Genomic DNA, 56142 nt, shown 5'->3' on the forward strand with positions numbered 1-56142 from the left:
TATGGCGATTACGAGCGCTCGCTCTTCACGCCGGCGGAGCCCTCGACGCGCCTGTTCAAACATCGTGGCGTCACTTGCGGCATGCTGATCTGCTACGATGTCGAATTCCCCGAAAACGTCCGTCGCCTGGCGCTTGCGGGTGCCGATGCGGTGCTGGTGCCGACGGCCCTCCCGGCCGGATGGTCCGGGACTTTCATCACCGACCACATGATCCGGACGCGCGCCTTCGAGAACCAGCTCTTCGTCGCCTATGTCAATCACTGCGGTTCGGACGACATGTTCTCCTTTGCGGGCCTCTCGCTGATAGCGTCACCGGATGGCCAGGCACTGGCAAAGGCAGGTTCCTCGGATGAAACCCTGATCATCGCCGAAATCGACCCCCAGGCATTTGCCATTTCGCGAGCGGAGAATACCTATCTCATGGACTTGAAACACGACTGATCTGCCAGATCGTTCTCAATCGGAGAACAATCTGTTCGCGTCGTCCCCTCTTTTGGAAACGCTCGGCCGGATCGATATTGTGCTCAACGGAAATGCCCGCTCTGCAGGCCCGCGCGTCTGACGCAAAAGGCGATGCAGCATAGCGATTAGGAGGCAATCATGAGCTTGCAACTGACTGGTATCCACCATCTGACCGCGATAACCGCCAATGCGCCGGAGAACCTGCGCTTCTACACGGGGACGCTGGGTCTCCGCCTGGTCAAGAAGACCGTCAACCAGGACGACACCACGGCCTATCATCTCTTCTATGCCGACGGGCAGGCGACCCCCGGCACGGATCTGACCTTCTTCGACTGGCCGGTCGGACCCGAAGGACGCGGCACGCACAGCATCTCGCGGACCGGGCTTCGGGTCGGCAGCGCCGAAACCGTGCGGTGGTGGAAGAGCCGTTTCGATGAGTTGGAGGTCGCTTCCGGTGAGGTGGCCGAAATCGACGGCCGCATCTCCCTCGATTTCGAGGACGGCGAGGGCCAGCGCTTCCGGCTCGTCGACGACGGCGGATTGGCGCCGTCCCACCCATGGGAAAGGAGCCCGGTTCCGTCCGAGCATCAGATCAAGGGCCTTGGCCCGATCACCATCAGCGTGCCGGACATCAGCAACACCGCGCTCGTGCTGACTCGTGTCATGAACATGGCCGAACTGCGGAGCTATCCGTCGCCGGATGGTGTCGGAGAGGTGCGTGTCTTCTCGATGGGCGACGGCGGGCCGGCGGCCGAACTGCATGTGGCGGTCCAGCCCGACCTGCCGGCTGCTCGCCAGGGGGCGGGCGCCGTCCACCACGTGGCCTTCCGGGCGCCGGATGTCGAAGCGCTGCACCAGTGGACGGAGCGGCTCGGCGAGTTCCGCCTGCCGTCGAGCGGCGAGGTCGAGCGCTTCTACTTCCGTTCGCTCTACTTCCGCGAGCCGAACGGGATCCTTTTCGAGATCGCCACCGACGGACCCGGCTTCGCCGTCGACGAGCCGATGGAAACCCTCGGCGAAAGCCTGTCGCTGCCGCCGTTCCTCGAACCGAAGCGGGCGCAGATCGAAGCGAGACTGAAGCCTCTCAAGTAACGGCTGCCGCTCTCGTCGGGCCGAGACATGGAGAGCCGGAAGCGATTCCGGCTTTCCTTTTGCCGCGAGCCCGCTAGTTTTTCGACTGACGCGGGATTTGCGCGGCATCGCGCCAGCGAAAGGAAATTGTCGTTCATGACCAAGCTTCTCGGCATATCGGGCAGTCTGCGGAAGACCTCCTTCAACACTGCATTGCTCAAAGCCGCACAGGCGGTCGCGCCGGACGGGGTCGAATTCGAGACCGCGACCTTGCATGGCATTCCGCTATATGACGGAGACGTGGAGGCCGAAAGCGGCGTTCCAGCCGCTGCGGAGGCGCTGAAGCAGAAGATCGTCGCGGCGGACGGCGTCATTCTCTTTACACCGGAATACAACAATTCGGTCCCGGGCGTTTTCAAGAATGCAATCGACTGGCTGAGCCGCCCGCCAGCCGACATAAAGAAGGTCTTCGGCGGCCGGCCGTTCGCGCTCGCCGGCGCATCTTCGGGAAGCTTCGGGACCATTCTCAGCCAAAACGCCTGGCTGTCGGTGATGCGGACGCTCGGCGCCGAAATGTGGTCGGGCAAGCGGCTGATGGTGCCGAAAGCCAACACGTTGTTCGACGGCGACGGACAACTGAAGGACGATCAGACCCTGGAGAGGCTGCGCGGCTTCGTACAGGCCTTCGCCGACCATGTCGCCGGGAAGGCATGACGCTCAGAAGCCGGATTCCGCGAGCCAGGGCCGGATGACGGCGATGTCTTCGACGCCTATTCCGTGACCGGTATCGAGGTCGACTTCCTCGAAATCGGCTCCGCTGGCCCTGAGCGCCGTCTTCAGTTCCGGTGCGTGTTTGCCGTAGGGATCGTCCTTGCCGGTGAGCATCAGCACTCTTGTGCCGGCAAGGTCCGGTTCGGGCGCGCTTTCGAGCGCCGCCATTGCGCGCATCATCACGGCGTTCCTGACGATGCCGGGGTGGAGAAGCAGCACGGCGGCGAGCAGGTTGGCGCCGTTGGAGTAGCCGATGAACACGGTCTTCTCCGGGTCGAGGCCGTAGCTCTCGCGCGCGCCCTCGACGAAGGCGGCAAAGGCTTCCGCTTCCGAGCGAATATCCTGCTGGTCGAATTTCGTCATCGAAAAGCGCCGGAACCAACGCGGGAAGCCTTCCTCGGCGCTGCGGCCGCGCACGCCCAGGAGAGTCGCATGCGGATCGAGCTGATGGCCGAAGGGCAGCATATCGATTTCGTTGCCGCCGCTGCCGTGCAGCAGCACGAAGGTGCGATCGTTCGCCTTCTCCGGGCGGTGGAACCGATGGATGAAAGGAAGGTCGCGCTGCGGCACCCTGGGTTCGCCGGGCAGCGCAAATTGCGGCAGCCTGACCAGCGTTGCCGTGGGGTCGCTCGCCAGATGCGGGGGCAGGAACAGCGTCGTGCCGAGAGCATCCGGAGCTTCGTCTACGGTAAAGCCGGGCCCGTCCGTAGCGAGCTCGCAGAGCGCACCGCCAGGCTCGCGCACATAGAGCGAGAAGAAATATTTCCGGTCATGCGCATTGGTGGCGCCGGCGTGCTCCTGCTCGAGATCGGCTCTCACCGCAAGCACGGTCGCCTCATCCGGGGCGCGGAAGGCGATGTGGTCGATCGTGCCGGTGCCGGGGGCGGCACTCCAGAAGCCGCCGGCATCGCGGACATCGATCACGTCCCCGGACGAGGAAGTGAGGCGGCGGATGCTCTCCGTCGCTCCCGTCTCGGTGTAGCCGAAGTGGTTTTGAAGGAAGTGCGCCGTGTCTTTGGGTATTTCCGTGAGCACCGTTGCGCCGCGTAAGCGGCGGATGGAGTCCGTTTCGGGGATGTCCCGGCCCGCCCAGGGCGCGGGCTCCGCAAGCGCGTTCGTTCCCACCAGCTTGACGATCACGCCGTCCGGATCCTTCAGACGCAGGACCGGTTCGCCGAATTCCTGCGAAGGGCCGGTCGCCTGGATATTGAACTTCAGCGCCCGCGTCATCCAGTAGCCGATGCTTTCGGGCGGAATGGCGAAGGCGATCTCGCTTGGCTGGCCGTGGCCGACCCGGCCCGGAGAGCCGTCCTCCCAGACCAGGAAACTCACGAGAGAGCCCGGCGAGCCCGCGGCGTCGCCGTAGAAGAGATGCAACTGATTGGGATCTTCGTAGCCGCCGGTCCGCTTGACGAGGTGCAGCCCCAGGAAGCCGACATAGAAATCGACATTGGCCTGTACCTTGCGGGCGATCAGGGTGATGTGATGAATGCCGCTCGTCACGGTTTGGTCCTCCCTGCCGTCGTCCCGGCGAGAAACGACTGGAAGGCCTCGCCGTAGTCCGGGTGCCAGCGTGAAAGCGGCGGCCGGTTCTCGACGATGTCTCCCGCTGCCCAAAGGATCCGCTTTTCATCCGTCGGACGCGCGACCTCGTTGTCGGGGCAAAGGATATAGAAGTCGCCGCGGGCAAGGCCCTCCATCATGAAGTCCACCGTCTGTTCCGGCGTCCAGGCGCCGGCCGGCTTTTCCGTGCGCCCTTGCGCGGTGAGGGACGTGTAGACGAAACCGGGGATCAGCAGATGCGCATTGACCTTGCAGTCCTCGGTATTGCGCAGTTCGTGCTGCAGGGCCTCGGTGAAGACCTTCACGCCCGCTTTCGAAAGGTTATAGGCGGGATCGCCGGGCGGCGTGGTGATGCCCTGTTTCGAACCCGTGTTGATGATGAGCGCCGGCTGCCCGTGGGCAATCATGGCCGGGGCAAAGATGCGCGAACCGTTGATGACGCCCCAGAGATTGACGCCGATCACAGCTTCCCAATTTTCGAGCGGGCCGAAGAGGGAACTGCCTGGCTGGACGCCGGCATTGTTCATCAGCACATGGACGTGGCCGAAGCGCTCGCGCGTCGCGCGCGCGAGGGCCACGAGGTCGTCCGCCAGCGACACGTCGGTCTCGATCGCGGCGACATCGCCGGAACCGCCCGGAGCCGCCTTCGCTACCTCGGCTGCCGCTGCCTGCAACTTCTCACCGCCGAGATCCGCGAGCACGACCTTCATTCCGAGGCTGGCGAAGCGCCGTGCCGAGGCAAGGCCGATGCCCGAGGCGGCGCCGGTCACGACGGCGACGTTGTTCTTGTCGATAGCGGAGTAGGACAACATGGGCTTCAATCCTGCTAGATCATGTTCATGAATTCAGGTCGGTCCCCAGCCTAAGTCACGGACCTGATCGACTCCAATATGTCAGAGCGGGATGCGGGCGGAAACCGCGCGCGTTCTTCCAATCCGCTCCAACAACGGGTAGAGGCAGACATAGGGTCTGGCCGCGGGCAAGTCCATGATGCGAGGCGGTGTTCACCAGCTTTCGTCTTCGACCTTGTCGTTCTTTTGCGCCATGCTACCTTGTGAAGTCCGCCCCCATCCGCTCCGGTCCGCCGGGCCTCGAGATACTTCATGATAACCGAAGGAAAATTCACCAAAGGCACGCCCTGCAGGGACTGTCCCTTGCGCCCGCTTCCGCTGTTCCGCCCGTTCAAGGCGGAAGAACTTGCATTCGTCTCCCACTTCAAGATAGGCGAACTCGCCTTCGGCGCGAGCGCGACGATACTCGCAGAAGGGGAGCAAAGCGAACATCTCTTCACGGTACTTTCCGGATGGGGCTTTCGCTACAAGATGCTCGATGACGGCCGGCGACAGATCCTGAACTATGTGATGCCGGGCGATATCGTCGGGCTGCAAGGCACTCTCATGGGCGAGATGCAGCATTCGATCGAGGCGCTTTCGCCGGTCGTTCTCTGCGTCTTCCAGCGCGACAGGCTCGCAGAACTGTACAGGGAGCACCCCGACCTCGCCTATGACCTGACCTGGATCGCAGCGCGCGAGGAGAGGATGCTGGACGAGAATCTGTTGAGCATCGGCCGCCGCTCCGCTGTGGAGCGGGCAGCCTACCTCATCGCCTTTCTCTACCAGAGGGCCGCCACGCTGGAACTCTTCAGCAGCGGTTGGAGCGTTATTCCCGTCACGCAGCAACATGTTGCCGACACGCTCGGCCTCTCGATCGTCCACACCAACAAGACGCTGAAGAAGCTGGCCGCCAGGGGTCTCCTGCGCTGGGCCGAGAAGGGCTGCGACGTCCACGACATCGACGGCTTGCTTGCGCTTGCAGGCTGGGACGGATTGAGCGAGCCGAAGCGGCCGCTGATTTGATGCGAAGCTTCATGCGTCAAATTACGTACAACATGTCTTTTTTAAATGCGCCCGGCCTACCGGGTGTTCTATTAGCCGCTTCTTTGAGGTCTCGAAAATCGAGGAGACCGAGGATGCAGATATAATGCCAGTCAGTCAGGTTCCGCCGGCCATCAAGTCAGTCCTCGTCCTCGAGGATAATTTCCTTATCGCACTGGACATGGAGGAGATGCTCGTCGCTCTCGGGGTGACGAGCGTTGACGTCGCCACCACCAAGTCAAAGGCGATGGAACTCATCGCGGATCATACGTACGATTTCGCAATTCTCGACATCAACCTGGGGGATGACACGAGCTTTGCCGTTGCCGATGCGCTGATGGCACGGGGTATAAGCTTCGGCTTCACCAGCGGCTACGGGGAACTGTTGGCGCTGCCCAGCCATCTTCGCGATGTCCCGAGGATCGACAAACCCTTCAGCGAGGGAACGCTCGGCAGCCTCATCGCCACGGCCGCCCCTTCGAGAGACATGTGACCGCGGTTGCGGGTCACGCCCTGCCGCGCGAGATGAACCAGGGATTGGCGAAGTCGCTGTCATCCGATTGATTGCGCTTGCCGTAGCCAAGCGGATTGCCCCCCATCGTCAGTGTTTCACCGCCTGCCGACCTCAGGATCGCGTCGCCCGCCGCGGTGTCCCACTCCATCGTCCGGCTGAAGCGCGGATAGATGTCCGCAATGCCTTCGGCCAGCAGGCAAAACTTCAGCGATGAGCCGACGGCCTCATGATCGCTGATGCCCTGATTGGTGAGGAAGGAGATCGTCTCGGGGCTGTTGTGCCAGCGGCTGGTAAGCGCCATCGGCCGGTCGCCGCAACGGCGGCAGCCGATGGTGGTCCATTCGCCCGTGACCTGTCCATCCTCGACCACCGCCTTCTTCGCCATGCCGGCGGCCGCCGAATAGATGAGGCCGAGAGCCGGTGCATAGACGACACCGACGACGGGTGCACCGTTTTCTACGAGCCCGATATTCACGGTGAAATGGCTGTTGCGTTCGACGAATTCCTTCGTGCCGTCCAGCGGGTCGACGAGGAAGAACCGCTTTCCGGCGATATCGGGAACGCGACCTGCGGCGACCTCCTCCTCCGCGACGACCGGAATATCCGGAAAGGCGGCCGCCAGATCGGCAAGGATGATCCGCTCGGCACGATGGTCCGCATCGGTCACGGGCGAGGCGTCAGCCTTGTAGGTGACAGCCGGACCGGCACGGTAAATTTCCAGGATGGCTTGTCCGGCGGCGAGTGCCGATGTTTCCAGTATGTCCAGCATTGCTTCCTGTTCTTGCGGTCGAGGCGATTCGCTTTGGAGCGCCTCGCCTCTTATCAGACGGGCAACGGCCACTGTAGCACTTGAATTGCTGCGCGGGTCACTTGCCGCGGCGGGCCCGGGGCTTCCCACCAAGTAACGCGCCTCACTTCATTGCCGCTTTCAGCCCTTTGCTGCCGAAGTTGGCTATTTCGCAAGCGAATGCTGCTGAAATTTTCATTTTTCTGGCTCCAAAAGTGTCAAATCGATTTTATCGCGGAACAATTTGGTGGTGGCGCATTTTTTAGCTTTCATTTTCATTTGAAAGCGGTATGAAATCGGGCTTAGAGCATGCTCGAAAACGAGTATTAAAAAACAAGAGATCGGACCGACAGGATCCGGTCCAGGGGAAGATTGATGGAGTATTTTGTCCAGCAGCTCGTCAACGGGCTGACGCTTGGGTCTATTTATGGTATGATCGCGATCGGTTATACCATGGTCTACGGCATCATCGGCATGATCAACTTCGCCCACGGCGATATTTTCATGCTTGGCGGCTTTGCCGCATTGATCGTCTTCTTGCTTCTCACGACATTTATTGCCGGCGTGCCGGTTGTACTGGCGCTTTTGATCATGATGGTCGTCGGTATGCTGACGGCTGCGCTTTGGAACTGGACCATCGAGCGCGTGGCCTATCGCCCGCTTCGCGGCTCCTTCCGTCTGGCGCCGCTGATCACGGCGATCGGCATGTCGATCGTGCTGTCGAACTTCATTCAGGTGACGCAGGGTCCGCGGAACAAGCCGATCCCGCCGCTGGTCTCCTCGGTCTATGACCTGTTCGGTATCTCGGTTTCGCTGAAGCAGATCATCATCGTCGTCATCACGGCAATCCTGCTTTCGGTCTTCTGGTACATCGTCAACCGAACTCCGCTCGGACGAGCCCAGCGTGCGACCGAACAGGACCGCAAGATGGCAGCCTTGCTCGGTGTCGATGTCGATCGGACGATCTCGGTGACCTTCATCATGGGAGCCGCACTCGCCGCCGTCGCCGGGACGATGTACCTGATGTATTACGGCGTGGTCGTGTTCACCGACGGTTTCGCTCCGGGTGTCAAGGCGTTTACCGCTGCCGTTCTCGGTGGGATCGGCTCGCTTCCCGGTGCCGTGCTCGGCGGCTTGCTGATCGGCCTCATCGAGTCGCTGTGGTCCGCCTACTTCACCATCGACTACAAGGATGTCGCGACCTTCTCGATTCTCGCGATCGTCCTGATCTTCAAGCCGTCAGGTATTCTCGGACGACCGGAAGTCGAGAAGGTATAGTTCCATGGCAAATGTCGCATCCACAACCGCAAGCGCCGGCAGCGAGCTGACGGCGCGGGCGCTCCGCGAGGCTGTCTTTGCGGGCCTCATCACGCTCGGCATGTTCGTGCTCTTCGTCGGCCTCAAGACCGACCAGAACATCCGCAACGAACTCATCCTCACGCAGCGCTGGGGCCTGCTCGCGACCTTCGTGGCCATCGCCATGGTTGGCCGCTTCCTCATGGTCGCCTATGTCCAGCCGCGGCTGGCGCAGCGCAAGGCGGCGAAGGCGGCCGCGCCCGATGTGGTGAAGGAGGAGACGTTCTTCAGCCGCAACTGGTCGAAGATCGCGGTCATCCTGCTGCTGATCTACCCACCGGTGATCGTCGCGCTCGTGGGCGTCCAGGGATCGCTGAAATGGGTCGACAATTTCGGCATTCAGATTCTCATCTACGTGATGCTTGCCTGGGGCCTCAACATCGTCGTCGGTCTCGCCGGACTGCTCGATCTCGGCTATGTGGCCTTCTATGCCGTCGGCGCCTATTCCTACGCGCTGCTCTCCAGCTATTTCGGCCTGTCCTTCTGGGTGCTGCTGCCGATTGCCGGCCTTCTCGCCGCCTGCTGGGGCGTCGTCCTCGGCTTTCCGGTGCTGCGCCTCAGGGGCGACTACCTCGCCATCGTGACGCTCGCTTTCGGCGAGATCATCCGCCTCGTGCTGATCAATTGGACAGAGGTCACGAAAGGCACGTTCGGCGTTTCCGGCATCGCCAAGGCGACGCTCTTCGGTATCAAGTTCGATGCTACGAAGGACGGCTTCGCGGCAATGATGGGCCTGCCGATGTCTTCGGCCTATTACAAGATCTTCCTGTTCTATCTGATCCTCGGCCTCGCCCTGCTGACGGCCTTCGTCACGATCCGGCTGCGCCGGATGCCGATCGGCCGCGCCTGGGAGGCGTTGCGGGAAGACGAGATCGCCTGCCGGTCCCTCGGTATCAACACCGTCACCACAAAGCTGACGGCGTTTGCGACGGGGGCGATGTTCGGCGGCTTTGCCGGTTCGTTCTTCGCCGTGCGTCAGGGCTTCGTCTCGCCCGAATCCTTCGTCTTCCTGGAATCCGCCGTTATCCTCGCCATCGTGGTTCTCGGCGGCATGGGCTCGCTGACGGGTATCGCCATCGCCGCCGTCGTCATGATCGGCGGCACGGAAATCCTGCGTGAACTGACCTTCCTCAAGATGATCTTCGGACCGACCTTCACGCCGGAACTCTATCGCATGCTGATCTTCGGCCTCGCCATGGTCGTCGTCATGGTCTGGAAGCCGCGCGGCTTCGTCGGATCACGCGAGCCGACCGCGTTCCTGCGCGAACGCAGGGCAATCTCCGGCAGCTTCACCAAAGAGGGGCACGGCTGATGGCCTTTGGGACCGACACCATGACAAAAGACCCCATCCTCAAGGTTGAACGCCTGTCGATGCGCTTCGGCGGTCTCATGGCCATCAACGACTTCTCCTTCGAGGCGGAGCGCGGCGAGATCACCGCGCTGATCGGTCCGAACGGAGCGGGCAAGACGACGGTGTTCAACTGCATCACCGGTTTCTACAAACCGACGATGGGCATGATCACCATGCGGCAGAAGTCGGGCGCCGAATTCCTTCTGGAACGGCTGCCGGATTTCGAGATCACCAAAAAGGCCAAGGTGGCTCGGACCTTCCAGAACATCCGCATGTTCTCGGGCCTGACGGTGCTCGAAAATCTGCTCGTTGCCCAGCACAACAAGCTGATGCGGGCATCCGGCTATACCATTCTCGGCCTGTTCGGCTTCCCGGCCTATCGCGAGGCATCCAGGGAATCGATCGAGCTCGCCAGGCACTGGCTCGAAAAGGCATCGCTGACCGAGCGGGCCGACGATCCAGCCGGCGACCTACCCTATGGCGCTCAGCGGCGGCTCGAGATCGCCCGCGCAATGTGTACCGGGCCGGAGCTTCTCTGCCTGGACGAGCCCGCGGCGGGTCTCAATCCGCGTGAATCGCTCGCCCTCAATGCGCTGCTGCAGGAGATCCGCCGCGATACCGGCACCTCCATCCTGTTGATCGAGCACGATATGTCCGTGGTGATGGAAATATCGGATCACGTCGTCGTGCTCGAATACGGTCAGAAGATTTCCGACGGCAACCCGGACTTCGTGAAGAACGATCCAAGGGTCATTGCGGCCTATCTGGGTGTCGAGGATGAAGAGGTTGAAGAGGTGATCGGAGAAATCGAGGAAATCGAGGGCGAGCGTGGGGGGCCCGGACAATGACTGCGCCCCTGCTGCATGTGAGAAGCGTCGAGACCTATTACGGCAACATCCGCGCGCTGAACGGCGTCGACATGGAGGTCCATCGCGGCGAGATCGTTGCGCTGATCGGCGCCAATGGCGCCGGGAAATCGACGCTCATGATGACGATCTGCGGCAGCCCGCAGGCGCGCACCGGCTCGGTTCACTTCGACGGCCAGGACATCACGCGTCTGCCGACGCATGAGATCGCGCGTCTGAGGATTGCCCAGTCGCCGGAAGGGCGCCGGATTTTCCCGCGCATGACGGTGCTCGAGAACCTTCAGATGGGTGCGAGCCTCGACAATCTGAAGCACTTCAAGGAAGACGTCGAAAAGGTCTTCACGCTTTTCCCGCGGCTCAAGGAGCGGCAGGCGCAGCGTGGGGGTACGCTTTCGGGAGGCGAGCAGCAGATGCTGTCGATCGGCCGTGCGCTGATGGCCCGTCCGAAGCTCCTGCTGCTCGACGAACCGTCGCTCGGGCTTGCGCCGCTGATCGTCAAGGGCATCTTCGAAGCGATCAAGGTGCTCAACAAGAACGAGGGACTCACCGTGTTCCTCGTCGAGCAGAACGCCTTCGGAGCGCTCAAGCTCTCCGATCGAGGCTATGTAATGGTCAACGGCCGTGTGACGATGAGCGGGTCGGGCAAGGACCTCCTCGCCAATCCGGAGGTTCGCGCGGCCTATCTCGAAGGCGGCCGCCATTGATCCGCCGCGTCTGGAGTTGAGTGAGATGCAGGGAATTCTCTACGAAGAAGCCTCGATCTGGCAGTTTTTATTCATCACCTGCGTTCTCGGGGGCTGGACGGCGTGGCGGACCGGCAAGAGCGTCGCGGAAAGCTGGGGTGGTGTTCCGCGGCTCTTGATTTATGTCGCGCTTTTGGGCTGGGGCATCCGCTTCATCCATCATGCGCTTTTCAACGGGACGATGTTCACCCTGCAATACTATATCGTGGACACGCTCGTCCTTTTGTTGTTTGCTACCGCTGGTTTCCGTTACTATCGGACCAAGCAAATGGCCAGCATGTACTATTGGCTTTATGAAAAAACCTCGCCTTTCTCCTGGAAGGCAAAATAAGGGAACAGCGCGTGCCGGTCCGCGCGGCCGGTGCGAAAGAACACCGGCGCAATGATGGTGGGCATTGCGCAGGCTTATGAAACGAGACCCGCTCGAATAATTGGGAGTAACAAGATGAAAAAGTCTCTTCTGTCGGCCGTTGCGCTGACAGCAATGGTCGCCTTCAGCGGCACCGCGTGGGCTGACATCCTGGTCGGTGTCGGTGGTCCGTTGACTGGTCCGAACGCCGCCTTCGGCGCGCAGCTCCAGAAAGGTGCAGAACAGGCGGCCGAGGACATCAATGCTGCAGGCGGCATCAATGGGGAACAGATCAAGGTCGTACTCGGCGACGACGTTTCGGATCCCAAGCAGGGTGTTTCCGTCGCCCAGAAATTCGTGGCCGATGGCGTGAAATTCGTCGTTGGTCACTTCAACTCGGGCGTCTCGATTCCCGCATCGGAAATCTATGCGGAAAACGGCATCCTGCAGGTGACGCCAGCCTCGACCAACCCGCAGTTCACCGAACGCGGCCTGTGGAACACCTTCCGCACCTGCGGCCGTGACGACCAGCAGGGCGCCGTTGCGGGCGCCTATATCGCGGCCAATTTCAAGGACGCGAAGGTCGCCGTCATTCACGACAAGACCCCCTATGGTCAGGGCCTTGCCGACGAAACCAAGAAGTCGATGAACGAAGCCGGCGTCACCGAGGCGCTCTATGAAGGCATCAACACCGGCGACAAGGACTTCTCCGCACTTATCGCCAAGATGAAGCAGGCTGGTGTCTCGATCGTCTATTACGGCGGTCTGCACACGGAAGCCGGCCTGATCATGCGTCAGATGAAGGACCAGGGCCTGAAGGCGACGATGATGTCAGGCGACGGCATCGTCTCGAACGAACTGGCCTCGATTGCCGGCGATGCGGTCGACGGCACGCTGATGACCTTCGCACCGGACCCGCGCAAGAGCCCGGCCGCCAAGGACCTCGTCGAGAAGTTCCGCGCCGCCGGCTTCGAGCCTGAAGCCTACACGCTCTATGCCTATGCGGCCCTTCAGGTGATCGCAGAAGGCGCCAAGGCCGCCGGCAACACCGATCCGCAGGCGGTCGCCGAAGCCATCAAGGCCAAGGGCCCGTTCAAGACGGCAATCGGCGAGCTCGGCTTTGACGAAAAGGGCGACATCACCCGCCCGGACTACGTCATGTACACCTGGAAGAAGGGTGACGACGGCAAGTTCAGCTACTTCCAGAACGAATAGTTCTTTTTCATAGGCAATCTGGAAGGCCCGGCGGCATACGCCGGGCCTTCTGCTGTTTGGAGCCAGCGAGATTGCTTGGAAGAGCAAATCGGACGATCAGAAGGGTCTAAGTGTTAGAGCGGGCTGAGGAAAAGTGTGTGCGGTTTTCCGGCCGCATCCCGCGTCTCGACTTCTTGGAATAGATCACGGCCATGTAGGTCGACCCGACCTAGGTAACTCCCGTGGTTCGATAGGACTGTTTGTGAACCACTCTGGTTTATCAAGGTTCCATTCGAGAGCCGACGCTTCCTGTTCAATGACGCACTTTATCGCAGCAGCGACGCCCGGAGAGCCGCGATTTCTTGTTTCAGCCGGGCGACCTCTGCCGGCTCCATTCCCGTCGCATCGGCAATGCCGATCGGAACGCGGCTTGCTTTTTCCCTGAGCGCGCGGCCGGTCTCGGTCAGTCGCACACGCACTTGCCGCTCATCGGCCTTGTCGCGGGTCCGCAAAATGTAGCCCATGGCTTCCAGCCGCTTCAGCATGGGAGTGAGGGTGCTCGACTCCAGGAACAGCTTCTCGCCCAGACTGCCGACGGTCTGGTCGTCCTTTTCCCAAAGAGCCACCATCACGAGGTATTGCGGGTAGGTCAGGTCGAGCTCGTCGAGGAGCGGCTTGTAGACACGCGTGAAGGCGTGATTTGCGGAGTAGATCGCAAAGCACAGGAAGTTGTCGAGCTTCATGAGGTCCTCCGAGGAGGGGAGGTTCGTCTTCGCCATCGCTTCGGTCCCGGTTGTCGTGCCCACTAAAATAAATCGTTCGCGATATAATCGCAAGGTATTGACATCGGACGGAGTGCACGATAAATATCGCACACGATTTAATCGCCGTCGATATAAAATTGCGTTAGCGGTTGGATCGTGAATTTTGACCGGCCTTCAGGGAAAGGAGCATTTCCAATGACCAAGTCTCAGGTGAAGACAACCACGAACGACGTTTCCCGCAGAGAAATTCTGGCAGGCGCAATCGGCGCCGCCACCGCCGCGGCCGCTCTCTCTGCCGCCAACCCGGCCGTCGCCGGTGGTGCTGAGCCGCCCGCCGGTGCGGTGACCCCGGGAGCAACCGGCAGCAGGATCATCACGCGTGATGGCGTCGAGATCTACTACAAGGACTGGGGTCCGAAGGGCGGACCTGTGGTCATCCTCAGCCATGGCTGGCCGCTTTCGTCGGATAGCTGGGAGGCACAGGCCTTCTATCTCGCCAATAACGGCTTTCGGGTCGTCACCCATGACCGCCGCGGCCACGGCCGTTCGAGCCAGCCATGGGACGGCAACGACATGGACCATTATGCCGACGATCTCGCCGATCTGATCGAAACGCTGGACCTCAAGGATATCTTCCTTGCCGGCTTCTCGACCGGCGGCGGCGAAGTCGCCCGTTATATCGGACGGCACGGCACGGCCCGCGTCGCCAAGGCAGGACTGATCTCGGCAGTGCCGCCCTTGATGGTCAAGACCGACGACAACCCCGGCGGTCTGCCAAAGGAGGTGTTCGACGGCCTGCAGGCCGCCAGCCTCGCCGATCGCTCGCAGCTTTACCGGGACATCGCCTCGGGCCCGTTCTTCGGCTTCAACCGGCCCGGCGCGAAACCTTCGCAGGGCATGATCGACAGTTTCTGGCTGCAGGGCATGACGGCCGGTCACAAGAACGCCTATGACTCCATCGTCGCCTTTTCGCAGACGGATTTCACGGAGGACTTGAAGAAGTTCGATGTGCCGACGCTCATCATCCATGGCGACGATGACCAGGTCGTGCCCATCGATGCGGCCGCGCGTGCCTCCAAGAAGCTGGTCCCTCAGGCCGAGCTGAAGGTTTATCCGGGTGCTCCGCACGGCATCACGGACACCCACAAGGACCAGCTCAACAAGGACCTGCTCGACTTCGCAAGGTCCTGAGACAGCGGGATTGCTGCAGGCAAAGCAGCTGAAAAGGGCACCGCCGGGTGCCCTTTTTGTATCTGACCGGCTACCCATCGGCTCGATTTCATGCACTATCCGGAAGGATTCCGGGAGACAAATGATGACCGCCAAGCCGCGCATTCTTATCACTCGCCGCTGGCCGCAGGCCGTGGAGCGGGTTTTGGCCGAAAGGTTCGATACAGTCCTCAACGAGGAGGACCGGCCGCTCGACAGGAGCGCGCTCGCAGACGCCTTGCGCAATTTCGATGCGGTGCTGCCGACCGTCTCGGACCGGCTGCCGGCCGATGTTTTCACGGGCGGAGGTCTTCGCACCCGGATCCTCGGCAATTTCGGCGTAGGCTACAATCACATCGACGCCGGAGCTGCCAAGGATGCCGGAATCGTGGTGACGAATACGCCCGGCGTTCTGACCGATTGCACCGCGGACCTCGCCGTGTCGCTGCTCCTCGCCGCCGCGCGCCGGACCGGGGAAGGCGAGCGGCAGGTGAGGGAGAGCGCCTGGGACGGGTGGCGGCCGACCCACATGATCGGAACGAAGGTGACGGGCAAGACGCTCGGCATCATCGGCTTCGGGCGCATCGGAAAAGCCATGGCGAAGCGCTGCCATTTCGGCTTCGACATGGACATCGTCTTCTACAACCGCTCCAGGGTAGCGCCGGAGGAAGCGGCGCGCTTCGGGGCCCGCCAGCTCGATACGGTCGAGGACGTGCTCAAGGCAGCGGACTTCGTATCGCTGCATTGCCCGGGCGGCGGCGAGAACCGGCATTTGATCAACGCGGCGGGCCTTGCGGCAATGAAGCCGGGCGCCTATCTCATCAACACGGCGCGGGGCGATGTCGTGGACGAAGAGGCATTGATCGAGGCCCTTGAGAAGGGCGTGATCCGCGGCGCCGGGCTCGATGTCTATGAGGCGGAGCCTGACGTTCCCACCCGTCTGCGAGCGCTCGAAAACGTCGTGCTGCTGCCGCATCTCGGCAGTGCCACGGAGGAGACGCGCACGGCAATGGGGATGAAGGTCGTCGACAACATCACGGCGTTCTTCGCGGGCCTGGAGCCGCCGGACCGGGTGACGTGATCTCGGCACTTCGGCAACGCGGTTCGGGCGAAGACCCGTCCGCAGGGGAGCTTCGGCAAACGTCCATGGAACCGGCAGCGATCATCGCACCGCAGCGGGCGAGGGGAGAGGGGCGGCTCGTCGCCAAGGCTGAAGGCGGCCGCACGCGCATCGCCGAGCTCTACCAGGAAGGCTGCGCCAAGATCCGTCTGCCGAAGACCTTCGATGCCTCGATGGAGGCCGTGCTCATCAATTCGTCGGGCGGCGTGACGGGCGGTGACCGGCTTTCCTGGGAGTTCAGGGCGGGCAAAGGCACGAAACTCACGCTGACGACGCAGGCCTGCGAGAAGGTCTACAAGGCAGCCGCCGGCACGGCCGAGATTGCGACGCGCATATCGGTCGCCGCCGGCGCTCACGTCGACTGGCTGCCGCAGGAGACGATTCTCTTCGATCGGTCGGCCCTGTCGCGGAGCCTCGAGGTCGACCTCGCCGCCGATGCATCCTTTCTCGCGGTGGAGGCCGTTCTGATCGGCCGCAAGGCCATGGGCGAGGAGGTGCGCGCCGGCCTCTTCCGCGACAATTGGCGAATTCGAAGCGGCGGCAGGCTGATCCACGCGGAGAACCTCGCCTTGGCCGGCGACATCGCGGCGCTTGCGTCCCGGCGAGCGGTGCTCGACGGCGCTGCCGCCTTCGCGACCCTCGTCTATGCCGCGCCGGACTGCGAGTCGCAGCTTTCCAAACTGCGCTTGGCGCTCGCGGGACATGCCCTGTCCGGCGTCAGCCACTACGACGTCGGCGGTCGCGACAAGATCGTCGCCCGCGTTGCTGCGGCCGATGGGTTCGCGCTCAGAAAAATCCTCATCCCGCTCATTTCGCACTTGCGTAAAGACGCGTCAGTGCCGAAAGTCTGGACTCTCTGATCCCTGCAATCGATCTGGACGGCGACGCATGAATCTCACTCCGCGCGAAAAAGACAAGCTGTTGATTTCCATGGCGGCGATGGTCGCGCGCCGGCGGCTCGAGCGGGGCGTGAAACTCAATCATCCCGAGGCGATCGCCCTCATCACCGACTTCGTCGTGGAAGGCGCGCGAGACGGCCGTTCCGTCGCCGAGCTGATGGAGGCAGGCGCCCATGTTCTCACCCGCGATCAGGTGATGGAGGGCATTGCGGAGATGATCCACGACATCCAGGTCGAGGCGACTTTTCCCGACGGGACGAAGCTCGTCACCGTCCACGAGCCTATCCGTTAACGAGGAGGCACCATGCTCAGCCTGCGTCCGAACTGCGAATGCTGCGATCGAGACCTGCCACCCGATAGCGGCGATGCGATGATCTGCACCTTCGAGTGTACCTTTTGCGCCGGCTGTGCGGAAACGAAGCTTGGCGGGACTTGCCCGAATTGCGGCGGCGAACTGGTTCGGCGCCCGGTGCGGCCCGCGGCAATGCTGAAGAAATATCCGGCATCGACGGAGCGCGTCCTGAAGCCTCAGGGCTGTGCGCCCGAACGAGCCGCCTGAGGGGAACGAACATGATTCCAGGTGAGATTATCGCCGCCGCCGGTGAGATCGAGTTGAATGCGGGCCTCGAAACCGTCAGCATCGAGGTTGCCAACTCCGGGGACCGACCGGTGCAGGTCGGTAGCCATTATCATTTCGCCGAGACCAATCCGGGCCTGATCTTCGACCGTGACGCCGCGCGCGGCAAGCGGCTCGACATTCCTGCGGGTACGGCCGTCCGCTTCGAGCCGGGACAGACACGGCAGGTGACGCTCATCCCGCTTTCGGGAAAACGCGAGGTTTTCGGCTTCCGCCAGCAGGTCATGGGGAAGCTATGAGAGCGGCCGCTCCTGCTTTGAGCCTGTTGTTGTGCTGCACGGCTTCCGCCGATGCGCAACAGCCTGAGCCGGATTGCCGGAAGGCCGTGACCCAGATGGATCTCAACATTTGCGCCGATCAGGACTACCGGGCGGCGGATGCGGAGCTGAACAAGACCTACCGCCTTGCGGTCGCGGCCATGCAGGCGACCGACAAGGAGCTTGGCGACATTGATGCGGCTTACGCCGGAGCGCTCGAGGCACTGAAAAAAGCCCAGCGGGCCTGGATCGGCTATCGCGACGGCCAATGCGAACTCGCCGGGTTCGAGGCGGGGGGCGGCTCGATGGAACCCATGCTGGTCTCCGGTTGCCTCGCAGAGCTGACACGCAAGCGCACCGCCGAGCTCAAGGAACTCATGGAATCAGCGGAGAATTGATCATTGGAAAGCGGCCGCGTCATCATGATCGTTGGCAATGGTGACGTGCCCGAGGGCGCTGCCGCGACGATCGATGCAGCCGATCTGGTGATCCGTTTCAACGATTGCCGCTCGGTCGGGAAGGGCGGCAGCAGGACCGATATCATCGCCGTCTGCAACACCGGCCGCCCGGCACTGTCGATGCTCGGCGGCGGGCGCTGGAAGACGAGTGCGGCGGTACGGCAGGCACGCGAGCTATGGAGCGTCCGCTCCGGAGCCAGGTTCGCCGCGATGCGGGCAGCACTTGCCGGGACCCATCCGGATCTCGACGATTTCTGCGACGACTATACGGCCGGCTTCGAGAGCTTCGCGCGGGCTACGGCACGCAAGCACCGGGTCATCGCGGCCGAGACGCATGACCGGCTGGAGCGCGATCTCGCCCGCTTCGCGCCGTCGCCTTACGTCGCGCCGTCGAGCGGTCTGGTGGTGATTGCCGACATCGTGTCGAGCTTTGCCGCAGCCGGCGACGATGTCGTGCTTGCCGGCTTCGGCCATATCGGCTGGCAGTGGCACCCATTCGCCGCCGAGCGCCGCTATGTCGATGCGCTCGCAGCGCAAGGGCGGCTTCGCCGACTTCATCCATTTGCCTCTTCAGATTTGCCCCAGGGAGCCTGATCCATGTCCTACAGAATGTCGCGCGCGGCCTATGCCAACATGTTCGGTCCGACCGTGGGCGACAAGGTGCGCCTCGCCGACACCGAGCTCTTCATCGAGGTCGAGAAGGATTTCACCACGCATGGCGAGGAGGTGAAGTTCGGGGGCGGCAAGGTCATCCGTGACGGCATGGGCCAAAGCCAGGTGACGCGCGAAGGCGGCGCGGTCGACACGGTGATCACCAATGCGCTTATCCTCGATCATTGGGGGATCGTGAAGGCGGATATCGGGCTGAAGGACGGGCGGATCGCGGCAATAGGCAAGGCCGGCAATCCGGACATGCAGCCGGGCGTCACCATTATCGTCGGCCCGGGTACGGAGGTCATCGCCGGCGAGGGCAAGATCGTCACGGCCGGGGGCATGGACAGCCATATACACTTCATCTGCCCGCAGCAGATCGAAGAGGCGTTGATGAGCGGCCTGACCTGCATGCTCGGCGGCGGGACGGGACCGGCGCACGGTACGCTCGCCACGACCTGCACGCCCGGACCGTGGCACATCGCCCGCATGATCGAAGCGGCCGATGCGTTTCCGATGAATCTCGCCTTTGCGGGCAAGGGTAATGCGTCGCTGCCTGGCGCGCTCGTGGAAATGGTACTCGGCGGCGCGACCTCGCTGAAGCTGCACGAGGATTGGGGCACGACGCCGGCCGCAATCGACTGCTGCCTCTCCGTCGCCGACGAATACGACGTGCAGGTCATGATCCATACCGACACACTCAACGAAAGCGGCTTCGTCGAGGATACGATCGCGGCGATCAAGGGCAGGACGATCCACGCCTACCACACGGAAGGCGCCGGCGGCGGGCATGCGCCTGATATCATCAGGATCTGCGGCCAGCCGAACGTCATCCCGTCCTCGACCAATCCGACGCGGCCCTATACGGTGAACACGCTTGCGGAACATCTCGACATGCTGATGGTATGCCATCACCTGTCGCCCACCATTCCGGAAGACATCGCCTTCGCCGAAAGCCGCATCCGCAAGGAGACGATCGCAGCGGAGGATATCCTCCACGATATCGGCGCCTTCTCGATCATTTCCTCCGACAGCCAGGCGATGGGGCGGGTCGGCGAGGTGGCGATCCGCACCTGGCAGACCGCCGACAAGATGAAGCGCCAGCGCGGACGGCTCAAGGAGGAGACCGGCGACAACGACAATTTCCGGGTCAAGCGCTACATCGCCAAATATACGATCAACCCGGCGATAGCCCATGGCCTCAGCCATGAGATCGGCTCGCTCGAGGTCGGCAAGCGCGCCGATCTGGTCCTCTGGAATCCCGCCTTCTTCGGCGTGAAGCCCGACATGGTGCTTCTCGGCGGCACGATCGCCGCAGCACCCATGGGCGACCCGAACGCCTCCATCCCCACGCCGCAGCCGGTCCACTACCGGCCGATGTTCGGCGCCTATGGAAAGAGCCGGACCAACTCCTCGGTCACCTTCGTCTCGCAGGCGTCGCTCGATGCCGGGCTCGCCGGCAGGCTCGGCGTCGCCAAGGAGCTCGTCGCTGTCCAGAATACCCGCGGCGGCATCGGCAAGGCGTCGATGATCCACAACAGCCTGACGCCGCATATCGAGGTCGACCCGGAAACCTACGAGGTCCGCGCCGACGGCGAGCTCCTGACCTGCGAGCCGGCGACGGTGCTGCCGATGGCGCAGCGGTATTTCCTGTTCTGAGCCGAACAGACATGCATCGGTCGCATGGCTGCCATGCGGGAGGTCTCCAACCGTCGCTTTGATGCTGCACTGCAGCGGAAATTTCGTTAGGAAGTGCTCTCGCTTTCCGCCGGCGCGCCTGTCCTCCCAAGACTGCGCCGCCGGCAGCCAGTTCTTAGGAGATGATGATGCTCGGCAGAAAAGTTCCCGCTGTAACCTTCCGCACCCGCGTCCGCGACGAGTCCGTCGGCGGTTCCAATCCGTTCCGCTGGCAGGACGTTACCTCGGACGACTATTTCGCCGGCAAGCGCGTCGTGCTGTTTTCGCTGCCGGGTGCTTTCACCCCGACCTGCTCGACCTACCAGCTGCCGGACTTCGAAAAGCTCACCTCCGAATTCCGGACTCTCGGGATCGACGAGATCTACTGCGTCTCCGTCAATGACGCCTTCGTGATGAACGCCTGGGGCAAATCGCAGGGCCTCGAGAACGTCAAGCTCATTCCGGACGGTTCGGGCGAGTTCACCCGCAAGATGGGCATGCTCGTCGCCAAGGACAATCTCGGCTTCGGCATGCGCTCCTGGCGCTATGCCGCCGTCATCAACAACGGCGTTGTCGAGCAGTGGTTCGAAGAGGAAGGCTACTCCGACAACTGCGACAGCGATCCCTACGGCGTCTCCTCGCCGCAGAACATCCTCGCGGCGCTGAAGTCCAAGAAGCTCGCCGCCTGATCCCGATTTTACCGAATCGATAAAGCCCCGGCTGCCGCAAGCAGGTTCCTGAAAATCCACGCGATTTTCGCCTTCTTGCTGGTGCCGGGGCTTTTTCTTGCTACAGTGAAGACTTCCAGGAGGAGCGGATGCGGGGGCGCGAACCGTGCACGTTTCCTCGTTTCACCGGTAAGGGGAATGCAGAAATCCATGGTTTACATCATTGCATATCTGACGGCGCATGCGGGCAAGGGCGACGAGGTCGTGGCACTGACGACGCCGCTGATCGAAGCGACGCTGAAAGAGGCCGGTTGCGTCAGCTATGAGCTCTATCGCAAGCCCACGGATTCCGATGCGCTGGTGTTCGTCGAAACATGGAAGGACAGGGCGGCTATCGATGCGCATTTCGCCGAACCGCATCTGAAGGCCTTTCAGACGGCGGCGGCGAATCTTTTGGCGAGCGCCCGCGTCGAGATCGTGCATCCGGAAAAGATCGAGGTGGTCTGACGTGCCCTATCGCTCGACCGAAGTTCTTTCGCCCGGTCCCGGCGAAAGGGCGCCGCTTCATCGCTTGACCCTGACGCATGAGCAGCGCCATCTGCGCCGCAAGCTCCTGCACCTCGAAAACGACGATGTGGTGATGCTGGATCTCAAGGAGCCCGTGATGCTCGCCGATGGCGATCTTCTGGTGCTCGAGGGAGGCGGCCATATCGAGGTGAAGGCGGCAGCGGAAGCGCTTTACGACATCCGCGCGCGAAACCCGCTGCACCTGATGGAGCTTGCCTGGCATCTCGGCAACCGGCACCTCCCGGCGGCGGTGGAAGAGGGGCGGATTCTGATCGCCCGCGACCCGGTCATTCGCGCGATGCTGGAGGGCCTTGGCGCGACCGTCGATGAAGTGAACGAACCCTTCCATCCCCTGCACGGCGCCTATCACCAACACGGTCACGGCGATCACCACCGCCATGGCTGAGCATGCCGATACGCAGGCGCTCCTGCGTCTCGTTACCTGGCTCTCGCCCGCCTTTCCGGTCGGCTCCTTCTCCTATTCCGGCGGTCTGGAGCAGGCGATTCATGACCGGCTTGTCACCGGTGTCGACGATTTGCGGTTCTGGTGCGAAACGCTCCTGGATCACGGCACGACGTGGAACGACGCGCTGCTTCTGGCGGAAGGTTACCGTGCATGTGACGATGCCGCGCGGTTGATTGCGGCATCGGAACTGGCCGAAGCGCTGGCCGGATCGCGCGAGCGGCATATGGAAACCATGCTCCTCGGCGAAGCATTCCTGGCCGCCGCCGGCCACTGGCCGCACGCGTCGCTCGAATTCCCTGGCGCGAGGGCCGCCTATCCGGTGGCGGTCGGCGCGGTCGCCGGAGCGCACCGCACCGGCCTCGAAGCGGCGCTCGCCGCCTTTCTCAACGCCACCATATCGAACGCGGTGTCGGTGGCCATCCGCTGCGGCGTTACCGGCCAGCGCGACGGGGTCGGCATGCTTGCGCGAATGGAGAAAACGATAGGGGCGGTGGCAACGCGCGCCGCGCGCGCCTCGCTCGATGATCTTGGCGCCGCGACGATCATCGCCGACATTGCCTCGCTGAGACACGAGATATTGCATTCACGATTGTTCCGCACTTAACGGAACAACGGACGGACTTCGAAAGGATAGAAAAGATGCCATCGAAAAACGGTCCTCTGCGCGTCGGTATCGGCGGTCCGGTCGGATCCGGAAAGACGGCGCTCACCGACAAGCTCTGCAAAGCCATGCGGGAGAAATATTCCGTCGCGGTGGTCACGAACGACATCTACACCAAGGAAGATGCCGAGGCGCTGGTGCGCATGCAGGCCTTGCCTTCGGAGCGGATCGTCGGAGTCGAGACGGGCGGATGCCCCCACACGGCGATCCGCGAAGATGCATCGATCAATCTTCAGGCGATCGCCGATCTCAACCGCCGCATTCCCGATCTCGATGTCGTCTTCATCGAGTCGGGAGGGGACAATCTGGCAGCGACCTTCTCGCCCGATCTCGCGGATCTTACGATTTATGTGATCTCGGTCTGCCAGGGCGAGGAAATTCCGCGCAAGGGCGGACCGGGCATCACCAGGTCCGATCTGCTGGTGATCAACAAGAAGGATCTCGCCCCTTACGTCGGTGCCGACCTCGGGGTCATGGAACGCGACGCGGCCCGGATGCGAGCCGAAAAGCCGTTCGTGTTCTCGGATATGAAACGCGGCGACGGGGTGGAGCGGATCGTAGAGTTCCTGACGGTGCACGGGGGGCTCTAGATCACGATGTTTAGGTCGGTCGGCCTAAAAACATGAACGTGATTTGCTGCGAGATGGATGATGGCGCTTCTCCTCCTCCTCATCTCTGTGCTTGTCACAGAGATCCAGCAGCGCCGCGTCTGCGGCGCGGGAAGAGTTCTTTCAGCCCAAGGACTTGGTCTGGCTGGATCCCTGTGACGGGCACAGGGATGAGGAAATCAAACAAGCCGCCGCAGGTATCCCGAATCTCAACAGGCCTTAGATCACGTTGTTTTTAGACCGGGTCGACCCGCTCTGAGCAGCACCCCGGCGCAGCTCTCGTCCTATTCCGCGGCCAGCGCCGGATGGCTGATGACCTTGCCGTCGGACTTGCGGCGCTTCTCGTCTTCGAGCGCCTTGATGCGCTCTTCGAGGCTCTCGATCGTGCTGCCCTGTTCGGCGGCAAGCTTGCTCAGCGCCTCCTGGTCGAGCGGCAGTTCCTCCTCGTCCTTCTTGCCGATGAAGCGGCCGAAAGCCCAGGCGAGGAGACGCGACAGGTCGTCCATGATCAGGAAGAAGGACGGAACCACGACGAGGCTCAGGACCGTCGAAACGATGATGCCTCCGATGACGGCGATCGCCATCGGTGCACGGAAGGAACCGCCTTCGCCGACGCCCAGCGCCGAGGGCAGCATGCCCGCGGACATGGCGATCGAGGTCATGACGATCGGACGAGCCCGCTTCCGTCCGGCCTCGATCATGGCGAGCGTCCGGTCCATGCCGTGATGCATCATCTCGATACCGAAGTCGACGAGCAGGATGGCGTTCTTGGTGACGATGCCCATCAGCATCAGGATACCGATCAGCACCGGCATCGACAGCGCGTTCTGAGTCAGGATCAAGGCGGCTGCCACGCCGCCGATCGCGAGCGGCAGCGAGAACAGGATGGTGAAAGGCTGTATCACATCCTTGAACAGGAGGATGAGCACGACCAGCACCATCATCAGACCCAGCAGCATGGCGTTGCCGAAGCTCTCCTGCATCTCTGCCTGCACCTCGGCGTCGCCGCTTTCAAGGAACTGGACCGTTTCAGGCAGATCGGCGTCGGCGGCGATTTCCCTGAAGCGGGCCGATGCCGTGTCGAGCGCCACGCCGGCGGGCAGGTCGGCGCCGAGCTTGACGACGCGGTAGCGGTCGTAGCGCTTGATGGAACTCGGCCCTTCCGCATAGTTGATGTCCGCGACGCTCGACAGCGGAACGGTCGCTCCGGATGCCGTCTGGACCTTCAGGTTGCGGATCGCCGCCAGGTCGGTGCGAAAATCACGGTCGAGCTGCACCCGGATCGGGATCAGGCGCCCATCGAGCGCAATCTTCGTCAACTGCGCGTCGATATCGCCGATCGTGGCGATGCGGATCACCTCGGAGATCTGCGCCGTCGTGATGCCAAGGCGCGACATCTGCTCGTCGCGCGGCCGGATCTGCAGTTCCGGTCGGGGCAGCGCTCCCTCGGGGCTAACGTTGGCAAGCAGCGGATCTCGGCGCAGATCCGCTTCCAGGGTGGCGACCGCCTCGTCGAGATCCGCCTCGTTGCTGGAAAGCAGGTTGAACGACAGATCACGCTCGCCGCGATCGTTCAGCTTGGTGACGCGGACATCGGGAATCGATCGCAATCGGGCGAAGATTTCCTTCTCGATCTCCGATTGCGGCTTGATCCGACCGGCCGGGGGCAGCTTCGGCAGGTATTGGCCGATCAGCGGTGTGCGGCCGATCACGTCGTTGACGACCTTGTTGATCAGCGAATGATCGAGCTTCTCGAGCAGCACCGTGACGGCAGCGCGTCGCAGTTCGAGGTCGCCCTTGGGCGAGGCGCCGCCGAGTACGAAGACGTTTTCCACGCCGTCGATATCCTTGACGCGATTGTAGATCTCGGTGGTGGTCCGGTCCGTATCCGCGAGCATTGCGTCCGGCGGCAGTTCGATGGACAGGCTGACGCGCGAGCTGTCTTCCGGCGGCAGGAAGCTGCCCGGGACGAAGACGAGCAGCGCGACCACGGAACCGACCGAGACCAGGATCGCCGCAAGCAGCGTGGAGTAGCGCGTGTACCAGCGCTTCGTGGTGAAGCGTACGAGGCGCGTGTACTGGCGCATCATGAAGCCTTCATCGTCATGATGCCCGCTGACATCCGAAGGCTTCATCAGATAGGCGGCCATGACCGGCGTGATCAGGCGGGCGACCAGGAGCGAGAAGAACACCGAGACGGCGACCGTCAGGCCGAACTGGATGAAGTACTGTCCCGGAATGCCAGGCATGAAGGATACGGGCACGAAGACGGCGATGATCGTGAAGGTGGTGGCGATCACCGCAAGGCCGATCTCGTCCGCAGCCTCGATCGCTGCGCGGTAAGGCGACTTGCCCATGCGGATATGACGCTCGATGTTCTCGATCTCCACGATCGCATCGTCGACGAGAATACCCGTCGCGAGCGTCATCGCCAGGAAGCTGACGAGGTTCAGCGAGAAGCCGAGCAGTTCCATCACCCAGAAGGTGGGGATGGCTGAGAGCGGCAGTGCGACCGCCGAGATCAAGGTCGCGCGCCAGTTGCGCAGGAACAGCATAACCACGATGACGGCGAGCACGGCGCCCTCGATCAGCGTATGAATCGCCGCTTCGTAGTTGCCGTAGGTGAAGTAGACCGAATCGTCCACCATCTCGATGGAGACATCCGGATGCTTCGCGCGGATTTCATCGAGCGTCTTGCCGACGGTTTCCGCGACCGACACTTCGCTCGCCCCCTTGGCGCGGAACACGGCGAAGGTGACGCCCGGCTGCCCGTTGAAGCGGGAGAACGACTTCGGCTCCTCATAGGTGTCGATCACCTTGCCGAGTTCCGACAGACGGACGAAGCGGCCGTTCGGCAGCGAGATCATCGTACCCGCCAGCGCCGTTACGTCGCGCGTGTCGCCCAATGTGCGGATCGCCTGTTCGCTGCCGCCGACCTGGCCGCGGCCGGAACCGAGGTCCATGTTCATTCGGCGAAGCTGGGCGTTGACGTCGGCGGCGCTGATGCCGAAGGAATTCAGACGGTCCTCATCGAGCTCGACCCGGACCTCGCGGTCGGAGCCGCCGTAGCGGTCGACACGGCCGATGCCGGTTTGGCCCTGGATGGCGCGCTTGATCGTGTCGTCGACGAACCAGGAGAGCTCTTCCAGCGTCATGCCGGGCGACGAGACGGAAAATGTCTGGATCGCCTGGCCTTCCACATCGACCTTGGAAACGATCGGCTCTTCGATCGAGGTCGGCAGGTCGCTTCGGATGCGGTCGATGGCATCCTTGACATCCTGCACGGCCTGCGTCGTCGGGACTTCCATGCGGAAGATGACGGCGGTCGTCGAAATGCCGTCGGTGATCGTCGACTCGATATGGTCGACGCCGGAGACGCCGGCGACCGCGTCCTCGATCTCCTTGGTGACCTGGGTTTCCAGTTCGGCGGGCGCCGCACCGCTCTGTGTGACGGCGATCGAAACGATCGGCACGTCGATGTTCGGGAAGCGCGTGATGGGCAGCGAATTGAACGACTGCCATCCGAGCACCACGAGCACGAAAAACGCCAGGATGGGCGCGACCGGATTGCGGATGGACCAGGCGGAGAAGTTCATGGTCTCATGTTCCCGTCAGTTGGTTGCCGGCTCGGCGGATTCGACCGGATTGATGCGGTCGCCATCGCGCACATAGGCACCGGCCTTCGCCACCGCCTGCTCACCCGGTTTGATGCCGGAGAGTATCTCGATGAATTGTCCGTCCTGAATGCCCGTTTCGACAGGTACCAGGCGCACGACGCCGTCTTCGACCTTGCGGACGATGGACTTGCCGTCTTCCGATGTAACGGCCGTTTGCGGCAAAACCACCGCTTCCTTCTGCTCCGCCACGATCACTGCGCTGGCATACATGCCCGCGCGCGCCTTGGATGCGTCGGTCAGGCTGATACGCACCGTGCCGAGGCGGGTCTGCGGGTCGACCGTGGGCGCGATCAACCGGATCTTCCCCTCGATCGTGGTGGTGCTGCCGGCAAGCTTGACCGTGGCTGTCTGCCCCACGGCAAGCTTGATGACATCGGACTCGGCGACATCGGCCCACATCTCGATTTCGCCGTCGCGAATGATCGCGAACAGCGGCTCGCCGCTGCCGCTGGCGATCGCACCCACCTTGGCGTTCTTTCGCGAGATGACGCCGCTGACCGGCGCCTTAACGGCGGTTCGTGCGAGACGCAGGTCGACGTCGTCTATCTGGGCCTGCACCACCTTGATATCTGCCGTTGCGACGCTCACCGACTGCTCGGCCGAGCGGACGCGTGCGCGGCCCGCGGCAGCGAGCGCTTTCAAGCGGTCGGCCTCGGCCGTCGATACCGTACCGTTCTTGGAAAGCTGCACGGCACGCTCTGCCACACGCGTCGCCTCCTCCGAATTGGCCGTCACTTCGGCAAGCTGGGCGTGCAGCTGGGCAAGCGACGCCTCGGCCTTTGCGAGATTGGCCTCGAGCTGGCTCTTCTGCAGGAGCAGCGCGTCCTCATTGAGCACGGCGAGCGTGCCGCCTTCCTCGACCCGGTCGCCGACATCGACGTTGAGCGACCGGATGGCAAGTCCATCGACCAGCGGAGAGACGTAGATCTCGTCCACCGCCTCGATCGAACCGGTCGCAATGACGCGGTCGGTAATCGCACGCTCCGTCGCTTCGGTCACGACGATGGATGGCGGCGCCTGTTTTTGCGGGGACTTGACGGCCTCTTCGGCCGAAGCGCTTACAAGCGCGGACAGGAGCATCGCTGCACAAGCGCCGACGAGAGGCAGGAGTTTCTGAGCCATAGGCCTGTTTTCCCGAAGCTGAAGCAAACATGCCCGATCACGCCCGCGCAGGGGCGAATATCCGGCCGCAATCACGCTATTTCACCTACAGCGCCGCGCGTCTTGCCGGACGCGCAAGGACCGCTGCAGCACTTTGAATTGCTGCCCGGGGCAGCGGTGTCAAACCACAGGCACCGGACGGGAAGAAAATTCCCTGATGGGCAACCCTAAAGAAATAAAGATTCCTCCATACGCTTGCCCTCCAGTCAAACGTTCCGGCCTATGTAGTCGCCGGAGCAAATGCTTACAAGAGCGGCGAAGCAATGGTGCCTCACTATTTCTACTGTCATGCGTCTTCGGATGCAATACGGGTGCAACCTGAAGGTAGTCTTAACAACCACGGCAGGATGCGAGATTTTCGCCGTTCGACAGCGAGCCCTCCACGCTAAGCCATTGGAATCGAGCTTTTCTGGTGCCGGCGGGCTTCGGTCGGTGCGCTTCTCCAGGGTAGTAACGCTGCGACCTTTAACCACGGGGTGCGAGTTCTCGCTGCTGCGGCAAGCGGCACAACTCCGCTGGGGAGCGCGAGGCGAGGGCCACGCGCTCCTTCCGTTCGTGTGGAGTCCTACTTAAGCGCCGCGTCCGTGATGTCGTGCGTCCAGGCGCCTTCCGGCTCCTTGGATATGACCGGGTCGGAGCCGCCGGCCAGCAGCGACTGGACGGTGCGCTTGTAATCCGCCTCGTCGAGGGCGCCGCTGGAACCTGCAGTCAGCTTGGCGACTTCGCCCATCATGCGCTTCTGGTGCTTTTCCGTCTGCGCGCCGGTGGAGTCGTTCTCGAGTACGATATCGGCCGCCTCGTCCGGATTCTCCTCGGCATATTTCCAGCCCTTCATCGAGGCGCGGACGAACTTCACCATCTTGTCCTTGAAGGCCTCGTCCTTGAGCTTGTCCTCGAGCACGTAGAGGCCGTCTTCGAGCGTGGCGACGCCCTGGTCCTCATATTTGAAGGTGACCAGATCCTCCGGCTTGATGCCGGCGTCGATGACCTGCCAGTATTCGTTGTAGGTCATGGTGGAGATGCAGGCGGCCTGCTTCTGGATCAGCGGATCGACGTTGAACCCCTGCTTCAACACGGTCACGCCATCCGGTCCGCCATCCGTCGGGATCTTCAGGTGCGACATCCAGGAGAGGAACGGATATTCGTTGCCGAAGAACCAGACGCCGAGGGTCTTGCCCTTGAAGTCTTCGGGACCCTTCACTCCGGATTCCTTCAGACAGGTGAGCATCATGCCCGATGTCTTGAAGGGCTGGGCGATATTGACGAGCGGTACGCCCTTTTCGCGCGTGGCCAGCGCGGAGGGCATCCAGTCGACGATGACGTCGGCGCCGCCGCCGGCAATCACCTGCGCCGGTGCGATATCCGGGCCGCCGGGCTTGATTTCGACGTCGAGGCCCTCTTCCTCGTAAAAGCCCTTGTCCTTCGCCACGTAGTAGCCGGCGAACTGGGCCTGGGTCACCCACTTCAGCTGAAGTGTGACCTTTTCGGCGGCATTGGCATGGAAGGCCGCGAGCGAAAAGACGCCCGCTGCCAGCAGAGATGCAAGTTTCTTGTTCATTCCAGTTCCCTCTTATCGTTGCTTCATTGTCAGGTCCGGCCACTGCGGATGGACGGATGCCAGAAGGTGACGGCGCGTTCGATGAGCGCGACCACCCCGTAGAAGACGGAGCCAGCCACCGCCGCTACGGCGATTTCGGCCCAGACCATGTCGACATTCATGCGGCCCACTTCCGTGGAGATCCGGAAGCCCATGCCGACGATGGGCGTTCCGAAGAATTCGGCCACGATCGCACCGATCAGCGCCAGCGTGGAGTTAATCTTGAGAGCGTTGAAAATAAAAGGCCAGGCGGCCGGCAACCGGAGCTTGACGAGTGTCTGCCACCAGGAGGCGGCATAGGTGCGCATCAGATCGCGCTCCATGTGGCTGGCGGCCGCAAGCCCCGAAACCGTGTTCACCAGCATCGGGAAGAAGGTCATGATGACGACGACCGCCACTTTCGACTGCCAGTCGAAGCCGAACCACATGACCATGATCGGGGCGACACCGATGACGGGGAGGGCGGAGACGAAATTGCCAAGTGGCAGCAGCCCCTTCTGCAGGAAGGGCGAACGATCGATGAGGATTGCGACGACGAAGCCGAGGCCGCAGCCGAGCGCGTAGCCGGTCAGCACGGATTTCAAGAAGGTCTGCCGGAAATCGGCCGCCAGCGTCGGCAGCGAATTGATCAGCCGCTGCCAGATCATCGAGGGCGCCGGCAATAGCACCGATGGAACGGCGAAGCCGCGGACGATGCCTTCCCAGAGGACGAGTATGGTGATGCCGAAGAGGAGAGGCACGGCAACACGTGCCGCGTTGTTCGCGGCGTCGCTTGCGAACTGCTTTCGGACCAGCCATTCGTTGACGGCCCAGGCAGCGAGCCAGAAGAGGATGGCGCCCGCGAGAGCGGCAAGGTTCATGGTTTTGCCCCCATGCGCTTCAGGACGGCCGTATGCGCCAGGCCGACGATCATGACGAGGACCGCGGCGAGTGCCGCAGCCATGAACAGCGCCGCCCAGATCTGTACGGTCTGTCCGTAATAGGACCCGGCGAGCAGGCGTGCGCCGAGTCCGGCGACCGCGCCGGTCGGGAGTTCGCCGACGATGGCGCCGACGAGCGAGATCGCGACGGCAACCTTCAACGAGGTGAAGAGATAGGGCATGGACGAAGGCCAGCGCAGCTTCCAGAAGGTCTGAGCGGGCGAGGCGTTATAGGTGTGCATCAGGTCGAGCTGGATCGTTTCGGGGCTGCGCAGCCCCTTGACCATGCCGACGACAACCGGGAAGAACGAAAGATAGGTGGAAATCAGCGCCTTCGGAAGCAGGCCGGAAATGCCGATGGCGTTGAGCACGACGATGATCATCGGCGCGATCGCCAGGATCGGTATCGTCTGACTGGCGATCACCCAGGGCATGAGCGATCGGTCCATTGCGCGGTTGTGGACGATACCGACGGCCAGCAGCACGCCCAGCACCGTGCCGATGCCGAAGCCGAGCAAAGTGGCCGAAAGCGTGATCCAGGCATGATAGACCAGGCTGCGCTTCGAGGTGATCGCCTTATTGGCGGTCGTATCCCAGATCTCGGCGATCACCTGGTGCGGAGCAGGCAGCACCGGGCGTTCCTGGGCCATGGTATTGCGGAGGATTTCGGAAAAGCCGATCTCGGTGCCGGCGCGGGCGGCGGTATCCCGTTCGAAAGGTGCGTTCAGGAAGACCGATGCGACGTACCAGCCCGCGATCAACAGGAGGACGACGGTGGAGACGGGAAGGAGCTTGTCCTTGAGGAGGCTTTCCTCGCGCATGGTCAGGCCTCCCTTTCGCGCAACGGTTCGGAGCGCCAGTGGTACAGAATGTCCGGCAGGCCCTCCTCGTTGTCGCCGCCCGTTCTGCGCACCGGCAGGAAGCCCTCACGTTCATAGAAGCGCTGGGCGCCACCGTTGTGTTCAAATGTCCAAAGCTTGAGCTCGGATCTCGCGCGTTTCTTGGCTTCGCGGATGAGGGTGGTTCCGATTCCGACGCCTCTGTGCCGTTCATCCAGATAGAGCGCGGTGACGAAGCCATCCGCGGACAGAGCGAGGAAGCCGGCGATTTCGCCCCGACAGTCGGCAACGATGACGGGTCCGTTTGCAAAGACGCTTTCCCGGTAATGCCGCTCCACATCCTCCTGCGGATGAACCCGCGGCATCCACGGTGTGGCGTCTATCCAGCGATTGAGAATACCGGCGCATGCCGGCATGTCCGCCAAGGTCGCATCGCGACAGGACACTTGAGCGGCGCGGCTACTCGTCATAGCTGTGCCCCGCTCTCAAGCCCTCGCGCACGCGATGCGCGATCTCGAGGAATTCCGGCGTTTCCCGAATGCCGAGCGGACGTTCCCTCGGTAGGGTCGATTCGATGACGTCCGTCACGCGGCCGGGGCGGGGGCTCATGACGATGATCTTGGTCGAGAGGTAGACCGCTTCCGGAATGGAGTGCGTGACGAAACAGATGGTCTTGTCGGTGCGCGCCCAGAGCTTGAGGAGTTGCTCGTTCAAATGGTCGCGGACGATCTCGTCGAGCGCCCCGAAGGGCTCGTCCATCAAAAGGAGATCGGCATCGAAGGCCAGCGCCCGGGCAATCGACGCGCGCTGCTGCATGCCGCCGGACAGCTGCCAGGGATATTTCTTGCCGAAGCCCGAGAGGTTGACGAGTTCCAGCGTCCGCTCGATCCGCGCCTTCCGGTCCTCGCTGGAGTAACCCATGATCTCCAGCGGCAGCGCGATGTTTTTTTCGATCGTGCGCCAGGGATAAAGGGCGGCCGCCTGGAAGACATAGCCATAGGCGCGCCGCCGGCGGGCCTCCTCGGGCGTCATGCCGTTGACGGAAATGGTGCCGGCCGTCGCCTTTTCGAGATCGGCGATGACGCGCAGAAACGTCGTCTTGCCGCAGCCGGACGGGCCGATGAAGGAGACGAAGTCGCCCTTGACCACGTCGAGATTCACGCCGGTAAGTGCATTGACCGGTCCGTCGCTGGTCTCGAACGTCAGGCCGAGGTTCCGGGCCGAGACCACGGAGGCGGGATTGGATGTCATGGACGGATTCTCATTATCGACTGCCTGTGTCAGACTGCTATCCGGACCCGCAACATGCAATGGCGGATTTGCCGGCGAGGTCGCCTGCTGTTGGCTTTTCAGCGTATTCTGGAGGACGGTCATGTCTCGATCACCCAATCCTGGCTGTCACGTGGTCCGCCCGGGCGATGCCTTTGCCGGCAAGCAGGGGCTCGATTATTTCGAGGGTATTGCCGCGGAAACGGTCGGCTCCACCGGCATCTGCATGCATCTCGTGACCATGCCGCCCGGTGCGCGCGCCAAGGCACATCTTCATGAGACCCACGAAACGGCGATCTACGTGCTCTCCGGCGAAGCGCACACCTGGTTCGGCGAGCGGCTCGAAGAACACGTGATCACCAGGGCGGGAGATATGCTCTACATTCCCCCCGGCGTGCCGCACCTCCCGGCGAACCTCTCGGACGCCCCTTGCACGGCGGTGATCGCCCGGACGGACCCGAAAGGAAACGAGAGCGTCGTGCTGCTGCCCGAGCTCGACGGGCTGGTGCCCTCCTGACTGCCCGGGTACGGTTTTTTCTCTAAAGGCACAGGGCTGCGGCATCTCGGATCAGACGCCGCTTGCGGGAATGCCGCTGCGCTGCACCGCCCGTGGCGCCGTCACTTCCTTCCAGGTGGAAAGCGCGGTGCTGACCGCCGGGAAGGGATCGCGCCGGACGAATTCGCCGTGGCCCTCCTGCGTCTTCACGGTTCCTTCCTCGATCGAAACCACGCTGCGCGTCAGCGTGAAGCGCGGCAGACCGGTGACCGTCTTTCCCTCGAAGACGTTGTAGTCGATCGCCGATTGCTGCGTCTTCGCCGAGATCGTCTTGGAGCGCTTCGGGTCCCAGACGACAAGGTCCGCATCGGCGCCGACGAGGATCGCCCCCTTCTTCGGATAGATGTTCAGGATCTTGGCGATGTTGGTGGAGGTTACCGCCACGAATTCGTTCATGGTGATGCGGCCGGTCGCAACACCATAGGTCCAGAGCATCGGCATGCGGTCTTCCAGCCCACCGGTGCCGTTCGGGATCCTGGTGAAATCGCCGACGCCGAAGCGCTTCTGCTCGGTCGTGAAGGCGCAATGGTCGGTCGCGACCACCTGGAGCGAACCGGAGGCAAGCCCCGCCCAGAGGCTGTCCTGGTGAAGTTTGTTGCGGAAGGGCGGCGACATCACCCGGCGGGCGGCGTGGTCCCAATCCTTGTCGAAATATTCGGTCTCATCGAGCGTCAGGTGCTGGATCAAGGGCTCGCCGAAGACGCGCATGCCCTTGGCGCGGGCGCGCCGGATCGCTTCATGCGCCTGTTCGCACGAAGTATGAACGATGTAGACGGGACAGCCGGCCATGTCGGCGATCATGATCGCGCGGTTGGTGGCCTCGCCCTCGACTTCTGCCGGACGCGAATAGGCATGTGCCTCCGGGCCGCTATTGCCTTCCGCCAGCAGCTTCGCCTGCAGTTGCGCCACCACGTCGCCGTTTTCGGCGTGGACCAGCGGCAGCGCGCCGAGCGCCGCACAGCGCTGGAAGGAGGAGAACATCTCGTCGTCGTCCACCATCAGCGCGCCCTTGTAGGCCATGAAGTGCTTGAAGGTGTTGATGCCCTTGTCCTTTACGATCGTCTCCATCTCGTTGAAGACCTGCTCGCCCCACCAGGTGATGGCCATGTGGAAGGAATAGTCGCAGTTGGCGCGCGTCGATTTGTTGTCCCACATGGTGAGCGCCTCGAGCAGCGACTGGCCGGGCGAGGGGAGTGCGAAATCGACGACCATGGTGGTGCCGCCGGCAAGAGCCGCGCGGGTCCCGCTTTCGAAATCGTCGGAGGAATAGGTGCCCATGAAAGGCATTTCGAGATGCGTATGCGGGTCGATGCCGCCCGGCATCACGTAGCAGCCCGTGGCGTCGAGCGTTTCGGCGCCGGAGAGATTCGGCCCGATTTCGACGATCCTGCCGCCTTCCACCTTTACATCGGCCTTGTAGGTCAGGTCGGCCGTGACGATGGTTCCACCCTTGATGACAGTGCTCATTGGTTCGTTCCCCTGGATGGTGCTTCGGCGGCTCGGGCCGCCTGCAGCGCCGCGCGTCTCAGACGCGCAAAGGACGCTGTAGCCTTTGAGTTGCTGCATGTTTTGTCCGTTGATCGGCTACGATCAAAGGAAACATGCAGTAGAAAAGGGCGGAACCACCGTCCCGCCCGCAAAACTCATTCCACGATTTCCGCCGTTTCGAGCACGGCGTGGAACAGGACGTCCGCACCGGCGGCCGCCCATTCCCTGGAAATATCCTCCGCCTCGTTATGGCTGAGCCCGCCGACGCAGGGGCACATGATCATCGTGGTCGGCGCGACCTTTGCGGCCCAGCAGGCATCGTGTCCGGCGCCGGAAACGAGATTCATGTGGCTGTAGCCGAGCTTCTCGGCGGCCCCGCGTACCGTCTCGACCAGCTTGGGGTCGAAGGTGACGGGGTCGAAATGCCCGACCGCCTCGATGGAACAGCCGACGCCGAGCCGCTCGCAGATTTTTGGCGCTTCGGCTTCGATCCGGGCGCGCATGCCGTCCAGTTTGGCCTGGTCGGGCGAGCGGATGTCGAGGGTGAACACCACTTTGCCCGGCAGGACGTTGCGCGAATTGGGCGAAAAGAACATCTGGCCGACGCCGCCGACGGCGCCCGGCTGGTTTTCCATGGCGACGGTCTGGACCATTTCGAGGATGCGCGCCATGGCGAGGCCTGCATTGACGCGCATGTCCATCGGCGTCGAGCCGGTATGCGCTTCCCTGCCGGTCAGCGTGAACTCCAGCCACCAGAGGCCCTGACAGTGCGTGACGACGCCGATCTGCTTGTTCTCGGCCTCGAGGATAGGCCCCTGTTCGATGTGGTATTCGAAATAGGCGTGCATCTTGCGCGCCCCGACCTCTTCATCGCCGAGCCAGCCGATGCGCTTCAGTTCGTCGCCGAAGCTCTTTCCTTCGGGATCCTTGCGGGCATAGGCGTACTCGAGGGTATGGATCCCGGCAAAGACGCCGGAGGCGAGCATGGCAGGCGCAAAACGCGCGCCTTCCTCGTTGGTCCAGTTGGTCACGACGATCGGGTGTTTCGTCTTGATGCCGAGGTCGTTCATCGTGCGTACGGCCTCGAGGCCGCTCAGGACGCCGAGGACCCCGTCGAACTTGCCGCCGGTCGGCTGTGTGTCGAGATGCGAGCCGATATGGACGGGCAGCGCATCCGGATCGGTACCGGGTCGCGTTAGGAACATGGTGCCCATCTTGTCGACGCCCATGGAGAGCCCCGCCTCTTCGCACCAGGACTGGAAAAGCCGGCGACCTTCGCCGTCCGCATCCGTCAAGGTCTGGCGGTTGTTGCCGCCGGCAACGCCGGGGCCGATCTTCGCCATTTCCATCAACGAATCCCATAGACGGTCGGCATTGACGCGCCTATTCTCGCCAGGTGCTGCCATGGCGTTCTCCTCTATTGTCGGCCAGTCCCTCCCCGGGATAGCCCTCATGTTCCCGTCGGCCAAATCGGGGCCTTGTTGTGATGCCCTTCGATCAGGCGTTGCCTTTGTCGGCAATCTGACTGATAATTTGACCGGTTGGTAAACATTACAACTTCCGTGGCGGCACTCAAGCCGGAAAAAGAAAAAAACAGGAGTTGTTGCTCAAAAAAACGGCGCGTCCGATTTTTGGGCAGCCCGCGCCGGACGTCATATGCCTGGGGGTATGGACAGGGGACGAGATGGTACTTCCGAGAGCGGCTAGAACCCAGAGGCGCACGCGCATTCAGGAGGAGAAGGAGGAGCAGATCCTCGAGGCGGCGCTGGAGGTGTTTTCCGCAAACGGCTTTCGCGGTTCGACGATCGATCAGATCGCCGACGTGGCGGGCATGTCGAAGCCGAACCTGCTCTATTATTTCCGCACCAAAGAGGCGATGCATCGCGCGCTGATAGACCGCGTTCTCGACACCTGGCTCGATCCGCTGCGCGCGTTCGATGCCGAGGGCAATCCGGTCGCCGAGATCCGCAGCTATATCCGCCGCAAGCTCGAAATGGCGCGCGACTTCCCGCGCGAAAGCCGGCTGTTCGCCAATGAGGTCCTGCAGGGCGCCCCGCGTATCGTGGACGAGCTCAAGGGTCCGCTGAAGCAACTGGTGGACGAGAAGGCCGAGGTCATCCGCAGCTGGGCCAAGGCGGGCAAGATCGCAAAATGCGACCCTTATCACCTGATCTTCGCCATCTGGTCGACGACGCAGCACTATGCCGACTTCGACGTTCAGGTGCGCGCCGTGCTCGGCCAGGAGAATGCCGGCGAGGGGCGCTTCGAGGACGCCGCACGCTTTCTAGAGCGGCTGTTCGTCGACGGGCTGCAGGTGCGGGAGTAGGGGCTTTTTGGCGAAAAGCTTTGCGGCATGCCCCTCATCCGCCTGCCGCCACCTTCTCCCCGCAGGCGGGGAGAAGGGACAAGCGGCGCCAACTGAACCCCGCATTCACCGCCCGCCCGAGGGAGCGAGCGGGCGCGGCATATCCCTTCTCCCCGCCTGCGGGGAGAAGGTGGCGGCAGCCGGTTGAGGGGCAATCCCGACCGAGCGGGGTTGAGCCGGTTGGGTTCCCGAAGGATCCCTTTCATGAGCAGTATCCGCCGCACCGGCGCGCAAGAGATATGTGCATGCCGTAGGCTTTCGACGGGGAGAAGGGACTCGCGGCTCGCGTCTTGCGTCTCTCCGTCCCCTCTCTCCCGCGCGAGGGGAGAGGGTGAGGGGCAAATCGGGGCTGGTCAACCCTGCATCGGCAGCGAAAGCGAGAGCTGCGCCGCGTCACCGATGATCCAGGTTTCCAGAGTCGCCTTGCGGCCCCGCAGGCTGATTTCGAGCCGTCTGTGGCCTTCGAAGCTGAGGCCGGCGCGCTCGACCAGTTCGGCGGAAACGGCAAGCTCGACGTCGTGCTCCTTCGCGAGGCCTTCCAGCCGGCTCGCCGTATTGATCGTGTCGCCGACGACCGTGAGCGAGGTTGCCTGGCCGTAGCCCATTTCGCCGATGATCGCCGGGCCCGCGTGGAGGCCGATGGCGAGCCTCAGTGGCTGCTCGAGCTCCCCTTCGAAGGTCTGGTTCAGCGCCCGGATTCCCTGCGACAACCGGGCGGCGGCCGAAAGTGCCTGGCGGCAGGCCTCCGGCAGAGGGGTCTTCAGTCCGAAGATCGCGAGCGCCCCGTCGCCGATGAACTTGTCGACGACGCCACCGGAACCTTCGACGGCTTCGCCGACGACTTCGAAATAGCGGTTGAGCAGAAAGACCGTGTCGTAGGGCAGCCGGTGCTCGGCGATGCGGGTGAAATCACGCAGGTCGCAGAAGAGCACGGCGACACGGCGCTCGCGTCCGCCGGCGTTCTGGCGGGCAAGCTGCGTCTTGATCCCGAGGCTGTCGGTGTCGAGGATGGGCACGACGCTCACATTGTGCACGGGTCGGAACTGGCAGGCGAGGCGTACGTTCTCGGGAGCGCCGATGCGGGTCAGCGTCGCGAGTTCTGCAGCTTCCGGCGGCGGCTGGCCTTCGAGCCCCTGCGTTATCCGCACGCGACAGGTGGAACAGCGCCCGCGCCCGCCGCAGACGGAAACATGAGGAATTCCGGCCGCCCGGCTGGCCTCCAGAACGCTGAAGCCGAGGCTGACGGCGGCGACCCGGCCGTCCGGATAACGAATGCGAATACGGCCGCGCGCCGGCAGGGCGCGCAGAACGAGGGTGCCGCCGATCAGGCTTGCGAACCCGCCATAGAATGCCAGCCTGATCTTATCGAGAAGGTTAGGGTCGACGCGAGGTGCCTGGCTGGAATAGGCCCTGTCGCCGTAACCGCCATGTTCCGCGTAGTCGCGCTCCAGCGAACGGGCGCCGTTGACGAAGCCGAGCAGTGCGAAGATCGGCACCAGCAGGGCGACGGTATAGAGCAGCGTTTCGTATTTCGGAAACCAGGCGCGCCCGCGCATCCAGAACCAGGCGCCAAGACAGGCGTGACCCCAGACGACGATGAGCGCAAGCGACTGACGAGAGGTGTTGAACGAGCTTGACCAGAGGGTGCGCAGGATCGCGGGGTAGTCGGGATAAACACCTGAAAGAAGCGGCTCCACGCGGGCGGCGACCACGTGAGGCACGAGCAGAAAGGGCAGACTCAGGCCGAAGATGATCTTCAGGGCTTCGCCGACAGGCATGCGGAACGTTTGCCGCCGGTAGAGGCTGTCGAGCGCCATCAGGAAATGCAGCAGCAGCGCGCCGTAGAGGAGGGCCGTTCCGGGAATGCTCTGCCAAACCGAGGTGAATATCCGCCGGCCCGTTTCCATCGCATCGATCGAGACGAGCCCGAGCGCGTGATTCGAGAAGTGCAAGAGCACGAAAACGCCGAGTACGGCCCCTGAGATCAGGTGCATCTTCTTGCGCGTGCTGGCGGATAGAATCGTCAAACAAACTTGCCTGGGTCTGGCGGCCTTGGAGCGGCTCGCTTCGGTGTCCTCCTTATTTACCAGATCATCGGTGCCGGCAACTTACGTTTTCTAAACGAACTGTTTCGCTTTTCGGGTGTTGCGCGGAGTGCATGTTCCCATGCCGTCCTACTCCATGATGCGCGGCAATCCAGCGGCGAGTTTGTCGATCACCACCCGCAGTTTCGGCAGCATGTGTTGCGTTCGCGGCCAGACTGCATGGGCCTTGAAGATCAGCCCCGGCCGGTCGGTGAGGACACGGACAAGTTCGCCTTTCTGCACGCGCTCGCGCACCAGCCAGCAAGGCAGCCAGGCAAGGCCGTGGCCGGCGGCAGCCGCATCGGCGATTGCGGCGAGATCGTCGAGCCTCAGCCGCGTTTGCGGCAGCACGATTTCCGCCGCCTTGCCGTCGGCCGGAAAGGACCAGGATAGCGGCTCGCCTCCGCGGGCGTAGACGATGCCTTCATGTGCGGCGAGTTCGGCCACCGTCCTCGGCATGCCGTGCGCTTCGAGATAGGCAGGGGAGGCGCAGACGGTCATCCGCTGTTCCGCCACCGTGCGCATCATCAGGCCTGAGCCGTTGCCGAGGGGGCTGTTGCGGATGGCCAGATCGAAGCCCTCGTCGAGAAGGTCGATGACCCGGTCATTGAAGGAGAGATCGAACTCCAGACGGGGATGCGACCGCAACAGGTCGCGAAGCAGCGGCGCCACGCATTGGCGGCCGAAGAGGACCGGCATCGAGATGCGCAGGCGGCCGCGAATTTCCCGCCTCCCGGATTCGAGGAGGTCTTCGGCCGTTCTGATTTCGCCGAGCGCTTTTTGGCAGCTCTCGTAGAAGAGCTGCCCTTCTTCGGTGAGACTCTGCGTCCGTGTGGTGCGATGGAAGAGGCGCACGCCGAGCCGCCGTTCGAGCCGGGAGACCGTCTTGCCCACGGCCGAGCGCGAAAGATTGAGCCGGGCGGCGGCGGCGGAAAAGCCACCGGCATCGGCAACTTCCACGAAAACCGAAATGCCGTTGAAGCGCTCCATGAATTGCGTCCTCCGGGGAACCAATGATGGGAAATCATATCGCAACCGAAGAAGAATATTCAACAGTATGCTCGCCTTACCGCAACAGATGAAAAGGAACGAGCATGTCCAAATGGATGCAGGAATGGAGCACCGAGACGGTGGGCCCCCACGATCTCAAGCTTGCCGAACGGCCGGTGCCGGAGGCCGGCGAACACGATATGATCGTGCGCACGCTTGCCGTATCGCTCAACTACCGCGACAAACTGGTACTCGAGACCGGCATGGGGCTCGATCTCGCTTTTCCCTTCGTGCCGGCCTCGGATGTGAGCGGAGTGGTCGAGGCCGTCGGCAAGAGCGTGACGCGTTTCCGGCCGGGCGATCGCGTGATCTCCACCTTCGCCCCCGGATGGCTTGACGGCTTACGACCCGGCACCGGCAGGACGCCTGCCTATGAGACGCTCGGCGGCGCGCATCCGGGCGTCCTGTCGGAATATGTGGTTCTCCCTGAGGGCTGGTTCGTCGCAGCGCCGAAGAGCCTCGACGCGGCGGAGGCGAGTACCTTGCCCTGTGCGGGGCTGACCGCCTGGTTCGCTCTCGTCGAGAAGGGTCATTTGCGGGCGGGCGACCGTGTCGTCGTGCAGGGTACCGGCGGCGTTGCGCTGTTCGGATTGCAGATCGCAAAGGCGACCGGAGCCGAGGTCATCGTGACCTCGAGCAGCCGCGAAAAGCTCGATCGGGCTTTCGCGCTCGGTGCCGATCACGGCATCAATCGCCTGGAGGAGGACTGGGTGGAGCGCGTCTATGCGCTGACCGGGGACCGTGGCGCCGACCACATTCTGGAGATCGCCGGCGGCGCCGGGCTCGGCCAGTCCCTGAAAGCGGTCGCGCCGGACGGGCGCATCTCGGTGATCGGCGTGCTCGAGGGCTTCGAGGTCTCAGGCCCGGTCGGGCCGCTTCTCCTGAAGTCTCCCGTCGTGCAGGGTATCAGCGTCGGTCACCGCAGAGCGCTCGAAGATCTGGTCGGGGCCGTCGACCGCCTTGGACTGAAGCCCGTCATCGACATGCGTTACAAGTTCACCGAGGTCCCCGAGGCCCTCGCACATCTTGACCGCGGCCCCTTCGGCAAGGTGGTGATAGAGTTTTGACGCGATAGGAACGCGAAAGGCCGCCGGCGATGCCGGCGGCCTTTCGGTCTGGCTTGTACGTCCTTCACTCGGCGGCCTGGCGGGCCATCGGGTTGTTCGGATGGGTCGTCCAGTTGGCGTAGTTCGGGTCGACCGGTTTCCCGGTGCGCCGGTCGAGTGTGCCGGCCGCGAGCGGCTCCATGGTGATGCAGTTCTCCACCGGACAGACATTGACGCAGAGGTTGCAGCCGACGCATTCCTCCTCGATCACCTCGAAATGGCGCACTCCATTGACGAATTGGGTGATTGCCTGATGCGAAGTGTCCTCGCAGGCGATATGACAGCGGCCGCATTTGATGCAGGCGTCCTGATCGATCTTCGCCTTGGCGATATAGTTGAGGTTGAGATATTGCCAGTCGGTGACGTTCGGGACGGCTCGGCCGCTGATGTCGTCGAGCGTCCGATGGCCCTTGGCGTCCATCCAGTCGGAGAGGCCGGTGATCATCTCCTGGACGATCTTGAAGCCATAGGTCATTGCGGCAGTGCAGACCTGTACGTTGCCGGCGCCGAGCGCCATGAATTCGGCCGCATCCCGCCAGGTGGTCACGCCGCCGATGCCCGAAATCGGCAGGCCGTAGGTCTCCGGATCACGGGCGATCTCGGCCACCATGTTGAGCGCGATCGGCTTCACGGCCGGGCCGCAATAACCGCCATGGCTTCCGCGGCCGTCGATCGAGGGTTCCGGCGAGAAAGTGTCGAGGTTGACGCCGGTGATGGAGTTGATGGTGTTGATCAGCGACACCGCATCGGTGCCGCCGGCCTTGGCAGCGCGGGCGGGCTTGCGGATGTCGGTGATGTTCGGCGTAAGCTTGGTGATGACAGGCATGCGCGTGTATTGCTTGCACCAGCGCACCACCATTTCGATGTATTCCGGCACCTGGCCTACCGCCGAGCCCATACCGCGCTCGGACATGCCGTGCGGACAGCCGAAATTGAGCTCGATGCCGTCGGCGCCGGTCTCCTCGACCAGCGGCAGGATCGCCTTCCAGGCGTTCTCCTCGCAAGGCACCATGATCGAGGCGATCAGGGCTCGATCCGGCCAGTTCATCTTCACCTGCTTCATTTCGCGCAGGTTCACATAGAGATCGCGGTCGGTAATGAGTTCGATATTGTTGAAACCCAGCAGCCGCCGGTCGGCGCCCCAGATCGCGCCGTAGCGCGGGCCGTTGACATTGACCACCGGCGGTCCTTCTTCCCCGAGCGTCTTCCAGACGACGCCGCCCCAGCCCGCCTTGAAGGCGCGCTCGACGTTGTAGGCCTTGTCCGTCGGCGGCGCCGAGGCGAGCCAGAACGGGTTCGGGGATTTGATGCCGACAAAATTGTTGCGAAGATCAGCCATTGTTCTCGTCCTCTCGATCCTGTTCTGCTTTTCAAGCAACGGCGCTCGCCAGCGGCTGAGCCACGGCGAAAGCCCGGTCGATCGATCCGGCGGCATCGCGTCCCATCGCGACGGCCGAAACGGTGAGGTCCTCGCCCCCGAGCACGCAGTCACCGCCGGCCCAGACCTTTTCCAGCGAGGTGCGTCCTTCCGAATCGACGACGATGCGTCCGCTTTCCATGCGAAGGGCGCCGAGGCCGGAGGCCTCGAAGGCCTGGCCGATGGCCTTGAAGATCTGGTCGGCGGCAATGATTCCGGTCTCGCCGGTCGTTGTCAGCTTCCCGTTTTCAAGCGTGGTGTAGTCGAGTTCGATGCCGGCGACCCGGCCATCCTTGACGGCGATGCGCTTCGGCTGCAGCCAGTGGCGGATGGTGACGCCCTTGGAAGCCGCAAGGTCCTGCTCGAATTCCGAGGCGTTCATGTGCTCCTTGCCGCGGCGATAGCAGATCGTCACTTCCTCGGCGCCGAGCAGCTTCGCCTGGACGGCGGCGTCGATCGCAGTCATGCCGCCGCCGAGCACCACGACGCGCCGGCCGACCGGAATGTCGGCCTTTGTCTTCGACTGGCGAAGTGCGGCGATGAAGTCGACGGCGTCCTCGACGCCTTCGGCATTCTCGCCTTCGATCCGCAGTGCATTGACACCTGCAAGACCGAGGCCGAGAAAGACGGCATCGAATTCTTCCGCCAGATCGGCAAGAGAGAAGTCGCGGCCGAGCGCCTTGCCGTGGCTGACCTCGATGCCGCCGACCGAAAGCACGTATTCCACCTCTCTCTGGGCGAAGTCGTCGACCGCCTTATAGGCGGCGATGCCGTATTCGTTGAGGCCGCCGGATTTTTCGCGCGCGTCGTAGATCACCACGTCGTGGCCTTTCACGGCTAGCCGATGCGCGCAGGCGAGCCCCGCCGGCCCGGCGCCGACGACGGCGACCCTGCGGCCGGAACGAGCGGCGCGCGAATAGAATTGCTTGTTCTCCCGCATGGCGATGTCCGTCGCGTAGCGCTGCAGGCGGCCGATTTCGACCGGCCGCTCCTCGGCCGTGTTGCGTACGCAGGCCTCTTCGCAGAGCGTCTCGGTGGGACAGACGCGGGCGCACATGCCGCCCAGTATGTTCTGGTCGAAGATCGTCTTCGCCGAGCCGATCGGATTGCCCGTCGCGATCTGGCGAATGAAGAGCGGGATGTCGATGGAGGTCGGACAGGCGGTCATGCAGGGAGCGTCATGACAGAAATAACAGCGGTCGGCGGCGACCAGCGCCTCGTGCCTGTCGAGCGACGGATGAAGGTCGGAGAAATTGGCTTCGTACTCGGCAAGCGGCAGCCGCCCGCCGAGAATCCCAGATTGCGTCGTTCCCATTTTTGGCTCCCAATGTTTTCTCAGGATGAGGGAACGGTAACATGCTTTATTTTTTTATCAAACGGTAAAATTTCCTTCCAAACCGGCGTAAAAGCCTGGAAAACCGGACCTTGCCGGCGGCAAGGTGCGGCGCACATCTCCCCCCGTTTGACAGCGCATGGAAAATAGTGGCAGCAAATCAAGGGGAAGGGAGCAGTCGATGGCACGCAAGGCGGAAAGCAGCAACAGGCTGGACGACGCAGCCCGCGCAGGCTGGCTCTATTATGTCGCCGGCCGGACGCAGGACGAGATTGCGTCGGTGATGGGAATTTCCCGGCAATCGGCGCAACGTCTCGTGTCGCTTGCCATGGCCGAGCGGCTGATCAAGGTGCGCCTGGACCATCCGATCGCCGCCTGCCTCGAAATGGCGGCGCGTCTCAAGGAGAAATACGACCTCAAGCATGTCGACGTCGTCCCGAGCGATCCAGGTTCCGATTCGACCACCGTGGGCATCGCCGAGGCCGGGGCGGCGGAAATCGAGCGCTGGCTGAAATCGGCCGAGCCCGTGGTGCTGGCGATCGGCACGGGCCGGACGCTGAAGGCGACCATCGACCAGCTGCCATCGATGGAATGCCCGCAGCACCGTATCGTTTCGCTCACCGGCAATATCCGGCTCGACGGGTCGGCCGCCTATTACAACGTCATCTTCAGCATGGCGGACACGATCAAGGCGCGGCATTTTCCCATGCCCTTGCCGGTTCTCGTCTCCTCGCCGGAAGAGCGGGAAGTCCTGCACAAGCAGAGCCTGGTGCAGATCGCCCTGGAACTCGGCGCCGAGGCGGACGCTGCCTTCGTGGGCGTCGGCGAACTTGGGCCCGACGCGCCGCTTTGCGAAGACGGGTTCCTGGCGCGCGATGAAATGGCACGGCTGATGGCGGCGGGCGCTGCCGGCGAGATCTGCGGTTGGATGTTCGACCACGAAGGCGTGCTCCTGCCCGACAGCATCAATGAGCGCGTCGCCTCGGTTCCGCTGCCGCCGCGTGACCGCGCGTCGGTCATCGGCATCGCCAAGGGCAGGCGCAAACACGAGGCGCTGCGCGCCGCACTCAAGGGCAGGATCATCAACGGTCTCGTCACCGATGAGGCTACGGCCGACTATCTGCTCCGGGTCTAGATCGCGCAGCCGGTCGCGGGACCGCGGCATCGACGCGCTTCTCCCGAAATCCCCGTAAAAAATGCGAAGCTAAAACATCTTCTTAGCCGCTCCCGCGCATCGCGGCGACAAATGCGGATTGACATTTCAGCTCAATCGGTGAGTAATTGCTCACGAGCAAGGCAAATGCTCAATTTCTTCTGGGAGGAAGTCGATGAATTTGAGAACTTTCCTGCTGGGCACGTGCTCGGCAGTTGCTCTGGCGGGTCTGGCCCAAGCGGAGACCCTGACCATTGCCACCGTGAACAACGGCGACATGATCCGGATGCAGAAGCTGACGGACGATTTCACGTCGAAAAATCCGGACATCCAGCTTGAGTGGGTCACTCTCGAGGAAAACGTGCTACGCCAGCGCGTCACGACCGACATCGCGACCAAGGGCGGTCAGTACGACATCATGACGATCGGCACCTATGAGGTGCCGATCTGGGCGAAGCAGGGCTGGCTCCTGCCGCTCGACGACCTCGGTCCCGAATACGACGTCGACGACCTTCTGCCGGCGATCCGCAGCGGCCTGACCATCGACGGCAAGCTCTATGCAGCACCGTTCTACGGCGAGAGCTCGATGGTCATGTACCGCAAGGACCTGTTCGAGAAGGCCGGGCTTACCATGCCCGATGCGCCGACCTGGGATTTCATCGCCGATGCGGCCCGCAAGATCACCGACAAGGGCAACGAGATCTACGGTATCTGCCTGCGCGGAAAGGCCGGCTGGGGCGAGAACATGGCTTTCCTGACGGCCACCGCAAACGCCTTCGGCGCCCGCTGGTTCGACGAGAACTGGAAGCCGCAGTTCGATCAGCCGGAATGGAAGAACGCACTCGACTTCTACGTCAAGCTGATGAATGACGCAGGCCCGCCCGGCGCCTCGTCCAACGGCTTCAACGAGAACCTGTCGCTGTTCCAGACCGGCAAGTGCGGCATGTGGATCGACGCGACCGTCGCCGCCTCCTTCGTGACAAATCCGAAGGAGTCGACCGTCGCCGACAAGGTCGGTTTCGCGCTCGCTCCAGACACCGGCCTCGGCAAGCGCGGCAACTGGCTCTGGGCCTGGAACCTCGCCATTCCGGCAGGATCGCAGAAGGCCGAGTCGGCGCAGAAGTTCATCGCCTGGGCGACGGGCAAGGATTATCTGAAGCTCGTTGCCGAGAAGGAAGGCTGGGCGAACGTTCCTCCCGGTACCCGCACCTCGCTCTATGAGAACCCGGAGTACCAGAAGGCGGCGCCCTTCGCGAAGATGACCCTGGACTCGATCAATGCCGCCGACCCCAAGAACCCGGCGGTGAAGCCGGTGCCCTATGTCGGCGTCCAGTTCGTGGCGATCCCGGAATTCCAGGGCCTCGGCACGGCGGTCGGGCAGGTGTTCTCGGCGGCCCTGGCCGGTCAGATGAGCGTGGATCAGGCGCTTGCCAGCGCGCAGCAGCTGTCGACCCGCGAAATGACCAAGGCCGGCTACATCAAGTGAGCTCCCAAGGAGCCGGAGCGTCTGCTGGAAACAGTGAACGCTCCGGCTACCTCCAGAGCGGGACGGGGAAAGGGGCAAACCCGCCTTCGATCCGCGTTCCGCTCTGACTTTTCCAATTCATGGCGCGCGTTCGGATGGCGATACGCTTGCCGTTTTTGAAGAACCGCGTCGACTTCACACGGGGGACGCCATGGCGACCTTGCACACCCGCTCCGCCGCGCGACTGATGATCGCGCCCTCGGTGCTCCTGCTCCTGGCCTGGATGATCGTGCCGCTGGCCATGACGATCTATTTCTCGCTGCTGCGCTACAACCTGCTGATGCCGGGAATGGAGGAGTTCGCGGGGCTTACGAATTACACCTATTTCCTCACCGACCCGGCCTTCTTCCAGGCGATATTCAACACGCTCGCCATCGTTCTCGGCGTGCTCTTCATCACCGTGGTCGGCGGCATCGGGCTGGCGCTTCTTCTCGACCAGCCGATGTTCGGGCAGGGGATCGTGCGCATCCTGGTGATCGCGCCCTTCCTCATCATGCCGACTGTGGCGGCGCTGGTCTGGAAGAACATGTTCATGAATCCCGTGAACGGGCTTTTCGCCTGGCTTGCCAAGCTTCTCGGATTGCAGCCCTTCGATTTTCTTGCCAATGCGCCGCTTCTCTCGATCATTCTGATCGTCGCTTGGCAATGGCTGCCTTTCGCCACGCTCATCCTGCTGACGGCGCTGCAGTCGCTCGACGAGGAGCAGAAGGAAGCCGCACAGATGGACGGCGCAGGCGCGGTAAGCCGCTTCATCTATCTCGTCCTGCCGCATCTCTCACGGGCGATCACGGTGGTCATCCTGATCCAGACGATCTTCCTGCTGTCGGTCTTCGCCGAGATCCTCGTCACCACCAATGGCGGTCCGGGTACGCAGAGCACGAATCTCACATTCCTCGTCTACGCCCAAGCCCTTCTGCAGTTCGATGTGGGCGGCGCCTCGGCGGGCGGGATCATCGCGGTCATCCTCGCCAACATCGTCGCATTCTTCCTGATGCGGATGATCGGCAAGACGCTGGAGGCTTGAGACCCATGGCACGCAACGTCTCTACCGGGCGCAAGCTCATCACGACCGTGGTGGCCTGGACGATCGGAATCCTGATCTTCTTTCCGATCCTCTGGACTTTCCTGACGAGCTTCAAGACGGAAGCCCAGGCGATCGCCTCTCCGCCGGTCTTCCTCTTCTTCGACTGGACGACCGAGAACTATTCCGAGGTGCAGAGCCGGTCGGATTACCTGAAGCACTTCATGAATTCGGTGGTCGTATCCTTCGGCTCGACCCTGCTCGGCCTGTTGATCGCGATCCCGTCGGCCTGGGCGATGGCGTTCTCGCCGACGAAGCGCACCAAGGATGTGCTGATGTGGATGCTCTCCACCAAGATGATGCCGCCGGTCGGCGTGCTGGTGCCGATGTATCTGATATTCCGCAACTGGGGACTGCTCGACACGCGCACAGGGCTCGTGATCGTGCTGACGCTGATCAATCTGCCGATCATCATCTGGATGCTCTACACCTATTTCAAGGAGATCCCCGGCGAGATCCTCGAAGCGGCGCGCATGGACGGCGCCTCGCTCTCCAAGGAAATCATCTATGTGCTGACGCCGATGGCGATACCCGGCATCGCCTCGACGCTGCTGCTCAACATCATCCTCGCCTGGAACGAAGCGTTCTGGACCTTGAATCTGAGCGCCGCGAAAGCCGCACCGCTCACCGCGTTCATCGCCTCCTATTCGAGCCCGGAGGGTCTCTTCTACGCCAAGCTGTCTGCGGCCTCCACGATGGCGATCGCACCCATCCTCATTCTCGGCTGGTTCTCGCAAAAACAGCTCGTGCGCGGCCTCACTTTCGGCGCAGTCAAATAAGGCCGACGCGGTTCAAATAAGGGTAAGACCATGGGAAGCATCACTCTCAAGAACGTATCGAAGGTCTTCGGCGCCCACGCCGTCATCCCCTCGATAGACCTCGATATCACCGACGGCGAGTTTGTCGTCTTCGTCGGCCCCTCGGGCTGCGGCAAGTCCACGCTTCTGAGGCTGATCGCCGGACTGGAGGACGTCAGCGATGGCGAGATCGTCATCGACGGCCGGAACGCCACCGAGCTGCCGCCGGCAAGGCGCGGGCTTTCGATGGTGTTCCAGTCCTACGCGCTCTATCCGCATATGAGCGTGCGCTCCAACATCGCCTTTCCGCTGAAGATGGCGGGTGAGGACAAGGCCTCGATCGACAAGAAGGTCGAGGACGCGGCGCGCGTCCTGAACCTCACCGACTATCTCGACCGCAAGCCCCGCCAGCTTTCCGGCGGCCAGCGCCAGCGCGTCGCGATCGGCCGGGCGATCGTCCGCCAGCCGGAAGCCTTCCTTTTCGACGAGCCGCTGTCTAACCTCGACGCCGCGCTGCGGGTCAACATGCGACTGGAGATCAGCCAGCTTCACCAGCAACTGAAGACGACGATGGTCTACGTGACGCACGACCAGGTGGAGGCCATGACCATGGCCGACAAGATCGTCGTGCTCAACCGCGGCCGCATCGAGCAGGTGGGCTCGCCCCTCGACCTCTACCGCAGGCCGGACAATCTCTTCGTCGCCGGTTTCATCGGGTCGCCGAAGATGAACTTCGTCACCGGTGCGCCTGCCGCGGCCCATCAGGCCCACACGATCGGCATCCGCCCGGAGCATATTGCCCTCTCGAAAGATCAGGGCACATGGCGGGGCACGGTGGGAGTGGCCGAGCATCTCGGCTCGGACACCTTCCTGCACGTGAACGCCGACGGTATCGGTACTTTGACGGCGCGCGTCGGCGGCGACTTCGCGGTGACCCACGGCGACCAGGTCTACCTGACGCCCGATACTGAGCGCCTCCACAGGTTCGATGAAAAGGGACTGGCAATTCGATGAAATGTCTTGAAGGAAAGAGCGCGCTGATCACCGGATCGGCGCGGGGTATCGGCCGCGCTTTTGCCGAAGCCTACGTGCGCGAGGGCGCCACGGTCGCCATCGCCGACATCGATATCGAGCGGGCGAGACAGGCGGCGGCGGAGATCGGGCCCGCGGCCTATGCGGTCCAAATGGATGTGACCCGGCAGGACTCCATCGACGCCGCGATCGCCGCGACTGTCGAACATGCCGGCGGGCTAGACATCCTCGTCAACAATGCCGCGCTCTTCGATCTGGCGCCGATCGTCGAGATCACCCGCGAGAGCTACGAAAAACTGTTCGCGATCAATGTCGCCGGCACGCTCTTCACGTTGCAGGCGGCCGCCAGGCAGATGATCGCGCAGGGCAGGGGCGGCAAGATCATCAACATGGCGAGCCAGGCGGGCAGGCGCGGGGAAGCTCTGGTGGCGATCTATTGCGCCACGAAGGCTGCAGTCATCAGCCTCACCCAGTCGGCCGGTCTCGATCTCATCAAGCACCGCATCAACGTCAACGCCATCGCTCCCGGCGTCGTCGACGGTGAGCACTGGGACGGCGTCGACGCGCTGTTCGCCAGATACGAGAACCGTCCGCGCGGCGAGAAGAAGCGTTTGGTGGGCGAGGCCGTTCCCTTCGGGCGCATGGGTACCGCAGAGGACCTCACCGGCATGGCGATCTTCCTCGCCTCGGCGGAAAGCGACTACATCGTCTCGCAGACCTATAACGTCGATGGCGGCAACTGGATGAGCTGAGGCTCGTTCGCGAAAGGATTGAAAGGATGGCGACCAAACTCTCCCTTGCCACGCTCGACGCGGTCAAAGCCACGGCCGGCGTCCCGAACTACGGCCGGCATGACCTTCGGGCCGGCATCGTGCACTTCGGCGTCGGCAATTTCCACCGCGCGCATCAGGCGGTCTATCTCGATGACCTTTTCAACCTGGGACGCGATCGCGATTGGGCGATCATCGGCGCGGGTGTCCTGCCATCGGACAAGGTCATGCGCGACAAGCTCGAAGCGCAGGATTTCCTGACGACGGTGGTCGAGCAGGACAACAACCGCACGGGCGCGCATGTCACGGGCGCCATGATCGCCTATCTCGAGCCTGGCGACACGCCCGCGATCGTAGCGCAGCTCGCGAGCCCGCTCATCCGCATCGTCTCCCTGACGATCACCGAAGGCGGCTATTTCATCGATTCGGCATCCGGTGTCTTCGACCCGGCGCATCCGGCGATCGTCGAGGATGCGCGCGATCCGGCGGCTCCAAAAACCGTCTTCGGCCTCATCCTGGCAGGGCTCGCCGAACGCCGCGCCAAGGGTATTCCGCCGTTCACGATCATGTCCTGCGACAATATTCCTGGAAACGGGGAGGTCACCCACGCTGCCGTTTCCGGTCTGGCGCGCCTTTCCGATCCAGGCTTTGCGGACTGGATCGATGCCAATGTCGCCTTTCCGAACGGCATGGTCGATCGCATCACGCCGGCGACCGGTGCCCGCGAGATCGGCATCGTCGCCTCGCAATACGGAATCGACGATGCCTGGCCGGTCTTTTGCGAGGAATTCAAGCAATGGGTGCTGGAAGACCGCTTCCCGCAAGGCCGCCCGGCGCTGGAAGAGGTGGGCGTTCAGTTCGTGCCCGACGTGGCGCCCTACGAGCACATGAAGATCCGTATCCTCAACGGCGGCCATGCGGCGATCGCCTATCCGGCGGCACTGCTCGACATCCATTTCGTTCATGAGGCGATGGAGGAGCCGTTGATCCGCGCCTTCCTGTCAAAGCTGGAGCACGACGAGATCATCCCGGTGATACCGCCCGTTCCGGACACGGATCTGAAGGATTATTACAAGCTCATCGAGACGCGTTTCTCCAATCCGAAGATCGGCGACACGGTCGCGCGGCTGGCGCAGGACGGCTCCAACCGACAGCCGAAATTCATCCTGCCGTCGACGGCCGACCGCCTGCGCCGCGGCGAAGACGTCGTCGGGTTGTCGCTCGTTTCGGCGCTGTGGTGCCGCTATTTCGCCGGCAAGTCGGACAGCGGCAAGGAGATCGTTTTCAACGACGCCAACGCCGACCGGCTGCATGCCGCCGCGGTTGCAGCGAAGGACGATCCAATGGCGTTCCTTGCGCTTTCCGACATCTTCGGCGATGTCGCGCAATCCGATCTCTTCCGCCGCCGTTTCGCTCACGCGTTGAAAGTGCTTTGGGAAAAGGGTACGCGTGCCACGCTCCAGCTTTATCTGGACGGAAACCTCGGGGAATGACGATGGTGGGGCACGCCTCCAGGCTGGTGATTTTCGATTGTGACGGCGTATTGGTGGACAGCGAACCGATTTCGCTCGGGGTCCTCGTCGACGCGCTCGCGGCTGCCGGCGTTTCGATGACGGCGGAGGAGGCGAGCGAGCGCTTCCTCGGCCGCAGCTTGAAGACCATGTCGACGATCCTGCACGAAGAACACGGACTTGCGACCGACGAGGTATTTCTCGAAGGCATGCGGACCCGGCTCTATGCACGGTTTCGCGAGGAACTGAGGCCGATCGCCCGCATACGCGAGGCGGTGGAAGGCCTGGGCACCGCCCATTGCGTGGCTTCGTCGAGCCAGCCGGAGCGCATCCGCCTCTCGCTGACCGTGACGGGGCTCATCGATCTCTTCGAGCCGAACATCTTCAGCGCTAGCATGGTGGCGCGCGGCAAGCCGGCGCCCGACCTTTTCCTGCATGCAAGCGCGGAGATGGGCTATCACCCGTCCGATTGCATCGTCATCGAGGACAGCCCGGCCGGCATCGAGGCGGCAAAGTCCGCCGGCATGCGCGTCTTCGCCTTCGCGGGGGGCAGCCACGCACGAAACGACCGCCACCGGCGGACGCTCGCCAGCCTCGAACCCGACGTGCTGTTTGACGACATGGGCGAATTGATACAGTTTGTCCGGCAATAGGGAGAGCAGGACGGGGCGGTTTTGCGGCCGCGTCGTCCCGCTCGGCGAAAATCCATCATTTTTCGGGACGGGGGCATCCATTGATGCGCGAATATGTCGTGGCGGTCGATATCGGAACCGGCAGCGCCCGCGCCGGCGTCTTCGATCGGCGAGGTAAGCTCCTGGCGCGGGCCGATCGGACGATTGCAATGAACCGTCCGGAGGAAAACCACGCCGAGCACGATTCAGAGGACATCTGGGCTGCGGTCTGCGGTGCCGTCAGATCGGCGCGCGAGAAGGCCGCTGTGCCGGCCGAGAGCATCGCGGCGATCGGCTTCGACGCCACCTGTTCGCTCGTCGTGCGCGATCGCGACGGCGCGCCGCTTTCGGTCAACCGTCAGGGGGAGGCACGCTGGGACACCATCGTCTGGTTAGACCACCGGGCGTTGGCGGAAGCCGATTTCTGTACGGCGACCAAGCATCCCGTTCTCGATCATTCTGGGCGGGTGATGTCGCCCGAAATGGAAATGCCGAAGCTGATGTGGCTGAAGCGCAACCTTCCGCAGCAATGGGAACGGGCGGGGTATTTCTTCGACCTCGCGGACTACATGTCCTGGCGGTCGACCGGGAGTACGGCCCGCTCGCGCTGTACGCTGACGGCAAAATGGAACTATCTCGCCCACGAGAGACGCGGCTGGCAGCAGGATTACCTGGAGCAGATCGGTCTTGAGGACCTCCTCGAACGTGGTGGATTGCCCGAAGAGACTTTGCCGGTGGAGCGCGCCGTCGGTCGCCTGAGCGCGAGCGCGGCGGAGGAGCTCGGACTCGACACCGGATGCCAGGTCGCGCCGGGGCTGATCGATGCCTATGCCGGGGCGCTCGGCGTGCTCGGCGGCTTCGCGGACGCGCCGGCGAAGCTGGAGCGCCAGCTGGCACTGATCGGCGGAACTTCGAGCTGCATCGTCGCCTTTTCCAAGGACATGAAGCCGGGTTTCGGCATGTGGGGGCCCTATTTCGAGGCGGTCTTGCCCGGGCTCTGGCTCATCGAAGGCGGTCAGTCGGCGACCGGAGCGCTGCTCGATCATATCGTGCGGCTGCACGGAGGCGGACTGCCGCCGACGACCGAAACGCATGCGAAGATCATCGAGCGCGTGCAGGAAATGCGCGCGGTTCATGGCGTCGACTTTGCCCAGCGCCTTCACGTGCTCCCGGATTTCCACGGCAACCGGTCGCCGCTTGCCGATCCGCATGCACTCGGCGTCATCAGCGGGCTGCCGCTCGACTCCTCCTTCGATGCGCTGTGCCGGCTCTATTGGCGAACCTGCGTCGCGATCGCGCTCGGGATTCGCCACATCCTCGAGATGATGAAGGAAGCGGGCTACGAACTCGACACGCTGCACGTGACCGGCGGGCATGTGCGCAACCCCCTGCTGATGGAGCTTTACTGCGACGTCACCGGCTGCCGGGTCGTCGCACCCCAGGCGCCCGACGCCGTTCTCCTCGGCACGGCGATGACGGCGGCCGTCGCCGGCGAGCTCTATCCGGACCTTGCCAGCGCCGGACCGGCGATGTCGTCGGCTGGAACGGAGCGGCTCCCCGACCCGGCGCTGCGCCGCATCTACGACCGGGATTATCGGCGCTTCCTCGCGCTCTATCGGCATCGCGAGGAACTGGAGTCGATGGAGTGAACTGAGATGCGGGAAGGTGCAGATTTCATCTGCAGATCTTGCCGATTATCCGCGGAACCTTTTTTCGCCTCGTGCATTATGGCGATAACCGGACGGTGACGCACATCGCCCCCAATGTGACGTCGGAGGCATACCGCCGGTTGCCAACTCACATCCCCCCTCAGTGAGTTGCCAAAGCTCAGCCAGTGCCCTTTCCCTCGGCACTGGCTGTTTTGCTTCGGGGTATGATCGCCGAGCGTGTTTGGGTTGTTGACGGTGGTTACCATCGAACCTCATTCCTGTGACGAGCACAGGGATGAGGGTGAAAGCGACAGGTGCAGGGTATAGGGGAAGCTTGCGAGGCGATCCAGGGCCGATCGGCTCTGGATCCCGCGCTTCGAATTCAGGCGGCTGCCTTTGTCGTCTCGTTGAAGAACAGCGCCTGGCTGATCAGGGCCTTCACCATTTCCGGATTGAAAGGCTTGGTGACGAGGAACGTGGGCTCGGGACGTTCACCCGTCAGGAGACGCTCCGGGAAGGCGGTGATGAAAATCACCGGAACGGCGGCCGTCTTCAGGATTTCGTTGACGGCATCGATTCCCGAGCTGCCGTCCGCGAGCTGGATGTCTGCGAGCACCATGTTCGGCTTCGTCGTCTCGTAGAGGGCGATCGCTTCGTCCTTGGTGCGTGCGATCCCGGTCACGCTGTGGCCGAGGCTTTCGACCATTTGCTCGATGTCGATCGCGATCAGCGGCTCGTCCTCGATGATCATGATCTCGGTTGCAACCTGACGGGAAATTTCCTGGGATGCGCGGTCGAGAAGTGCGGCCAGCTTGGCGGCGTCTACATCGAGTACTTCGGCGGCTTCCTGTGGCGTGAACGCTTCGACCGATACGAGCAGGAACGCCTGGCGTGCGAGCGGCGAGACCGCCGCGAGGTTGACGGATGCGCGCTGTTCCCAGGCAAAGGGCGATACGGGCTCCGGCACGAGGACGGAAGACGAGCCGAACATGGATGTGAAGAGACGGAACAACGCTACCCTGTCGCTGCTTGCTTCCGGAAAGATCGACGTGTCCGCGATAAGTGCCTCGAGCACGGCCGCGACATAGGCATCTCCAGAGGTCTGCGACCCGGTCAGGGCACGTGAATAGCGGCGCAGATAAGGAAGAAATGGAGCAATACGGGTGGACAATGTCATTCAGGGACTCCCTCGATCCATGGCGAAATATCGTTGCGGAAACGTTTCTCCGAAAAAATGGTTCCGCTTCGGAACATTTCATTTTTCCGAGGCGTTATGGTGCAGGCGAACTTTCAAGGGCGAAATTGCAACAATGAGATATACGACAGGGGCAGGGCGGATGATCGGTAAAAGTCCGTCCTCCGACGATCCGAATGCGCAGATTGCGGTGAAGCTGAAGGCCCTCTACCAGTCGGTGCAGGAGGAAGCGATACCGGCACGCTTTCTCGATCTACTGGAAAAGCTGGAAGCTGCGGAACAGCAATCGGCTCTGCAGGGCAAGGAGTAAGCGCCGGATGTCATCCGAAAACCAAGAGTTCAAGCGTGAGATG

Annotated in this window: 57 protein-coding genes (2 of these 57 running past the window's edge); 39 read left to right on the plus strand and 18 right to left on the minus strand. The window is 62.9% G+C overall.

Features of this window, described 5'->3' with window-relative positions; genetic code table 11:
• The 3 genes from M1D43_RS00550 to M1D43_RS00560 all read left to right on the plus strand — a co-directional run.
• Positions 1 to 441: the 3' portion of a carbon-nitrogen hydrolase family protein gene (locus M1D43_RS00550; RefSeq protein ID WP_027993106.1), read on the plus strand. The gene continues 339 nt to the left of window position 1, outside the view; only the last 441 of its 780 coding nucleotides appear in the window; its start codon lies off the left edge, out of view; it ends in the stop codon at positions 439 to 441.
• A gap of 159 nt (positions 442 to 600) precedes the next feature.
• Positions 601 to 1554 (plus strand): ring-cleaving dioxygenase, encoded by a 954-nt coding sequence (locus M1D43_RS00555; protein WP_153314567.1) that lies wholly within the window; start codon positions 601 to 603, stop codon positions 1552 to 1554.
• 135 nt (positions 1555 to 1689) lie between these two features.
• Positions 1690 to 2247 (plus strand): NADPH-dependent FMN reductase, encoded by a 558-nt coding sequence (locus M1D43_RS00560; RefSeq protein WP_153314565.1) that lies wholly within the window; start codon positions 1690 to 1692, stop codon positions 2245 to 2247.
• A gap of 3 nt (positions 2248 to 2250) precedes the next feature.
• Here M1D43_RS00560 and M1D43_RS00565 read toward each other — a convergent pair whose 3' ends face one another.
• A complete protein-coding gene (locus M1D43_RS00565) occupies positions 2251 to 3807 on the minus strand; it encodes a VOC family protein (protein WP_340085613.1) in 1557 nt (518 codons plus the stop codon).
• Positions 3804 to 4679 carry an SDR family NAD(P)-dependent oxidoreductase gene (locus M1D43_RS00570; protein ID WP_003525644.1) on the minus strand — a complete coding sequence of 292 codons (876 nt, stop codon included), beginning with the start codon at positions 4677 to 4679 and terminating at the stop codon, positions 3804 to 3806. Before M1D43_RS00570 ends, M1D43_RS00565 begins: the two co-directional genes overlap by 4 nt.
• A gap of 291 nt (positions 4680 to 4970) precedes the next feature.
• On the opposite strand from M1D43_RS00570, the gene M1D43_RS00575 reads away from it, so the two are divergent.
• Together M1D43_RS00575 and M1D43_RS00580 are read left to right on the plus strand one after the other, a co-directional pair.
• On the plus strand, positions 4971 to 5723 hold the full coding sequence (locus M1D43_RS00575; protein ID WP_003525643.1) for a Crp/Fnr family transcriptional regulator: 753 nt from the start codon (positions 4971 to 4973) through the stop codon (positions 5721 to 5723).
• A gap of 124 nt (positions 5724 to 5847) precedes the next feature.
• Positions 5848 to 6234 (plus strand): response regulator, encoded by a 387-nt coding sequence (locus M1D43_RS00580; RefSeq protein WP_003525641.1) that lies wholly within the window; start codon positions 5848 to 5850, stop codon positions 6232 to 6234.
• Positions 6235 to 6247: 13 nt separating this feature from the next.
• Here M1D43_RS00580 and cysQ read toward each other — a convergent pair whose 3' ends face one another.
• The gene (cysQ, locus tag M1D43_RS00585; RefSeq protein ID WP_153314563.1) at positions 6248 to 7024 is read right to left on the minus strand and encodes a 3'(2'),5'-bisphosphate nucleotidase CysQ; all 777 of its coding nucleotides are present in this window, start codon (positions 7022 to 7024) and stop codon (positions 6248 to 6250) included.
• Positions 7025 to 7417: 393 nt separating this feature from the next.
• Between cysQ and M1D43_RS00590 the strand changes: the two genes are divergently transcribed.
• The 6 genes from M1D43_RS00590 to M1D43_RS00615 all read left to right on the plus strand — a co-directional run bounded on the left by M1D43_RS00590 (position 7418) and on the right by M1D43_RS00615 (position 12922).
• On the plus strand, positions 7418 to 8320 hold the full coding sequence (locus M1D43_RS00590) for a branched-chain amino acid ABC transporter permease (protein WP_003525638.1): 903 nt from the start codon (positions 7418 to 7420) through the stop codon (positions 8318 to 8320).
• 4 nt (positions 8321 to 8324) lie between these two features.
• Positions 8325 to 9710: a high-affinity branched-chain amino acid ABC transporter permease LivM gene (livM, locus tag M1D43_RS00595; RefSeq protein ID WP_010969969.1), complete on the plus strand. Its 1386-nt coding sequence runs from the start codon at positions 8325 to 8327 to the stop codon at positions 9708 to 9710.
• Positions 9710 to 10597 (plus strand): ABC transporter ATP-binding protein, encoded by an 888-nt coding sequence (locus M1D43_RS00600; protein ID WP_003525635.1) that lies wholly within the window; start codon positions 9710 to 9712, stop codon positions 10595 to 10597. The genes livM and M1D43_RS00600 overlap by 1 nt, the downstream gene beginning before the upstream one ends.
• Positions 10594 to 11319 carry an ABC transporter ATP-binding protein gene (locus tag M1D43_RS00605; protein WP_003525634.1) on the plus strand — a complete coding sequence of 242 codons (726 nt, stop codon included), beginning with the start codon at positions 10594 to 10596 and terminating at the stop codon, positions 11317 to 11319. The genes M1D43_RS00600 and M1D43_RS00605 overlap by 4 nt, the downstream gene beginning before the upstream one ends.
• A gap of 25 nt (positions 11320 to 11344) precedes the next feature.
• Positions 11345 to 11689, plus strand: a complete 345-nt coding sequence (locus tag M1D43_RS00610; protein ID WP_027993112.1) for a DUF6867 family protein — start codon at positions 11345 to 11347, stop codon at positions 11687 to 11689.
• Between the two features lie 114 nt (positions 11690 to 11803).
• Entirely contained in the window at positions 11804 to 12922 is a 1119-nt protein-coding gene (locus M1D43_RS00615; protein ID WP_003525631.1) for a branched-chain amino acid ABC transporter substrate-binding protein, read from the plus strand.
• A 305-nt stretch (positions 12923 to 13227) separates the two neighbouring features.
• Here the strand turns inward: M1D43_RS00615 and M1D43_RS00620 are convergent, their stop codons facing one another.
• Complete coding sequence (locus M1D43_RS00620) at positions 13228 to 13680, minus strand: MarR family winged helix-turn-helix transcriptional regulator (RefSeq protein WP_192923484.1); 453 nt, start codon at positions 13678 to 13680, stop codon at positions 13228 to 13230.
• Positions 13681 to 13860: 180 nt separating this feature from the next.
• Here M1D43_RS00620 and M1D43_RS00625 point away from each other — a divergent pair, with 180 nt between their 5' ends.
• From M1D43_RS00625 to ureG, 14 genes are all read left to right on the plus strand, one after another.
• Positions 13861 to 14856 carry an alpha/beta fold hydrolase gene (locus M1D43_RS00625; protein WP_153314561.1) on the plus strand — a complete coding sequence of 332 codons (996 nt, stop codon included), beginning with the start codon at positions 13861 to 13863 and terminating at the stop codon, positions 14854 to 14856.
• Between the two features lie 121 nt (positions 14857 to 14977).
• Positions 14978 to 15955: a 2-hydroxyacid dehydrogenase gene (locus M1D43_RS00630; protein ID WP_498814048.1), complete on the plus strand. Its 978-nt coding sequence runs from the start codon at positions 14978 to 14980 to the stop codon at positions 15953 to 15955.
• A gap of 65 nt (positions 15956 to 16020) precedes the next feature.
• A complete protein-coding gene (locus M1D43_RS00635) occupies positions 16021 to 16854 on the plus strand; it encodes an urease accessory protein UreD (protein ID WP_010969965.1) in 834 nt (277 codons plus the stop codon).
• Between the two features lie 28 nt (positions 16855 to 16882).
• Positions 16883 to 17185: an urease subunit gamma gene (locus tag M1D43_RS00640; RefSeq protein WP_003525618.1), complete on the plus strand. Its 303-nt coding sequence runs from the start codon at positions 16883 to 16885 to the stop codon at positions 17183 to 17185.
• Positions 17186 to 17197: 12 nt separating this feature from the next.
• A complete protein-coding gene (locus M1D43_RS00645; RefSeq protein ID WP_107608246.1) occupies positions 17198 to 17452 on the plus strand; it encodes a DUF1272 domain-containing protein in 255 nt (84 codons plus the stop codon).
• A gap of 11 nt (positions 17453 to 17463) precedes the next feature.
• Entirely contained in the window at positions 17464 to 17769 is a 306-nt protein-coding gene (locus tag M1D43_RS00650; protein WP_003525615.1) for an urease subunit beta, read from the plus strand.
• Complete coding sequence (locus M1D43_RS00655; RefSeq protein WP_153314557.1) at positions 17766 to 18185, plus strand: lysozyme inhibitor LprI family protein; 420 nt, start codon at positions 17766 to 17768, stop codon at positions 18183 to 18185. Before M1D43_RS00650 ends, M1D43_RS00655 begins: the two co-directional genes overlap by 4 nt.
• 3 nt (positions 18186 to 18188) lie before the next feature.
• Positions 18189 to 18839, plus strand: coding sequence for a Urease operon accessory protein (locus tag M1D43_RS00660; protein ID WP_153314555.1), 651 nt, complete (start codon positions 18189 to 18191; stop codon positions 18837 to 18839).
• Positions 18840 to 18842: 3 nt separating this feature from the next.
• Entirely contained in the window at positions 18843 to 20555 is a 1713-nt protein-coding gene (gene ureC / locus M1D43_RS00665; RefSeq protein ID WP_003525612.1) for an urease subunit alpha, read from the plus strand.
• Positions 20556 to 20722: 167 nt separating this feature from the next.
• The gene (locus M1D43_RS00670) at positions 20723 to 21262 is read left to right on the plus strand and encodes a peroxiredoxin (protein ID WP_013844776.1); all 540 of its coding nucleotides are present in this window, start codon (positions 20723 to 20725) and stop codon (positions 21260 to 21262) included.
• Positions 21263 to 21451: 189 nt separating this feature from the next.
• Positions 21452 to 21748, plus strand: coding sequence for a putative quinol monooxygenase (locus M1D43_RS00675; RefSeq protein ID WP_027993121.1), 297 nt, complete (start codon positions 21452 to 21454; stop codon positions 21746 to 21748).
• A gap of 1 nt (position 21749) precedes the next feature.
• The gene (gene ureE, locus M1D43_RS00680) at positions 21750 to 22214 is read left to right on the plus strand and encodes an urease accessory protein UreE (RefSeq protein ID WP_028009917.1); all 465 of its coding nucleotides are present in this window, start codon (positions 21750 to 21752) and stop codon (positions 22212 to 22214) included.
• Positions 22207 to 22878: an urease accessory protein UreF gene (locus M1D43_RS00685; protein WP_153314554.1), complete on the plus strand. Its 672-nt coding sequence runs from the start codon at positions 22207 to 22209 to the stop codon at positions 22876 to 22878. Before ureE ends, M1D43_RS00685 begins: the two co-directional genes overlap by 8 nt.
• Positions 22879 to 22913: 35 nt before the next feature.
• Positions 22914 to 23525 carry an urease accessory protein UreG gene (ureG, locus tag M1D43_RS00690; RefSeq protein WP_153314553.1) on the plus strand — a complete coding sequence of 204 codons (612 nt, stop codon included), beginning with the start codon at positions 22914 to 22916 and terminating at the stop codon, positions 23523 to 23525.
• A 302-nt stretch (positions 23526 to 23827) separates the two neighbouring features.
• On the opposite strand, the gene M1D43_RS00695 is transcribed toward ureG, so the two are convergent.
• The 7 genes from M1D43_RS00695 to M1D43_RS00725 all read right to left on the minus strand — a co-directional run bounded on the left by M1D43_RS00695 (position 23828) and on the right by M1D43_RS00725 (position 32988).
• Entirely contained in the window at positions 23828 to 27139 is a 3312-nt protein-coding gene (locus M1D43_RS00695; RefSeq protein WP_028003093.1) for an efflux RND transporter permease subunit, read from the minus strand.
• 15 nt (positions 27140 to 27154) lie between these two features.
• Positions 27155 to 28342 carry an efflux RND transporter periplasmic adaptor subunit gene (locus M1D43_RS00700; RefSeq protein ID WP_153314552.1) on the minus strand — a complete coding sequence of 396 codons (1188 nt, stop codon included), beginning with the start codon at positions 28340 to 28342 and terminating at the stop codon, positions 27155 to 27157.
• Positions 28343 to 28946: 604 nt separating this feature from the next.
• Positions 28947 to 29939 carry an ABC transporter substrate-binding protein gene (locus M1D43_RS00705; protein ID WP_003525601.1) on the minus strand — a complete coding sequence of 331 codons (993 nt, stop codon included), beginning with the start codon at positions 29937 to 29939 and terminating at the stop codon, positions 28947 to 28949.
• Positions 29940 to 29968: 29 nt separating this feature from the next.
• Complete coding sequence (locus M1D43_RS00710; RefSeq protein ID WP_003525600.1) at positions 29969 to 30838, minus strand: ABC transporter permease; 870 nt, start codon at positions 30836 to 30838, stop codon at positions 29969 to 29971.
• Positions 30835 to 31719 carry an ABC transporter permease gene (locus M1D43_RS00715; RefSeq protein WP_013844772.1) on the minus strand — a complete coding sequence of 295 codons (885 nt, stop codon included), beginning with the start codon at positions 31717 to 31719 and terminating at the stop codon, positions 30835 to 30837. The genes M1D43_RS00710 and M1D43_RS00715 overlap by 4 nt, the downstream gene beginning before the upstream one ends.
• Before the next feature lie 2 nt (positions 31720 to 31721).
• Positions 31722 to 32207, minus strand: a complete 486-nt coding sequence (locus tag M1D43_RS00720) for a GNAT family N-acetyltransferase (protein ID WP_010969950.1) — start codon at positions 32205 to 32207, stop codon at positions 31722 to 31724.
• A complete protein-coding gene (locus M1D43_RS00725; protein WP_027993125.1) occupies positions 32197 to 32988 on the minus strand; it encodes an ABC transporter ATP-binding protein in 792 nt (263 codons plus the stop codon). The genes M1D43_RS00720 and M1D43_RS00725 overlap by 11 nt, the downstream gene beginning before the upstream one ends.
• A gap of 121 nt (positions 32989 to 33109) precedes the next feature.
• Between M1D43_RS00725 and M1D43_RS00730 the strand changes: the two genes are divergently transcribed.
• Positions 33110 to 33523, plus strand: coding sequence for a cupin domain-containing protein (locus M1D43_RS00730; RefSeq protein ID WP_027993126.1), 414 nt, complete (start codon positions 33110 to 33112; stop codon positions 33521 to 33523).
• Positions 33524 to 33574: 51 nt separating this feature from the next.
• Here M1D43_RS00730 and hydA read toward each other — a convergent pair whose 3' ends face one another.
• Together hydA and M1D43_RS00740 are read right to left on the minus strand one after the other, a co-directional pair.
• On the minus strand, positions 33575 to 35029 hold the full coding sequence (gene hydA, locus M1D43_RS00735) for a dihydropyrimidinase (protein WP_153314550.1): 1455 nt from the start codon (positions 35027 to 35029) through the stop codon (positions 33575 to 33577).
• Between the two features lie 176 nt (positions 35030 to 35205).
• The gene (locus tag M1D43_RS00740) at positions 35206 to 36456 is read right to left on the minus strand and encodes a Zn-dependent hydrolase (RefSeq protein ID WP_153314548.1); all 1251 of its coding nucleotides are present in this window, start codon (positions 36454 to 36456) and stop codon (positions 35206 to 35208) included.
• A 278-nt stretch (positions 36457 to 36734) separates the two neighbouring features.
• On the opposite strand from M1D43_RS00740, the gene rutR reads away from it, so the two are divergent.
• Complete coding sequence (gene rutR, locus M1D43_RS00745; RefSeq protein WP_003525590.1) at positions 36735 to 37376, plus strand: HTH-type transcriptional regulator RutR; 642 nt, start codon at positions 36735 to 36737, stop codon at positions 37374 to 37376.
• A gap of 392 nt (positions 37377 to 37768) precedes the next feature.
• On the opposite strand, the gene cyaC is transcribed toward rutR, so the two are convergent.
• Together cyaC and M1D43_RS00755 are read right to left on the minus strand one after the other, a co-directional pair.
• Complete coding sequence (cyaC, locus tag M1D43_RS00750; protein WP_153320496.1) at positions 37769 to 39442, minus strand: adenylate cyclase CyaC; 1674 nt, start codon at positions 39440 to 39442, stop codon at positions 37769 to 37771.
• A gap of 147 nt (positions 39443 to 39589) precedes the next feature.
• Positions 39590 to 40489 carry a LysR substrate-binding domain-containing protein gene (locus M1D43_RS00755; protein WP_153312918.1) on the minus strand — a complete coding sequence of 300 codons (900 nt, stop codon included), beginning with the start codon at positions 40487 to 40489 and terminating at the stop codon, positions 39590 to 39592.
• 104 nt (positions 40490 to 40593) lie between these two features.
• Between M1D43_RS00755 and M1D43_RS00760 the strand changes: the two genes are divergently transcribed.
• Positions 40594 to 41616, plus strand: a complete 1023-nt coding sequence (locus M1D43_RS00760; RefSeq protein WP_153312916.1) for a zinc-dependent alcohol dehydrogenase family protein — start codon at positions 40594 to 40596, stop codon at positions 41614 to 41616.
• 64 nt (positions 41617 to 41680) lie between these two features.
• Here the strand turns inward: M1D43_RS00760 and preA are convergent, their stop codons facing one another.
• Complete coding sequence (gene preA, locus M1D43_RS00765) at positions 41681 to 42994, minus strand: NAD-dependent dihydropyrimidine dehydrogenase subunit PreA (protein WP_010969942.1); 1314 nt, start codon at positions 42992 to 42994, stop codon at positions 41681 to 41683.
• Between the two features lie 31 nt (positions 42995 to 43025).
• On the minus strand, positions 43026 to 44387 hold the full coding sequence (locus M1D43_RS00770; protein WP_010969941.1) for an NAD(P)-dependent oxidoreductase: 1362 nt from the start codon (positions 44385 to 44387) through the stop codon (positions 43026 to 43028).
• Positions 44388 to 44586: 199 nt separating this feature from the next.
• On the opposite strand from M1D43_RS00770, the gene M1D43_RS00775 reads away from it, so the two are divergent.
• The 9 genes from M1D43_RS00775 (at position 44587) to M1D43_RS00815 (ending at position 54594) form a co-directional block, all read left to right on the plus strand.
• A complete protein-coding gene (locus M1D43_RS00775; protein WP_003525579.1) occupies positions 44587 to 45540 on the plus strand; it encodes a sugar-binding transcriptional regulator in 954 nt (317 codons plus the stop codon).
• A 193-nt stretch (positions 45541 to 45733) separates the two neighbouring features.
• Positions 45734 to 47044 (plus strand): ABC transporter substrate-binding protein, encoded by a 1311-nt coding sequence (locus M1D43_RS00780; RefSeq protein WP_003525578.1) that lies wholly within the window; start codon positions 45734 to 45736, stop codon positions 47042 to 47044.
• Between the two features lie 190 nt (positions 47045 to 47234).
• Positions 47235 to 48107 carry a carbohydrate ABC transporter permease gene (locus M1D43_RS00785; RefSeq protein WP_003525576.1) on the plus strand — a complete coding sequence of 291 codons (873 nt, stop codon included), beginning with the start codon at positions 47235 to 47237 and terminating at the stop codon, positions 48105 to 48107.
• Between the two features lie 5 nt (positions 48108 to 48112).
• Complete coding sequence (locus M1D43_RS00790) at positions 48113 to 48943, plus strand: carbohydrate ABC transporter permease (protein WP_018095728.1); 831 nt, start codon at positions 48113 to 48115, stop codon at positions 48941 to 48943.
• 30 nt (positions 48944 to 48973) lie between these two features.
• The gene (locus M1D43_RS00795; RefSeq protein ID WP_027990628.1) at positions 48974 to 49975 is read left to right on the plus strand and encodes an ABC transporter ATP-binding protein; all 1002 of its coding nucleotides are present in this window, start codon (positions 48974 to 48976) and stop codon (positions 49973 to 49975) included.
• Positions 49972 to 50745 (plus strand): L-iditol 2-dehydrogenase, encoded by a 774-nt coding sequence (locus M1D43_RS00800; protein ID WP_153313295.1) that lies wholly within the window; start codon positions 49972 to 49974, stop codon positions 50743 to 50745. Before M1D43_RS00795 ends, M1D43_RS00800 begins: the two co-directional genes overlap by 4 nt.
• A 26-nt stretch (positions 50746 to 50771) precedes the next feature.
• Complete coding sequence (locus M1D43_RS00805) at positions 50772 to 52256, plus strand: mannitol dehydrogenase family protein (RefSeq protein ID WP_153313296.1); 1485 nt, start codon at positions 50772 to 50774, stop codon at positions 52254 to 52256.
• Complete coding sequence (locus tag M1D43_RS00810; RefSeq protein ID WP_003525568.1) at positions 52253 to 52927, plus strand: HAD family hydrolase; 675 nt, start codon at positions 52253 to 52255, stop codon at positions 52925 to 52927. Before M1D43_RS00805 ends, M1D43_RS00810 begins: the two co-directional genes overlap by 4 nt.
• An 83-nt stretch (positions 52928 to 53010) precedes the next feature.
• Positions 53011 to 54594 (plus strand): FGGY-family carbohydrate kinase, encoded by a 1584-nt coding sequence (locus M1D43_RS00815; RefSeq protein WP_127597908.1) that lies wholly within the window; start codon positions 53011 to 53013, stop codon positions 54592 to 54594.
• Between the two features lie 382 nt (positions 54595 to 54976).
• Here M1D43_RS00815 and rsiB1 read toward each other — a convergent pair whose 3' ends face one another.
• The gene (gene rsiB1, locus M1D43_RS00820) at positions 54977 to 55771 is read right to left on the minus strand and encodes a PhyR-type response regulator RsiB1 (protein WP_003525566.1); all 795 of its coding nucleotides are present in this window, start codon (positions 55769 to 55771) and stop codon (positions 54977 to 54979) included.
• Positions 55772 to 55931: 160 nt separating this feature from the next.
• Between rsiB1 and rsiA1 the strand changes: the two genes are divergently transcribed.
• Both rsiA1 and M1D43_RS00830 read left to right on the plus strand, forming a co-directional pair.
• A complete protein-coding gene (rsiA1, locus tag M1D43_RS00825; protein ID WP_003525565.1) occupies positions 55932 to 56099 on the plus strand; it encodes an anti-sigma factor RsiA1 in 168 nt (55 codons plus the stop codon).
• 7 nt (positions 56100 to 56106) lie between these two features.
• Positions 56107 to 56142: the start of an RNA polymerase sigma factor gene (locus M1D43_RS00830; RefSeq protein ID WP_003525557.1), read on the plus strand. It continues 519 nt past the right edge of the window; only the first 36 of its 555 coding nucleotides appear in the window; it begins with the start codon at positions 56107 to 56109; its stop codon lies beyond the right edge, outside the window.

The sequence above is a fragment of the Ensifer sp. R1-3 genome, from assembly GCF_056739175.1.

Coding starts and splice junctions, on each gene's coding strand:
- M1D43_RS00780 (WP_003525578.1), top strand. CDS start 45,734: ATGAATTTGAGAACTTTCCTGCTGGGCACGTGCTCGGCAGTTGCTCTG.
- M1D43_RS00615 (WP_003525631.1), top strand. CDS start 11,804: ATGAAAAAGTCTCTTCTGTCGGCCGTTGCGCTGACAGCAATGGTCGCC.
- M1D43_RS00630 (WP_498814048.1), top strand. CDS start 14,978: ATGATGACCGCCAAGCCGCGCATTCTTATCACTCGCCGCTGGCCGCAG.
- M1D43_RS00795 (WP_027990628.1), top strand. CDS start 48,974: ATGGGAAGCATCACTCTCAAGAACGTATCGAAGGTCTTCGGCGCCCAC.
- M1D43_RS00770 (WP_010969941.1), bottom strand. CDS start 44,387: ATGGGAACGACGCAATCTGGGATTCTCGGCGGGCGGCTGCCGCTTGCC.
- M1D43_RS00675 (WP_027993121.1), top strand. CDS start 21,452: ATGGTTTACATCATTGCATATCTGACGGCGCATGCGGGCAAGGGCGAC.
- M1D43_RS00700 (WP_153314552.1), bottom strand. CDS start 28,342: ATGGCTCAGAAACTCCTGCCTCTCGTCGGCGCTTGTGCAGCGATGCTC.
- M1D43_RS00590 (WP_003525638.1), top strand. CDS start 7,418: ATGGAGTATTTTGTCCAGCAGCTCGTCAACGGGCTGACGCTTGGGTCT.
- M1D43_RS00730 (WP_027993126.1), top strand. CDS start 33,110: ATGTCTCGATCACCCAATCCTGGCTGTCACGTGGTCCGCCCGGGCGAT.
- M1D43_RS00635 (WP_010969965.1), top strand. CDS start 16,021: ATGGAACCGGCAGCGATCATCGCACCGCAGCGGGCGAGGGGAGAGGGG.
- livM (WP_010969969.1), top strand. CDS start 8,325: ATGGCAAATGTCGCATCCACAACCGCAAGCGCCGGCAGCGAGCTGACG.
- M1D43_RS00775 (WP_003525579.1), top strand. CDS start 44,587: ATGGCACGCAAGGCGGAAAGCAGCAACAGGCTGGACGACGCAGCCCGC.
- ureC (WP_003525612.1), top strand. CDS start 18,843: ATGTCCTACAGAATGTCGCGCGCGGCCTATGCCAACATGTTCGGTCCG.
- M1D43_RS00640 (WP_003525618.1), top strand. CDS start 16,883: ATGAATCTCACTCCGCGCGAAAAAGACAAGCTGTTGATTTCCATGGCG.
- rsiB1 (WP_003525566.1), bottom strand. CDS start 55,771: ATGACATTGTCCACCCGTATTGCTCCATTTCTTCCTTATCTGCGCCGC.
- hydA (WP_153314550.1), bottom strand. CDS start 35,029: ATGAGCACTGTCATCAAGGGTGGAACCATCGTCACGGCCGACCTGACC.
- M1D43_RS00790 (WP_018095728.1), top strand. CDS start 48,113: ATGGCACGCAACGTCTCTACCGGGCGCAAGCTCATCACGACCGTGGTG.
- M1D43_RS00705 (WP_003525601.1), bottom strand. CDS start 29,939: ATGAACAAGAAACTTGCATCTCTGCTGGCAGCGGGCGTCTTTTCGCTC.
- rutR (WP_003525590.1), top strand. CDS start 36,735: ATGGTACTTCCGAGAGCGGCTAGAACCCAGAGGCGCACGCGCATTCAG.
- M1D43_RS00600 (WP_003525635.1), top strand. CDS start 9,710: ATGGCCTTTGGGACCGACACCATGACAAAAGACCCCATCCTCAAGGTT.
- M1D43_RS00755 (WP_153312918.1), bottom strand. CDS start 40,489: ATGGAGCGCTTCAACGGCATTTCGGTTTTCGTGGAAGTTGCCGATGCC.
- M1D43_RS00815 (WP_127597908.1), top strand. CDS start 53,011: ATGCGCGAATATGTCGTGGCGGTCGATATCGGAACCGGCAGCGCCCGC.
- preA (WP_010969942.1), bottom strand. CDS start 42,994: ATGGCTGATCTTCGCAACAATTTTGTCGGCATCAAATCCCCGAACCCG.
- M1D43_RS00725 (WP_027993125.1), bottom strand. CDS start 32,988: ATGACATCCAATCCCGCCTCCGTGGTCTCGGCCCGGAACCTCGGCCTG.
- M1D43_RS00560 (WP_153314565.1), top strand. CDS start 1,690: ATGACCAAGCTTCTCGGCATATCGGGCAGTCTGCGGAAGACCTCCTTC.
- M1D43_RS00685 (WP_153314554.1), top strand. CDS start 22,207: ATGGCTGAGCATGCCGATACGCAGGCGCTCCTGCGTCTCGTTACCTGG.
- M1D43_RS00555 (WP_153314567.1), top strand. CDS start 601: ATGAGCTTGCAACTGACTGGTATCCACCATCTGACCGCGATAACCGCC.
- M1D43_RS00655 (WP_153314557.1), top strand. CDS start 17,766: ATGAGAGCGGCCGCTCCTGCTTTGAGCCTGTTGTTGTGCTGCACGGCT.
- M1D43_RS00805 (WP_153313296.1), top strand. CDS start 50,772: ATGGCGACCAAACTCTCCCTTGCCACGCTCGACGCGGTCAAAGCCACG.
- M1D43_RS00800 (WP_153313295.1), top strand. CDS start 49,972: ATGAAATGTCTTGAAGGAAAGAGCGCGCTGATCACCGGATCGGCGCGG.
- M1D43_RS00810 (WP_003525568.1), top strand. CDS start 52,253: ATGACGATGGTGGGGCACGCCTCCAGGCTGGTGATTTTCGATTGTGAC.
- M1D43_RS00670 (WP_013844776.1), top strand. CDS start 20,723: ATGCTCGGCAGAAAAGTTCCCGCTGTAACCTTCCGCACCCGCGTCCGC.
- M1D43_RS00645 (WP_107608246.1), top strand. CDS start 17,198: ATGCTCAGCCTGCGTCCGAACTGCGAATGCTGCGATCGAGACCTGCCA.
- M1D43_RS00695 (WP_028003093.1), bottom strand. CDS start 27,139: ATGAACTTCTCCGCCTGGTCCATCCGCAATCCGGTCGCGCCCATCCTG.
- M1D43_RS00620 (WP_192923484.1), bottom strand. CDS start 13,680: ATGGCGAAGACGAACCTCCCCTCCTCGGAGGACCTCATGAAGCTCGAC.
- M1D43_RS00740 (WP_153314548.1), bottom strand. CDS start 36,456: ATGGCAGCACCTGGCGAGAATAGGCGCGTCAATGCCGACCGTCTATGG.
- ureG (WP_153314553.1), top strand. CDS start 22,914: ATGCCATCGAAAAACGGTCCTCTGCGCGTCGGTATCGGCGGTCCGGTC.
- cysQ (WP_153314563.1), bottom strand. CDS start 7,024: ATGCTGGACATACTGGAAACATCGGCACTCGCCGCCGGACAAGCCATC.
- M1D43_RS00570 (WP_003525644.1), bottom strand. CDS start 4,679: ATGTTGTCCTACTCCGCTATCGACAAGAACAACGTCGCCGTCGTGACC.
- M1D43_RS00715 (WP_013844772.1), bottom strand. CDS start 31,719: ATGCGCGAGGAAAGCCTCCTCAAGGACAAGCTCCTTCCCGTCTCCACC.
- M1D43_RS00760 (WP_153312916.1), top strand. CDS start 40,594: ATGTCCAAATGGATGCAGGAATGGAGCACCGAGACGGTGGGCCCCCAC.
- M1D43_RS00610 (WP_027993112.1), top strand. CDS start 11,345: ATGCAGGGAATTCTCTACGAAGAAGCCTCGATCTGGCAGTTTTTATTC.
- M1D43_RS00575 (WP_003525643.1), top strand. CDS start 4,971: ATGATAACCGAAGGAAAATTCACCAAAGGCACGCCCTGCAGGGACTGT.
- M1D43_RS00720 (WP_010969950.1), bottom strand. CDS start 32,207: ATGACGAGTAGCCGCGCCGCTCAAGTGTCCTGTCGCGATGCGACCTTG.
- M1D43_RS00625 (WP_153314561.1), top strand. CDS start 13,861: ATGACCAAGTCTCAGGTGAAGACAACCACGAACGACGTTTCCCGCAGA.
- M1D43_RS00785 (WP_003525576.1), top strand. CDS start 47,235: ATGGCGACCTTGCACACCCGCTCCGCCGCGCGACTGATGATCGCGCCC.
- M1D43_RS00580 (WP_003525641.1), top strand. CDS start 5,848: ATGCCAGTCAGTCAGGTTCCGCCGGCCATCAAGTCAGTCCTCGTCCTC.
- M1D43_RS00605 (WP_003525634.1), top strand. CDS start 10,594: ATGACTGCGCCCCTGCTGCATGTGAGAAGCGTCGAGACCTATTACGGC.
- M1D43_RS00650 (WP_003525615.1), top strand. CDS start 17,464: ATGATTCCAGGTGAGATTATCGCCGCCGCCGGTGAGATCGAGTTGAAT.
- rsiA1 (WP_003525565.1), top strand. CDS start 55,932: ATGATCGGTAAAAGTCCGTCCTCCGACGATCCGAATGCGCAGATTGCG.
- M1D43_RS00710 (WP_003525600.1), bottom strand. CDS start 30,838: ATGAACCTTGCCGCTCTCGCGGGCGCCATCCTCTTCTGGCTCGCTGCC.